The following is a 46,249-nucleotide window of genomic DNA, read 5'->3' on the forward strand; positions in this document are numbered from 1 at the left end:
CCCAACAGCTCCAGTAAAGGCGCCACGTTCATGACCAAACAATTCACTTTCAAACAAGGACTCAGTCAACCCGGAACATTCTACAGTGATAAACGGACCACGTGCACGACGACTGCCATCATGTACGGCCCTGGCTGCCAGCTCTTTACCCGTACCCGATTCTCCCAGAAGCAGCACGGCAATATCGGAAGGTGCCGCACGGCGCAGCAGTTCCAGCATCCGGTTAAACGCCGGTGAGCGCCCAACCATACCATCGCCTTCACCCGGTGTTGCCCTGGCTTCCTTGACCAGATGCATAATTTCCAGATAACAGACCAACTCTCCCGCGGCATTGCGCACCGGGTTCATCTCCACATCCACATGCTCTTCGCCATCCGGCGTATTATGTAGATGCAGTACCCGTTGCCGTTGTCCAGTCTCATGGCAGCGCTTTAGTGGACAGGATTCACCCGCCTGATCACAGGGCACTGCATACCCGTGAGAAACATTATAACAGGTACGTTCCAGTACCCGTCCGCCCTCACCATAGATCGCTTGATAAGCTTGATTACAGGCCAATATTCGATAATCCAGTGCAAGAATCGTTGCCGGCTCATCAATTACATCCAGTAATGAGCTCAATTCAGCAATCGAAAGCCCGGTATCTTTTGCAACCATCTCTGCCATATCACCCTGCCATCAATGTCATATTTGTCAGTTCATTATCGACCTTGTGTGACAATATGTCACGTATTAACCGCACAAATTTTGAGGTATTCTCGTCTACAAGTGCCTAAAATGGCATGTATTTCACAAAAGCATAAGCTCATAACCTTAACGCATCAAACTGGCACATTTCCTGCTGTGTCAATTTGAACTTATCAAATTCAGCAGTATCAGAGGACCTTCGTATGATTACTGAAGCGCTCGTAGATATTTCCCGTCTGCAATTCGCGCTCACCGCGATGTACCACTTCCTGTTTGTACCACTCACCATAGGCCTGGCTTTTATGCTGGCTATTATGGAATCAGTCTATGTAATGACGGGTAAACAGGTCTACAAAGACATGACCAAATTCTGGGGTAAGCTCTTTGGTATCAACTTCGCACTGGGCGTCACCACAGGCCTCACCATGGAATTCCAGTTTGGCACCAACTGGTCCTACTATTCCCATTATGTCGGGGATGTGTTCGGTGCACCACTGGCCATTGAAGGGCTGATGGCATTTTTCCTGGAATCCACTTTTGTCGGCTTGTTCTTTTTTGGTTGGGACAGACTCAGCAAGGTCAAGCATTTGATGGTGACCTGGCTGGTAGCCATAGGATCAAATTTCTCTGCACTGTGGATTTTGGTTGCCAACGGCTGGATGCAGCATCCGGTAGGTGCCGAGTTCAACTATGAAACCATGCGTATGGAAATGACCAGTTTTTACGACTTGGTAATGAGCCCAGTGGCGCAGGTCAAGTTTGTTCACACCGTTTCCGCAGGCTATGTAACCGCCGCGGTATTTGTACTGGCCATTAGTTCTTACTACCTATTAAGAGGACGCGATACGGCCTTCGCACGCCGTTCCTTTGCTGTTGCCAGCGCCTTTGGTCTGGCCGCCTCCTTGTCGGTGATTTTACTCGGAGACGAATCCGGCTATGAACTGGGGGATGTGCAAAAAACCAAACTGGCGGCGATAGAAGCCGAGTGGGAAACCCATCCAGCGCCAGCCGCATTTACACTCATTGGTATTCCAAACCATGAAGAGATGAACACAGAGTATGCGATAAAAATCCCCTATGCTCTGGGTCTGATTGCAACCCGTTCCACCACTGAAGAAGTGAAGGGTATCAGGGATCTGATTGAAGAGCATGAAGTCCGTATCCGTAACGGTATGGTGGCTTATGGTCTGCTGCAGCAATTGCGCAATGGCGAACCCACAGATGAAGTCCGTGCGGCCTTCGATGAAGCCAAGGTAGACCTGGGCTATGGTCTGCTGCTACAGCGCTACACAGCCAATATCGTGGATGCCACGGATGCACAAATCCGCATGGCCGCCGAAGATACTATTCCTGCGGTAGGTCCTATGTTCTGGGCATTCCGCATTATGGTAGGCGCTGGCTTCTGGATGCTGTTACTGTTTGCCTTGAGCTTTTATTACACTGCCCGGCGCACCGCCTGGAAAAAAACCTGGTTGCTTAAAGCGGCTTTATTCACCCTTCCTATCCCCTGGATTGCTTCTGAGTCCGGCTGGTTTGTTGCCGAGTTTGGTCGCCAACCCTGGGCCGTAGGTGAGATTTTACCCACCTTCACTGCGGTGTCCGTACTGACGGTGAATGAAATCATCTTGAGTCTGAGCCTGTTCATTCTGTTTTACACTCTCCTGGCAGCAATTGAGATTTTCCTGATGCAGCACTTTATCCGCAAAGGGCCCAGCAGCCTGAAAACCGGCAAATATCATTATGAACAGCCTGAGCAGATCAACACCACCACTCAGACGGTTAAAGCCTGAATCGGGTAAGGAGATATTCTGATGATCTTTGATTATGAAACCTTAAAGCTGGTCTGGTGGGTACTCATTGGAGTGTTACTGATCGGCTTCGCCGTCACTGATGGCTTTGATATGGGTGGCTGTGCCATCCTGCCACTGGTCGCTAAAACTGATGAAGAGCGCCGCGTGGTCATTAATACCATGGCGCCCCACTGGGATGGTAATCAGGTTTGGTTTATCACCGCTGGCGGTGCTCTATTTGCCGCCTGGCCACTGGTCTATGCGGCGGCTTTCTCAGGGCTTTACTGGGCGATGTTATTGGTGCTGTTTGCACTGTTTCTGCGCCCGGTCGGCTTTGATTACCGCTCCAAAATGGAAGAGCCGCGCTGGCGTAATGCCTGGGACTGGGCGCTGGTTGTAGGCGGAGCCGTACCGGCGCTGGTCTTTGGTGTAGCCTTTGGCAACCTGCTTCAAGGTGTACCTTTTCAGTACGACGAATTTATTCGTCCCTCTTACCATGGCAGTTTCTTTGCGCTGCTAAACCCTTATGCCCTGCTCTGTGGTGTCGTCAGCTTGTCGATGCTCAGTTTACACGGTGCTGTCTGGGTACAGATGCGCACCAAAGAACAGGTTGAACAGCGCGCCAGATTTTATGCTCGCATCTTCGCCCTTGTCTGTGCAGCCAGCTTTGCACTGGCAGGCCTGTGGTTAGCCATGGGGATTGAAGGCTATCAAATTCTGTCCATGCCAGCTAAAGATGCCGCATCTAATCCATTGCTTAAAGAGGTGATTAGAGTAGAAGGTGCCTGGTTGAGTAACTACGCTGACTACCCCATCACTTTGTTGGCACCCCTGCTGGGCTTTGCCGGTGTACTCGGTGCTTTCTTACTAGCCACTATACGTCTTCCCGCACTGGCTTTTGTCTGTAGCGCACTGGGCATTACCGGCATCATTCTGACAGCCGGGGTATCCATGTTCCCGTTTGTCATGCCATCCAGCCTGATGCCATCGGCTAGCTTAACCCTCTGGGATGCCGCCTCTAGCGCAGGCACCCTGATGGTCATGGCCTGGGCGGCGATTATTTTTGTACCGATCATTTTAGCCTACACCTTCTGGTGCTACCGGGCCATGTGGCAAAAAATCGGTGTCAGCTTTATTAAAGACAACAGCCATTCACTCTACTGAGGAGACAGAATTATGTGGTACTTCGCCTGGATACTGGGTGTATTACTGGCTTGCGCGTTCGGCATCATCAACGTGATGTGGCTGGAAGCTGAAGAAGAGTTTGATCAGGAGTAATGCTCACTCCCTCAAAGGCACCGCAAGGTGCCTTTTTTTATCCTCGAGTACAGGAATGTGCGGCAGCGCCACATCTACAGAAAGCGCAGTTCTGAAACAACCCCACCTCTCGCATGTCGACACATTGCCGACATGTTGACTTAATCACAATCGTGTATATATTATGTCGACATGATTGCTAATAAAAAACAGTCCTGCATGTGCACCACTCATCTTAAGCAATCTGAGTTAACGAGCACCATCAGCAATGCACAGACATTATAGTTTCTACACACTTGGAAACTAATTTCCTTAAAAACAAAATGTTAAATAAAAACATAATAGTTTGGGGTGAAATATGAGTAAGAAAATTATTGCATTTAGCCTGGCTTTATTAGCCGTTTTGGCCAACTCGGCAGTGGCAGAACAGATCAAGTGGCGTATGCCTGCAGCCGTCCCAGAGGGATCATTTTTCTATGAGAACTTCATGGTCAGATTCTCAAAGAATGTCGAGCTACTTACTGGAGGGCAGCTTGAGATCCAACCTTTTGGCGCTGGTGTCGTCGTTCCGGCCTTCGAGATTTATAGTGCTGTTGAAGATGGCATCGTTGAGGCAGGCCATAGCACGCCGACCTTCCTAATTAATAGAGATCCAGTCAATGCTATTTTTGCAGGCTTTCCTGGCGGCATGGCACCTGAAACAAAAGTACATTGGATCTACGAGGGTGGTGGCCTAGAAATGCTGCAAGACTATCGCCTAAAAAATATGGGGCTCAAAAGCCTTGTAGTTGGCATGGGCACTACTGAAGTATTTGCGCACAGTCATTCGGCAATACAAGAAGCCGAAAACCTGAAAGGCTTAAGATACAGAACAGCAGGCCCTTGGGCTGAAATTCTCGGCAGTTACTTCGATGGTGCTCCCACAGTAGTCCCACCAGGAGAGATATTTACCCTATTACAACGTCGTGGTGTTGATGCCGTAGAGTGGGCTACACCTGGCTCAAATCTCAGCGAAGGGTTTCATGAAATCGCCGAGTACTTAGCCGTTCCCGGTGTACATCAACCCACCTTCCTTTGGGAAGTCGTTGTTACTGAAGAGACTTGGAACAAACTCCCGAATGAGTTGAAACCACTGGTTGAAGCCGCGGCCAAACTCACCACGATGGAGAGCCTGGTTCACTTCGGTCATAGCGACATTGTCTCTATGGACCAGTACGCCAACACCAACAAAGTGGTTGAGTTATCTCCTGAGCTGATAGAGCAAGTAAGGGCTGCAGGCAGAGAATGGATTAATGCAAAAATAGGTGACAGCTCCACCGAAAGCGAGACGGCAGCTATTCTAGAAAGCTATTTGAGCTATCAGGATCGCTGGGCTAGAAACTCTTTCTACCTTCTTCACGACTGAATCCTATAGCGGCCGCTGACTGAAAAGTCAGCGGCCTTTTTGAGGGTAGTTCAATGCATAAATTCATAAGGTTTGCCAACGCACTATCTATTTTTCTTGGCTGGCTAGCTCGGCCAGTGCTTGTTGTCCTGGTTATCAGCATGCTTTATGAGGTTTTTGTTAGATTCTTTCTTAATGCACCTACCAAATGGGCATTTGATATATCCTATATGCTCAATGGATCTATTTTCATTTTAGGTGCTGGATATGCTCTGTATAATAATGATCATGTAAAGATTGATTTTTTATCTACAAAAATTCCTCAAAAAATAAAATGCTATATTGATATTTTTTTGTACGGATTTCTTTTTTCACCTGTCATCGCCGGTTTAGCCTGGGTCGCCATTCAAAGAGCCATCAGGGCCTTGGAGCGTGGTGAAGTTGAAGCGGTAAGTCCTTGGGCACCGCTAATGTGGCCTTTTTATACTGTGATAGCCGTTGGCTTAACTATTTTTTTCATACAGTGCCTGGCCGTTGTTGCCCAGTGTTATTTAGACATTAATAAAACCAAAGAAAGTCATCTGGAGTAAATGATGGAAATCCTACCCTTTTTGATGTTTGTATTTTTATTTGGATTTATTCTGCTAGGTTTACCCGTCGCATTTAGTCTTACACTCGTAGCTGCAGGGGCTGGATATATTTTATTTCAAGATATGTTCCTAATGCAGCTATACCGACAGGTAGTTAAGGTTTCATCAGATTTTATTCTAGCCTCAATACCACTTTTTATACTGATGGGCGCCATACTTGAAAGAGCGGGGATCGCCATGCGGTTGTTTCACGCATTTCAAACCTTAACAGCCAGATTACCCGGCGGTGTGGGGGTTGCATCGCTAGCCATGTGCGGGGTATTTGCTGCCGCCACAGGTGTGGTTGGAGCCGTTGAAATTGTTGTGGGTATTATGGCCATTCCTGCCATGCAACGCCTGAAGTATAAAAACTCGTTAATTGCTGGAACAGTCTGTGCAGGTGGATCTCTCGGCACGATCATTCCGCCATCCGTTATTGCCATTGTCTATGCTGCTCTCGCACAAATGTCTGTTGGCCAACTATTTGCTGCCGCGATGTTTCCTGGGCTGATTATGCTTGGACTTTTCATACTCTACATCATGATTTATTCATACCTCTACGAGCGATCAAATACGAATCTAGCGGTTAAAGAAACCCTGCAGGTCAGTGAAAAGAAAAGTCTATTTGAACTAATTCGAATTATTACTGTAGGTCTTGTTCCTGCCACCTTATTGATCATTGCAGTTCTAGGATCACTACTGGCCGGAATAGCCTCACCAACAGAGGCCGCCGCTGTTGGTGTTGGGGGCGCCTTTCTATTAATGCTTGCCTACAGGGAGTTCAGCGTTAAAAAAATGCTGGATGCGCTTGATACCACCATCCGCATAACCGCCATGATCATGCTTATCGTAGTGGCTGGTACCATGTTTACCGGTATTTTTATCGTAGCCGGTGGCTCATCCATGGTAAGAGAGTTGGTCAGCTTCATGGGAGATGAAACCTGGCAGGTTATCTTAGTGATGTTGGTCATCGTATTTATTATTGGCTTTGTGATGGACTGGATATCATGTCGCGCCGCACGATATTTGAAGGACCGCCGCACGATATTTGAATTTTGTTGAATATCATATAATAAAACCCGGATTTCACTCATTAAAAGAAAAACTAACGCTTACCAGCCTATTACTGCATTAAAAACCTTCGTAGTCATCTTTAATTATCATCTCGATATTCTCGCCAAATCGTGAAGATCTCTCATAAGTTTCTCGGCATCACTCTCACCAAATAGACCTGATGAAGTACCTCGACCAGGGATAATGAACTCCAATCTCACTACCTTTGTAGGCTGACCAACACTCGTGGAGGGCATTGATGCTTCTGGCTTGCGCCGAGTGTTTTGGTCAGCGGCCTCAACTTGAGGAGTTGCTTTAGCGAAATACTGTTCCATAGCTTTGCTGAGTTCGTCCAGCGAACTGATACCTGGCTTTTGTTCGGGAGTGGTTTCTGCCTGGCGCTGGCTTTCTTGCCGTCTTTCGGCGGCTTTTGCAGCTGACTCGATGTTGCGCATCGCCGTTTCATACCGCTCTTTACGATAGGCTGTGCTGCTGCCGTCGCTGGCCAGATTCATATTCAGCGCCGCCACTGCTTCAGCAGCTCGCTGGGCCAAATCTTTATCTAATGCTTCCAGGTCTGACATGGAGTACTTGCCAGCTCGGAATGTGCCACCGCTTTTGGTGACTCGTTCTTTTTTGTCACCTTCGTCATTTTCACTGCCACCATTGCTCTGATTTTTGGCATCGCCCGCTTTCTGTGCATCCGCTGCCATGCGGCGATATGCGCCTGACGCATCATCAGCGGCATTTTTGATATCACTGGTGGCTCGGGCCGCATCACGCATGGACTGGACTATCACGCGCCCGGTTTCATCGGCTGTCAGCTTTAGTCCGTTCTGTGCGGCTTCTGCTTTTAGTGCATGACTGGCTACACCGTTATTGGCTTCGATAGCTCGCTGGGCATAGGCCTGGAAAGCCTGTTTCAATTCGCGGGTTGTGGCTTGGCCACTGGATTTTATGGTTTCGAATGCCTGGCGGGATTTTTCAGCCGCATCATCCATGGCAGATTGAGAGGTTATGCCCAGCTCGTCATAGGCACTTGCGAGTTTTGCAGCTGCAACCTCTGCTTTTTCCAGCTCATCGTTTGCATTAGAGGCTGATTCGGTGACGGCATCGATACCAGTAGCTGCCTGCTGTGCCTCTCCACCTACGTAGTCGGCGGAGTCACCTAATGCGTCTAACTGATCGGCGGTGAGGCCTGATTTCTCAGCAAGTACTTCTTCTGATTCCACCAGCTTTTCTATCGATTCAGACGCAGACTTTTGAGTTTCAGAGAGCTGATCAAATGCTTCACGCAACTCACGACCAGAGTCGGTTGCTTTATCAATAGCCTCAGCAGCTTTCTGATAGTTCTCTTCTGCTGACTTCCTGAAGCTTCTAGCAAGGTTGTCTGCATCTTCAGATATCTCTCTGGCAGTACTGGAGAAACGACTGAACAAACCAAAGGCATCCCCAAAGCGTTCAATAACCCCAGCAATAACTTGAGCAACAGCACCGGCAAAACCATGAAACGCTCCTTGTAAGGTTTGAACTCCTGTAGCAAGAGACAGAAATGTGATTTTTCCGTATATCGAGGCGGTCTGCATCCGTTCAACCCAGACATCCACCGATTCTTTTGTCTGATCCAGCCAACCTTTTAGCTGTTGCACAACCTGATCAAGGTCAAAGTCATCCAGAAAGTTATTGAAGCTTGTCTGTGCTGATGTGAATACGGTTGCCAGTATCTCACCAGCACGCTGAACAACCCCTTCGCTCACAAAGCTGCGCAGCCGTGATGAAAGCCTGTTTACTTGCTCAGCTATAGGATCTAATAATGGTTTTACTAGCGTTAGTTTTACGGACTCCCAAGCACTGCTTAAGCCCCTTAACGCTCCGTTTAGATTGCTATCCATGATCGCAGCAGCCAATGCCGCCGACCCTTCAGCATCTTTTAGTGCTGCCCTCAATTCTTTTAATGAACCAATACCTTGTGACAAAATAGCCTGTAACGCTGGGCCAGCTTCTCGACCCACAGCACGAATAGCTTTTTGCCCATCATCACCTTTTACTGCTAACTGCTCTAAAGCATCGTTAAAATCATTAGTGTAGATACCAATACCAGCAAGCTCTTGGCGAAACTTACTTGCTGGGTCACTAAACTGCGCAAGGATTGAATTAAGCGCTGTACCCGCTCGACTGGCATCAATACCAGCGTCAGCCAGCTTACCTATGAGCGCAACAGTATCTTCAAGTTCAAGTCCAAGAGCGCTTGCCGTTGGAGCTGCATATGAAAGAGCATTGCCCAAGCCTTCAACGGTGGTGTTTGCGCTAGCGGCACCTTTTGCTAGAACATCGGCCACTCTTCCAGCTTGATCAAACTCAAGTCCCATACCCCTCACAGCCTGAGTAATAAATCCAGCTGCTTGACCTAACTCAAGTCCGTTACCCTGGGCTAAAGCCAAAACAGAGGGTAAAGTTTCAACTGATTGACGCGCATTCAAGCCTGCACGCGCAAGCTGCTCCAAGGCTTGGCCAGCTTGAGTGGCTGTATAACGAGTATTAGATCCAGCCTCATCAGCAGCTTTGCGCAATAGATCCATCTCTTCAGTAGTTGCACCTGTTACTGCACCTACAGTAGACATCTGTTCCTGAAATTCTGCGGCTGAACGAATCGCTCCAGAAAACATCTTGATGCCAAAATAACCCGCGATCGCAGCCGCTACTTTACCGGCATTACGACGCAGCCCCCCCAACACTCCGGAGGCTTCATCTTTGGCTGTTATTAAAAGTCTAACGGCTAAGTTACGCTGGCTCATACTGGTATCCGTTGTTGGCGCTGAGGGATTCAGCTAAAATTGAATGTGTGGTGTGTAATCCATGCTGAGGAAGGCCTCCAAGGGCTATCCAATGACTTGGCAGGTGGCGTACTGGTGGAGCGACTACGCTACACATCACCATCATGACCTCAGTACTTCCTCAGCTAGCAGCTGAATCTTCGCTAGTTGAAAACTGGCAGCATCTTGTCCTAAATATCTGATCATATTCATGTCGTCTGGCGTCAAGGCGGTTAGCTGTGCCCAGTTGCTGCCGCGTTTCATGCAGTAAAGATCCCGTTTAGACAAATAGGCATTAGTAGAGTGATTTGCGGCATAACATGCGCTTTTTTCCTTAGCAGATAGTGACACCAAGGGATAAGGAGTTGGTGCTTTAGCAGGCTGTGACAATTGAGGCGTTAAATTGGCACTAAGGGCGGTAATTTCTGTAACACCATCTAAACCTGGACGATTGACTAACGCCGCACTGTGAAGGGCCGATGGACTACCGCTATTTTTGTCATAAGGAAATACCGCAGAAAGGTATCGATACTCGCCTGAGGCCAAAAACTCCAGGGCGCGCTTTGTCCAGTGCGGCTTAACCCACAGTCCAGATCCCTCACGCCACTCGATATCTTTAAACCATCCAGCAGCTGGAGCCGGGTGCCCATTCTGCTGACTCAGTAGCGTTTGGTGCTCATAATCAATCACGAGTTCAGTTTGTGTCTGGTGGACCTTTGCAATGATCTGTTTTGCTGCTGCTTCATCCAAATACCAATACCCTGAGAGCGTATCAAATGGGCGTCCATCAACGGCTTTAAAATGACCATCAGGCAATAAACGTTGCCACCCGTTTTGGACCTTACCGCCCTGCATATTGATGGCTGTAATACCTGAGTCTTTATGCTTTGGCGTGCTTCGAAGGGCAGTCATTATTTCCGCGAGGGTGGATGTTCGTGTCATGGTAGTGGCCTCGTGAAAGGGGTTGATGGGCATACTGGCGTTAGCCCATCAACGGCTCGTTATGGCAATTGTGCGATTAGTTCATTCAGCATCGACTCTCGAAGCTCTTCACTTCGCTCATAGGCCATCGCTCTCCCGTACTTTTCTTCTACTGGCTGTCTAAATAATCGACCACCCCAACCTTCTTTTTCACCGTCTAATGCTGCAAGCAACATTTCCATTTGGAGGAAAACTGCTTCAGGTATTTCAAACTGCGCCTTAAGCTCTTCACGCTTAATTCGCCATACTTCCCTTAAGGCAGCTTCCCTTGAGGTATTGAGTAGGTTACGCTTTGTTTGGAAGTTAGCTAGGCGTGATTCCAAATTGTCCTTCAACTGAATTAAGTCTTTTTCAGACTGTTCTGCTGAGTTTAATGCAGCTCTCGCCGTTAGAACTTCCTCTGGTGTAACTGCTGCACGAAGCTGGGACGTAGCCATCTGCTTACTGCCTTGCGCAACGCTCAATGAATTAAGCGCATTCGGCAGTAATACCGTGCGCATATTGTTGTTTTCATCCTCTGCTGCTTGTAATGCAGCACGCGCATCAACAAAGGCTTGAACTGCTTCTAAAATGGTCATGTGGTGAGCTCCTTAAATACGGTCAATGATTAAAGTTGATTGATGACTTTTTCAGCCAAAATAGCCAATTTGTTGGAGTGGAAGGCATCGGCTTCCACACCCATGGCATTCATCACATTTAGCTCTTGAGCTGAAAGTGATGCCAGGGATTCAAATGTTTTGCCTTGTGATGCTGCATACTTTGCTCGCTTCTCCAAGTACTGCTGTTCAGTCATTCCGAAACGGTAGGCAACTTTTCGTTCTTCTGGGGTGATAGTGTTAGTCATGGTTTTTTCCTTGGGTGAGTGGTTTTAAGGGGTGTTTGAAATTGGTTTGCTTTGCGATGTAGCCGTCATAGTTTGAGCTGGCTTCTTGCTTGTCACGGGCTTCTTTTTGTCGTTTTCTCTCCTCTCTGCAAATTCGATAAACATGGACCAAGCTGATATTGAAATGCCTTGCGGCAGCATCTGGATTACCATTGCGCATGAACTTCATCACATTGAGTGCGAGTATTCGCACGTCAATTGAGCTGCATCTAGGAAGGTAGTAAACATTCTTCAGGCTTGAATTAATCTTTCCATGGAGTAGTGCTTCGATGAATAGATACTTGTCAGATTCTGACAGGTTGAGCGGCTTGATAATCTCACCTAATTCAGTCATGAGCCGGATGGTGTGTTTGGGCCACTTTTGCTGATAGCTTTTTTCCTCAGCCGGATCATGTGCTTCCTGCATAAAATGCAACACCTGATCAATTGAACCGGTGTTGATTCCGTATAGATGCCTTTGTTTTAGCGCTAAGTCCTGATCAACTAAATACAAGTCATACCAGCGCTTTTGCTTAAAAAAGCTTTTTTCATTAGTCACACTAGGAAGACAGTGGCTAAAGCAACCTTGCTTAGATGAAAGTAGGTAGAGGGCAGGACGTGCATACATTTTGAGATCGGGGCGGTCAATAAGTACTGAATCCACTATCTCGAATAAGCGCCTTATACTTTTAGGCCAGTTATCTTGATCCATTAGAATGTCTTTCACATCACCTTCTAACAGGGATAGAATTGATTCTTCTGACATGAGTATCTCCAGCACCAAAGTTATTTAACCGAAGTTAAACACTAGACATGCAGATTCCTGTTTAACGCGTGTTAATAGGATTAATGGAGGGGCACTTCTATGATGTAACTGTGTGAATGCGGTAGAGCCCCTTCGAGAGCCGGTCAAATGCAAAAAGCCTCGTGTATCTTTCAATACCGAGGCTTTTTTTATATCTGCATACCTGAAAATTAAATCTGTGACGCCGACTGCCTTCCTGAACCTAAATAAACCGCGTTAACCCCCCGTTAGATTCAATAAATCACCTTTGAGCACACATTGACTCACTTAAAGCTGAAATGCCCTCTAGCGGCCTTACAGAGCCTTTGGGCCAGCTGGCAGATTTTAGGCTGACTTCAATCCGCTCTAAAAGAGTGCGCTGATGATTTGCCAGTTCCTGACATAACCACAGGCCCAGCTCTAAATGATCGTCCACATCAGCGCTTGGAGTACGTGCCTCTTTGTACTCACTCATCATATTTGTCACTGCTTCAACAGCGTGTGCTGATTTGCTGGCCGCCCAGACCAGATTAGTCATTTCGGTTTCCATATCTGTGTGCACTTTACTCATCGTTGCTCTTCCCATGTCTGAAGCCTCAAAAATGCGGCGGGTCTCAAAGGTGTTTAATGATCTCGCCAGACACGCGATCATCGCCAAAACCTGCTGCCACGTTGAACGCCTTTGTGACCAGGTTGTTGATTGCCAGCGGGTAGAGGTCACTGACCACTTGCCCGTTATCTTTCCGTCTCAAGCGCAGCCGTATCTCATCAAAAGCACCAGGCTCCATCAGCGCATTCACATCAGCCCCCACACGCTTGAACTTGTGCTTCAGGTAACTTTCCAGGTCAGCATCCAATGACCGCAGGTCAACGGTAATGCAACGACGGATCAGCTCACGTGCCTGGCTGTTACGGTGCTCCTGGAGCTTCAGGCCCAGCTCGGTCTGGCCGATCAGGACAATGCCCAGCAGCTTGGTAAAGCCGTCCTCAAGCTCCCAAAAGCGCTTCAGGTAGCGCAGGGTAGGAATGGTCAGGTCATGTGCCTCTTCTATCACCATGACGTGCTTCTGACCAGAGCGTGAGGCATCACGCAGCAAGCGCTCAACCTGTCGCGCCTTAGCTTCCATAGACCGCTTGGGTGTCTCATCACTGACATCAGCAATAATCGCTTCACACAGCCCAGCCGCTGTGACGCGGGATTTATCAATAATGGTCGGCATGATCACAGAGACCTTCCCATCACGGCGCAACTCATCCATCAGCAGCCGCCGCATGGTGGTTTTACCTGCACCGGAATCTGCCACAACAGCAACAATGCCTTGTGCTTGGGCAGCTTGGCGCATAGAGCCCAGCACGTAGCGGTACTCTTGGGTCATGTACACATCCTCAGGGCTGCGTACATCATCACTGAAAGGATCACGAAAAAGGTGGAAGTGTTTTAGCGTTTCTTGTGTTAGCATTTCAATTTCCTTGTGTGTTAGTTCAAGGGGCCGGTAGATGGCGGTCTCCGGCAGGTAAGTGGCACCCCCTGGTGTCACTTACCAACCTCTGCACTGATGGGCTCATCAGTCATTCCAAACAGCTGAACCATCTCCCCAGTAAACTCCATCAAACACTCTTCAGGCATACCGTCTGGAAAGCGCCGCTTAAATTCACGGGTCAGCTGTTTAAACTCTTCACTCCCTGGCAAAAGGCCAATTGTGTCGCGAATCATCGGGACAGCCTTCACGTAGGGGAGCCTGATCTCTAGGGCTCTTGTGGGTTGAAGCACCCCCAATGCTTGGCCCTTGCGCCGCATAAAGGCAGGCACCACAGCGGCATTAACATCAGCAAAGGGATCTACCTGACCATCAAAGGCGGGTTTACGGGCCTTGCGGGCTTCTTTAACAGCCTGATCTGTTTCAACGCCATAAGCTTCACGGTTCATCTGCTTTCTAAGCTCATCCACTGGCGTATCACGTACCGCTGCATAGTTCTGCCCAAAGACTGGCGCATCCACTTCAAATCCGGCAGCATCACGCTCAATCGGCTCTAACTCATAGTGAATTTTTTGGCCGTCCAGGTTCTCATGGATCACTGTGACATTCGGTGCCTGGTAAGGGTTGTAAGTCACCTGGACCTTGTCGCCGATGCACACATCAGGGATGCAGCGTACTGAATAGGTATGTGATCCAATGCCAGCAATTGCGTAGGAGATCGTTAGATCACCAGCCACAATACGACTGACCGGACGGGCCTTCTGCAAGAGGGACAGGCAAAGCTCACGAGGCGGGCAGATCCGCAGCTGCTCAGTACGGATGGTCTGCCACATGCCATAACGTGTATGCCCATGGCGGCGGTGCAACTGCGTGCCGTTATACATTTGCGCCCACTGCTGAGCCTTCTCGTTCAGCTCTTCAATGGTGTCAATGCGGCGCATAGATAGGCGGCTTTCAAACTCACACTCCACCAGGTTGTGTGTGCGCTCAACCTGACCTTTGGCGCGGGGTGAACCAACTTCATGAGCGTGATGCTTGACCTGAAGGCGGTCCAACATCCCTTTAACCAGGTGCGACTGGTTAGCCGTGCCAGCATCCCAGACCAGCATAAACGGAACGCCCTGAACAGGGTCATCATCACGCTGACTGAAGGCATTCAGCAGGAACTGAACCAGCGTCTCTGAGTTCTCACCAGGGGTGTTGAAGTACTCGACATAGAAGGCGCTGCTGTAGTGATCGGTTATCAGGTAACGCAACACGCGATCATTCTTGATGCGGTAGACGTTCTCCAGCTTGTTCTTGTAGAACTCATCACGTGGCATCACCTTCAAGCCTTCCGACTTCGGCAGGTAGTAGAGTACGCACACCGACACATCGAACTGCCAGACATGATTAGGGTGCAGACTACGCACCTGCTTATGAGGCTTGGGTTTGTTCATCTGCTCTGGATGGACGCGGTGCCGACGCATCTCCCGTGAAACGGTGCTTTCAGATACACCCGCACCAATCAGTCCGTTGGCGCTGGCAATCTGAATCGCCTGCTTCAGGCTCATCAGCTGCTTGCCGTTGTCACGGCTGGCCTGCATGATCAGATTGCTGATCTGAATACACTCATCACGATTCACGCTTGACTGCCCACGGTCACAGCGCTCCTTGCGCGACTTACTAAAACCGAGGTCTTTCAAGCGATCCCTGATCCAGTGTTCTGAGTAGTTGAGCGCACTGGCCGCTTGGCTGATCAGCTCACCGCGCTGGCCGTGCCCAGCTGTTTCCAGCTGTGCGCCGACACTCAGCAGGTACTGCATGGTGTGGGCTTCCAGTTGCATCACATCACTTCTCCTTCTAACACCCTGTCAAAAGTGGAAAGGTCTGCAACGGGAAGGCCTAACAGCTGCTCAGGCAGAAGGTCGTACTGACGCCCCAGGAGTAATGCGTGCCGGAAGACCCCGCGCAACTCAGCGTACAGCGTTTCTTCAAGGTGCTCTCCAGCGTCATCCAGTTCCATGACCCTCTCGACAACACCTGCCAGCTCATTGAGCGTGGAAATGCTGGACAGCGACTTATCCAGGAGGTTTGCCTTCAGCAGCTCATCACGCTCAGCACGCTTCTGTGAGGCCTGATCAGGTGTTAGATCACGGCGCAGCTCACGCTCCAGCTCATTGATCTTACGTTCCTTATCCTCCAGTAGGCGCTGATCCACTTGGCGATCCGCTTCAAGGTTGTGCACCTGATCCGCAAGCGATTTCTTTTCCTCGGCAAGCTGCTCTTTTTCTTTGGCATGACGGGCTGCTATGTCGTCGATAAGCTCTAGCAAAGCCGTCTTATCTTCTTTCTCAGCGGCTTCTTTGACTTCAAGGATCAAGCCTTCAGGTGACTTGCGTAAAAGTCGCAGCTGATTGCGATCAACGCCCATTTGTCTGAGGCCATCGAGCGCCTCACCAAAGAGATCAAAATCTTGTATAGCTTCATACATGGTAGTTACAGAACAGCCCAAACCATACTTACAGTAGTCGGCAAAACTGTTCGCCTCGCGCGTAATTCCAAACTCATCTGTAACAAGAATATGCCGATATAGCTTGCTTTCCTTGATTTCTTTGGCTGCTTTTATTTCGCTGGCGCGAAGAAATTTACCCATTCCACGTATAAATTTGAGCCTGCCGTGAAGCTCATGAGAAAGCGCCAAAGCAAGGTGTACCTCAGGGTCAATTACAAAACGACTATTCAGCTTAGTCATTAGCATTTCAGCTTCAACCTCAAGGCTGTTCTTTTCAACCTGATGCTTATGCTGTAGCAACTGCGCATCAACAGAGGTCATCAAGCTTTTTTCGTTTCTACTCTTCATGTCACTCTCCATTCGATTTTATTAGCTGGTCAATAAATTCACGTACTTCTGGCGGCTCAATTTTCGCTATGTCTGACCATTTCAGCTGATCAATCCCCGCATTCTCGAAGTAGCCCAGAGCCTCTAAGTGATTCTCCAGCGCCTCCCCTTTAAGAGGGCCATACGATTGCTTGGCTCCAGCTGCCAGGGTTAAGGCAAAAACTTGCTCGTGGCTCAACTGAATTTTTTCAAGCATCGAAGGGTATGGCTTCAGTCGCAGCAATCGCTCCCCTTGATGAAGAAGGTAAATATTAGGGACCGGCATATCGTCATTCACATCTAACTCAATCTTTTTCATCACGCAGTACCTCACCTGTTAAATTAAAGTATTCCCGCTCCATCTGATGCACTCGGTTCAGCGCATGGCGCTTGTACTGAATGCTGAAATCCAATGCTTTGGCTGATACAGCCCAAAGGCTTTTCCCTGGTGCGCCCCCTTTGACGACCCACTGATAGGACTCTAGCACCAACATCGCACGGCGTACTGCCTGATAATCCAGGTCTAAGTGCTCAGCAACATCCTTGATGCTGCGAGGCTCAAAGCCCAAGGCACGCATGGCATCCAGCACCTCAAGCACAAGCACCTTGTCTTTCTGCTCAGCGGCCATTGTCTAACACCTCCCCAGTGACACGGTGAAACTCATCCTTCAGCGTTTGCTGCTTGGTCAGCTGTTGCTGCTTGTATTGGAAGGCCACACGAATGAGCCATTTTCCAGGCATCCAAAGAATCTGATTGCTCCCTTTGCGGCGGTAGGGCTGCACCCAACCATGCTGTTCAAGGGCTTCCAAAGCTCTGCGAACAGGCTGGTACTTAACGCCCAGAGCATCAGCGATCTCTTCCATGGTGATACCGTCAACACCGATCGTCAGAATGGTGTTCATCACATCAATTACGCGGTGTCTGCCGCTTGCATCTGTTGTCATTTCGCCCACCTCCTGCTTCTGTATTGCTTGCTATGCACATAGCGCTGGAGTGCTGAACGACTTGGCGCACGCTCATCTCCAAACTGCTCTACACACTGCATTCTTAACTGCTCCAGGGTTTTCATTCCCCGCTGTTCAAGGATGAACGCCTCAAGATCAGGGTCCATCTCGATATTGGATACACGGCCACGGTAGGCTAGAACTGATGGCATTTGGTGAGGGTCATCGACCACACCCTCGGCACCTTTCACAATATCAGTGAGCTGGTGTGTCAAAATTTCCACAACATCGACTATGGACAGCCCCTCGATAGCCGCTTGAACTGCCTTGATAGCCTGGGCCTTCTTTGCACGAAATGGCGCTACATTTGGCATGGTGCTGCCTCCTGTCCATCAATGCCCGCGTAGATGCGGTTATAAGTATCGCGGCGCTTGTGTATCAGGCTTCGCAGCTCGCCTACTGTCAGCTCATCGACTGTTTTTCCTGTCTCTTCCACCAGCCGTGCCAGGCCAGCGAACCAGTGCCCGTTGGTCTCGTAGATCGCCCCGATCTCATAGCTCACATCGTTTAACGCCTGCTCAGTGGGTGTGATTTGATAGTTCATGACGTAACCTCCAGTTCCAGGCTAGGTTGCATGTGCTCCTCAAGGTTTTTGCGGTGCCAGGCCACGTCCTCCAGTAGGCCAGTCAGGGCCGCAAGGGCTTCATTGGCACTGTCCTGACGTTCGTAGAAGGCAACAAGCAGGCTCACCGCTCCAGCAAATGAGGCTTGCAGCTCGTTCAAATCGGTAGAGGTCACGCGCTTTCCAGTAGGAATGTCGATCAGCATCTTGTTAGCAGAGTGGCCGATGTAGCGCGTTACCAGGTCAATACCGCAAGCCGCCTCGAATGGACGAATCAGGATTGCTGGCATACGGCCACTTTCAAGCCATTTGTAGAGCACCCATTTGTTAGCCAGCCCCATCAGATCGGCGATCCTATCCACCGAACGATTATGCTTTTCACGAGCAAACTCCATGCTCAGCTCCATCGACTGGCGCAATGAGCAGGGGCTGACCCTTTTCCAATTTCGACGTGCCATTTGAAATACCTCCTGCCTTAGCAGCCCCAATAAAAGAACTCGACTGCCCCTGTGGTGACAGGCTGTTTAGCGCTAGAGTGAGTTACAGAATCAATTGAAGAGAGTGACGCCATGCCAGATTCATTAATGATACGTGATCTTAATAGCCGTGCTTTTGGACCGTCCCAGCTACCTATAAGGCACTGGCGAGCATTAGCTGGATTAATATCGTTTCTGTTGCACCAAGCATTCAATGTTGTTTCAGCTGCAACAAATGCGACGCGAACATCAAGGTATAGTTTCTTTCCTGGCCCTAAGTGTTCCATGAGACCTCCTCAGGCTACGCTCTGGCTGCTTAAAGCAGCGGGTATCTTTGCATCTTTCAATATGCGGTCGCGAAGCTCCTTTCCTTTAGGTCCACCCCACATGCCAATTAGGCAGGCTTTAGCATTGGTTGGATGCACATCGTTTTCCTTACACCATGTGCTTAGGTTAGATCCTTGCAGAATAAATCCAGCTCTAACACGGTTATAAAGATCTGAGCTAGGCTCCGTATCGCAATGATTCATGGTATATTCCTTCTATTAATCTAATGAATTAATCAACACACGGTTTATAAGATAAACTATAGGTTTATAAAGGTCAACTGAAAGAAATGGATATTGATGAAATTTTCGACCGCCTCTGCGGACTCACTAATGCAAAAAATGATGCAGCGCTTGCCAAAGAGCTAGGCGTTACTCCTCAGGCAATAGCTAACTCAAGGAAAAGGGGAACAATTCCCTTTGAAAAAATTTGTGTTTATGCGGAAGATAAAGGCTTTTCACTAGACTACGTTCTGCTTGGAAAGGCTGATAAGAATACAAATGGTGAAATTGATGATGACTTAAAGGAAGAGGTTATTCAGGCACTCAGGACTAGATTAAAAGCTTATTTCCGAAGCCCTCAATCCGCCCCAGCGATTGATGCTTTTTCATCGGTGTATAACCAGGTCTGCCACCTGCCTAACGGGCCAGGCAGGTCTGAGAGCATCAGAAAGTCTATAGGGTGGTTGATTGTCTCTATCAATCAAACCGTAATAGATACTATTGAAAATTCACCTGATGAGAATTTCTCGCAAGATGTGCGCGATACAACAAAGAAAGGACTTCAATCAGGAATTGCCAGCATAAAAGATAAATACGGGCTCAGTGATAGTGAGGTTGATAGATCAGTCAACCAAAACTTCAATGCGGAAGTAGGCCAAGTGGGCGGTGGCGACATCCACAACTACAGCAAAAAGGACAAATGAGGCGCCAATGACAGATCAAGTTTTCAATGGATCGGTAGGCCAAGTGGCAGCTGGTGACATTCATAATCATGGTCGTGGCGGTTTTGGCGATATGGATGTTGATCAGCTCAAGCAACAACGAAAGCATTTTAAAGCCCTTCTGCGTCAAGCCCAGGCACGAGTTATTTTCAATATTCCCAATGCCTGCTTCCTCTTGGGCATGCTGGGTCTTATTTATTTAGCGCTTGAAATGATGGGAACACTGCTGAGCGGTAACTTTGGCAGTACAGACACACAGCCAGCAGCCTGGCTATTTTTTGGCGGCATTATTGCAGTGGTAGGTTTGCCCCTCTATTTTGTGACCAAGACAAGGTAGCGCGAAGGGGCTATAATTAGTGACTGTCTAAATCAACTCCGGTTGATCGACATAGAACTGAATCGGCGGGGTAAACCTTAGAATCAGTTACCTTGAAGGTCTATAGCTTCAGGAAGAGCGCCCAAAGAACCTTCAGGTGGGTTGGACGGCCTGACGACCAACCCTTTTTTTCGCTTGCAAGGGCATCCAAATTTAGCCTTTTCAAAGTGTCAAAGCTTTTACATTTTCACACTCATGAATTCCAGTGAATTCCTATCTACTCCCACAAATATCGTGCAGCAGCCTCTTAAATATCGTGTGTCCTCATAATATCAATTGTATTGATATGTGTGCCCATATTTATGCCTATTGTACGAAGCTTTGGCATTGATCCTGTATGGTTTGCTATTATGATGATGGTTGTCATCCAAACCTCTTATCTAACGCCGCCTATGGCACCCTCAATCTTTTATTTAAAATCGATTGCGCCAAAAGATATGACCTACGGGCAAATGTGTAGAGGTGTGATACCCTTTGTGATCATACAGTTTATTGTATTATTTATCGTAGCGGCCTTCCCACTTGTAGCAACATGGTTACCCAGCCAACTCACAACAAAATTTTAGTGCCAAGCGGCGACTGAAGGCATCGCCAGATGCCTTCAGTCACTCTTTACTGCCGCTCTTTACTGCCACTCTCCATTGACCAGGCGTCTGATCATATCGGGGTTATCCTGTTGTAATTCACTCGGCAACAGTGAATCAGCAAAGTCCTGATAACACACGGGTCGTAAAAACCGCTGAATAGCGGCACTGCCAACCGATGTACTGCGCAAATCAGAGGTAGAGGGATAAGGCCCACCATGTACCATCGCATGGCAGACTTCAACCCCTGTAGGCCATCCATTCAACAACAGACGACCTGCACGTCGCTCAAGTGTCGGCAGCAATGCCTGTACAGATGGATGGTCCTGCTCTTCAGCATGCAGCGTCAGTGTAAGTTGCCCTTCCGCCTGCTCAATAATCGCCTGCATCTCATCCACACCATCACATTCAACAATTAGCGACACGGCCCCAAACACCTCGGCATGCAAGGCCGGTGTCTGCATATACCGGCTTGCCGTAACCCTATACACCACAACCTGGCATCGATTAGGCGCCTCACTGCCAAGCCCCACAGCCAATCTATCCGCAACAGTATCTAACGTGGTGAGGCCATCTCGATAAGCATTGTAGATTGCAGGACTCAACATCGTCTGCGCTTCAGTAGTGGCCACTTTTTTCCTCACCAAGGTTGCAAACTGGTTTAATGCCTCCCCCTTAATCGCCAGAATCAAGCCTGGGTTGGTACAGAACTGCCCTGCCCCAAGTGTTAAGGAGGATACAAATCCATCCGCTAAACGCTCTGCATGCTGCTGTAGTGCATTTGGCAGTAACAGCACTGGATTAATACTACTCATTTCGGCATACACAGGGATGGGTTGCGGCCTTGCTTGTGCTGCAGATAGCAACGCCAGCCCGCCCTGTCGCGAACCGGTAAAACCCACCGCCTGAATTTTTGCATGGGTCACCAACGCCTGTCCCAGCTCATTTGACGAGGCGAACAGCAATGAGAATACCCCCTCAGGCATAGCGCAAATTACCACAGCCTGTTGAATAGCCCGTCCAACCAACTCGGATGTGCCAGGATGCGAAGGATGAGCCTTGACGATGACAGGACAACCGGCTGCCAATGCAGACGCTGTGTCCCCACCTGCCACACTAAACGCCAAGGGAAAATTACTGGCGCCAAACACAGCCACAGGCCCAAGGCCTATCTGGCGCATTCGAAGATCAGATCGAGGTAACGGAGACCGTTCGGGCAGTGCTGTGTCGATACGTAGATCCTGCCCGCCGCCTGAACGGACCACCGAAGCAAACAAGCGTAATTGAGCGCAGGTTCTGGCACGCTCACCTTCCAGACGAGGCGCTGGCAAACCTGTTTCGAGCTTTGCCCGTTCAATCAATGCAGACCCCAGCGCTTCGATCTGTTCAGCGATACATTCCAGAAAAGTGGCACGCGCCTGGCGACTTACTTGCCGGTAAGGATCAAATGCCTCCGCAGCCAAGCAACAGGCTTTGTCCATCTCATCCAGGCTGATATCCGCATAGTCGGGAAGTAAAGCCTCACCGGTAGCTGGATTTACCCCACGGATAATTCGACCTTGCCCTGAAACTGTTTCATTGCCAATCAAAGAGTTACCTAACAACTCCATAGCACATCTCCCCAAATTCAACATGAATTCATTGTAGTAAGATAACTTTAACATGTCGACACGTTGCCGACATGTTGACTTATTTGCGTTCAAGTATATATCATGTCGACAAGTGTCCCAAGAGCGCCGATTTCACTAAGCGATATACAACAACAAAACGAGGACAAAACCATGCTTAAAAAACTCCTGGCTGCCTGTGCAGCACTGACAATTACCGCTAGCAGCTTAGCGACAGCTGATACGCTGGATGAGGTGGTTAATCGAGGCACGCTACGATGTGCCGTGGTTCTGGATTTCCCGCCTATTGGCTTCTGGAACGAGAATAATGAACCCGCCGGATTTGATGTGGAGTACTGCAAAGATCTGGCAGCTTCACTGAATGTCGAAGTAGAACTGATACCGGCCACTTGGTCAGAACGACTTCCTTTGATTGTGACCAACCGTGCTGATGTAGTCATTGGTTCAACATCTGACTCACTTGAACGAGCTCAAACCGTTGGTTTTACCATCCCCTATGCCGTATTTGTCTCACAAGCCATCATTCATAAAGACAGTGGTATAGAAACCTTTGAAGACCTGCGTGGTAAAGCGGTTGCAGCCGGCCTGGGAACAGTGCAAGAGCAGTGGTATGAAGCCTATAAAGAGGAATGGGGTTCTGATTGGAAATATCAGGGTTATCAATCTGAAAACGAGGTTTTCCTGGCTGTACAGCAAGGCAAGGTAGCGGCAGGGATGACCGGTAATATTGTGGCTGGGCCTATTTCTCAACAGTACAGCAATATTGAATTGGGCCCGATTTTGCCCTTTACCGCTGACTATGTGTCCATGGCCGCGCCACGTAAGGATATATCCTGGCTGAACTATCTCAACCTGTTTATTCATCAGCAAGTACGTACGGGCCGTTATCAAGCACTTTGGGAAGAGTTTGTTGGCAGTGAAGCCCCCGATCTGACTATTCCCGGCGTGTACTACTAAGGCGTTCAATCGTCTGGAAAGACCTAGCGCTTGGGCGATACGTCTTTCCAGGCTAGCGCCTTCTTTGAGAAAACAGGACCTCATCATGGATTACAATTTTCATTGGCAACCCGTACTGAGACGACTACCCGACTTGCTGTTCGCGGCGCTTGATACCATTCAGGTTGCTGTTCTAGCAATCATTCTTGGTATTCTACTGGGGCTATTGCTCGCGGTTATTAAAATGAACGTGACGGGCAAGCTTCGTCCACTCAAATGGCTTGCATCCAGTTGGATAGAGCTGGCCAGAAATACCCCGGTACTGCTGCAACTGTTTTTCTTCGGATTTGGATTGGGCGCCTTGGGTATCCACCTGTCACCCTTCATGATTGTACTGACAGCGCTGACATTTAACTGCGCTGGCTACCTGGCCGAAAATTTCAGAGGAGGGTTGCAAGCCATACCCGAAACACAGTTTCGCGCCGCCCGCAGCCTGGGTATGAGTGCACCCAAAGCTTACTACTACGTTCTTTTTCCCCAAGTGCTGCGCAATGTCTGGCACCCGCTGACCAATCAAATTGTCTGGGCAGTATTGATGAGCTCATTGGGTATGTTGGTCGGTTATCAGGAGCTGGCTGGATCGGCACAGTACTTTGCCTCCAGAACCTATCGTATCTTTGAATACTTTGCCGTTGTCGCGCTGATTTACTTCATCATCGTCAAGCTCATTTTAGCCCTGTCACGACTGGTCGCCTGGCGTATCTTTCGTGGGCAAGGAGGCGTCTGATGGAAATGTTTTCGGCATTACGTCCCAATGACTTTTGGTTTCTGGCTGAAGCCGCAGGCAAGACACTATGGATATCGGCTCTGGCCATCGGATTTGGTACGCTGTTTGGCATTATCTTCGGCTGGTTGCTTTCCGTCAGTGGACGACTGGGTTCCATGACACTTGGGGCTTTCCTGGACATATTTCGCTCTGTCCCATTGATAATTCAATTGGTACTTTTCTATAACTTTTTTCCGATAATCGGCATACCGCTGGACCCATTCAGTGCTGGGACCATCGTACTTTCAGTCTATACCCTGGCACTAGTGTCTAACGTGGTTAGATCTGGCATAGAGTCTGTTGGCAGCAATTTGCGCCAAGCCGCGCGAAGCCTCGGCATGTCCTATTGGCAGGATATGCGCTACATCGTCTGGCCTGTTGGGCTGCGTGCGGTTTTTCCTGCTTGGGTAGGGGTGGCGTTAAGTGTACTGAAAGACTCAGCGCTGGTATCCGTGCTCGGCTATGTCGAACTGCTACGTGCATCGCAAATCCTTATTACGCGTACTCAAGAACCGCTCATTATTTTGGGAATAGCCTGTGCCTTCTATTTTGCCTTGTCTTATCCCATTGCCAAAGCGGCCACAATGCTTGAAAAACGGTGGTAACAATGATCGAAATTACCAATTTACATAAGAAATATGGAGAGCTAGAGGTTCTCAAAGGGATTGACCTGACGGTACAACGGGGTGAAGTGCTTTCCGTCATTGGCGCCTCAGGATCGGGAAAATCGACGCTCCTCTATTGTATTAATGGCCTGGAGAGCATCCATCAAGGTCAAATTAGAATTGATGGCGTTGAGGTGCATAACGCCAAAACAGATCTGAATAAGCTGCGGCAAAAACTGGGTATGGTGTTCCAGCAATGGAATAGTTTTCCCCACCTCACCGCCCTGGAAAATGTCGCCCTGGCGCCTCGCATCGTTAAAGGAAAGCGTAAAGCTGAAGCGATCAAGCAAGCCACAGAGCAGCTTAAACACGTTGGGCTGGCAGATAAAATTAATAGTTATCCATCCGCACTATCGGGTGGTCAACAACAGCGTTTAGCCATTGCCAGAGCCTTGGCAATGGAACCCGAAGTCATGCTGTTCGATGAAGCCACCTCGGCCCTTGATCCAGAACTGGTTGGCGAAGTTTTGGACACCATGCGCATGCTGGCCTCGGAGGGCATGACCATGATTTGTGTTACTCATGAGATGGGATTTGCTCGCGATGTTTCCGATCGCGTGGCCTTTTTTCATCAGGGCATCATGGAAGAAATAGGCCCACCCGAACAACTATTCAAAAACCCTAAATCAGTACATACCAGCACTTTTCTGTCGAAAGTGCGTTAATCACTATAAGGAGTGATGCAATGGATACAACAATTTATGACGGCTGCATTCCAGCACTAATGACCCCTTGCGATGTGTCAGGAACCCCTGACTTCGACGCACTGGTGCGTGTAGGTCAAGAGCTTATCTCAGCGGGCATGTCTGGAGTCGTCTATTGTGGTTCAATGGGTGATTGGCCGCTGTTGACTGATGCCCAGCGTCAGGAGGGTGTGGCTCGATTAGTAGAGGGTGGTGTTCCGGTGATCGTAGGCACTGGCGCTATTAATACCCAAAGCGCAGTATCTCACGCGGCACACGCTGCAAAAGTAGGCGCACAAGGATTAATGGTGATTCCACGCGTGCTGTCACGTGGCACATCCATCGCCGCTCAGAAGGCGCACTTTAAAGCCATTCTGAAAGCCGCCCCCCTCACTCCGTCTGTTATTTACAACAGCCCCTATTACGGCTTTGCCACCCGCGCCGAGCTGTTTTTCGAGTTGCGCGAGCAGCACTCTAATCTGATAGGTTTCAAAGAATTTGGCGGTGCAAAAGATCTCACCTACGCGGCTGAAAACATCACCAACCAGGATGACCAGGTATCGCTAATGGTCGGGGTCGACACCACGGTTTATCATGGTTTTGTTAACTGCGGTGCACGTGGGGCAATTACCGGTATAGGTAACGCCTTACCTAAAGAAGTGCTGCACTTGATTGATCTATGCAAAAAAGCCGCTGTCGGTGATGCCACCGCTAGACGCCTGGCAAAAGAACTCGACAGTGCACTGCAGGTGCTGTCATCCTTCGATGAAGGGACCGACCTGGTACTCTTCTACAAACGCCTGATGGTCCTGCAAGGCTATAGCGAGTTTGAACACCACTTTATCGCCTCTGACAAACTCTCGGCGAGTCAGAATAAACATCTGGAAAAGCAACTGACACTGTTCCAGAATTGGTACGCTGATTGGGTTAAGCAAATCTAGGAGAATACAGGATGCGAGTGATCGATACGCACACTGAAGGTGAGCCCACACGCGTCATTTTAGAAGGCGGTCCAGAGCTTGGACAAGGCACCGTTGCGCAGCTCGCGCAACGGTTGGCCGTTCAACATCCTGACTTTTACACCGCCACGCTGCTTGAGCCGCGTGGGCATGACGCCATGGTGGGTGCCCTGTTGGTACCCACAAGTCTCGAAGACTGCTGTACAGGGGTAATTTTTTACAATCCAGTTGGCAATCTCGGCATGTGTGGTCATGCAACACTGGGAACAGCGGTTGCCCTGGCTCATACAGGACAACTCCAGCCGGGAACTCACCGTTTTGAAACTCCGGTTGGTGTAGTTGAAGTTGAACTGCATGGGCCAAACACAGCCTCGGTGAGAAACATTGAGAGTTACCGCTATAAAAAGAGTGTGTCTCTCTCTGTACCTGAAGTCGGCGATATCAGCGGTGATATCGCCTGGGGCGGGAACTGGTTTTTTCTGGTTAAAGAGTCTCCGCTACCACTCGAGTTTGACCGTATTGATGACTTAACACGTGTAGCCCTGCGGATCAAAAATGCGTTAAAGCAGCAAGGCATCACCGGCAAGGATGGCGCAGAAATTGACCATGTCGAGCTGTTTGGTCCAGCACAAGCCGCCAATGCCAACAGCCGCAATTTTGTACTTTGTCCTGGAGGAGCCTATGACCGCTCACCTTGTGGCACGGGCTGTTCGGCCAAACTGGCCTGTCTCGCGGCTGATGCGTTGCTGGCGCCAGAAACAGTTTGGATTCAAGAAAGCATTATCAGCAGCACCTACACCCTAAGCTATATTCCTGGTGATCAGGGCGGCATTATTCCGACTATTACCGGCACGGCCTATGTAACGGCGTTGAATGAACTGATTTTTCATGCAGAAGACCCCTATCGTTGTGGTATAACGGCTGTATAAGCAAGGAGACAACATGACGAAACACGATGCAGATATCATTGTTATAGGTGCCGGTGTGATTGGACTGAGCTGTGCTCTGGCACTGCAACGCGCAGGTCTTCAGGTACGCGTGCTTGAGCGCACGGGGGTCGCTGCAGAAACCAGCCAGGGTAATGCGGGCGCATTTGCGTTTACCGAAGTGGAGCCTCTGGCAACCCCAGGCATTATGCGCAAAGCCCCTCGCTGGCTGCTCGATCCACTAGGCCCCCTCTCCCTGCCGCTAGGGTACGCCGTGCAATTTGCCCCATGGATGCTGCGCTTCTGGCGTGCCAGCTGGCGTGATCGTTATGAACAATCAACCCGAGCGCAAACATCATTAATGCAGCTATCCAAGCAGTGTCTGGAAGAACTGATCACCTCAATACAGGCTGAAGAGATGATTCAGCGTGAGGGGCAGCTGCAGCTCTACGAAGGGGAAGCGGACTTTAATGCCAATCGGGAAAGTCTGAAACTGAAACAGGCACAGGGTATTGAAGTAGACCTGCTTACCGGACCAGACGCCATTGCCGCTATTCAGCCTGGTCTATCGGAACGCTTCACCCATGCGGCCTACACACCCGCCTGGATGAACGTATGCAATCCAGCCACCTGGGTTGAACGGCTGGCCCAGCATTTTCAGGAAGCAGGTGGCGAGATCGTCATTACCCATGTCAGCGCCATACAACCTGGGTCAGATAGCGTCACACTGATCACTGACCAAGGCAGCCAAACGGCTGGCAAAGTCATTCTAGCCTGTGGTGCCTGGTCGAAATCCCTGGCGCAGAGCATCGGTGATCGTTTACCACTGGATACAGAACGCGGTTACAACACCACCCTTCCTGCAGGTGCATTTGAGCTTAAAACTCACCTGACATTTCCCGCGCATGGCTTTGTCGTCTCACGTATTGACGGGGGGGTGCGTGTCGGTGGTGCTGTTGAATTTGGCGGTTTGCGACGACCACCCAATTATAAGCGGGCACAAATGCTGCTAAATAAAGCTAAGCGCTTTTTGCCTGAATTAAACACCGCCGGGGGTGTTCAGTGGATGGGCTTCAGACCGTCTATGCCCGACAGCCTGCCGGTCATCAGCCAAGCCAGCCAGACTGACCGGGTAATTTACTGTTTTGGCCATGGCCACCTGGGCCTGACTCAGTCGGCAGGCTCTGCACAACTGGTCAAGGATTTGGTATTGGGTGAAGCCTCAGCCATTGACCGAACACCCTTTAGTGCCAAGCGGTTTCACTAGTTTGCAGTTCCACTAAAGCATCCAGACAGGACGGGCAGGATATTGTGCTTGCATATCAAAGCACAATATCCTGTCTTTTATCTTCAGAGATGTAGCGCTGAATCTGCAACACTATCTGGTCAGCATGCTCTTTGGCCAGCTTATCGGCTAGTTCAACATCGCGGTTACGGATAGCTTTGATCTGATCTTCATGCTGATCAGAATACTCGCGTGGCAGTTGGTCATTAAACGAGGTGTAGTAAAGTCGCAACAGCCGCCGCCCTTCGTCCAGCAGGCGCACAAATAAATCCCGGTAATACTTATTACCACCAGCTTCAGCGATGGCCACATGAAATTCACGATTTACGATGATCATTTTTAACGCATCGCCACTTTCCGCCGCATCGGCATACTGCGCCTGTAACGCTGCCAAAATATCCCAATCCGCTTCGGTAGCATTTTCAGCCGCCAGGCGGGTATTCACTCGATACATAAGTGTTAAAGCATCGAAGTAGGATGACAAGCTGAGCAAGTCGATATGTGACACAACGGTTGAACGGTTAGTCAGGGTAACAACCAGACCATCGGCAGACAGCTTTAGCAACGCTTCTCGAATCGGTGTACGTGACATCTGAAAGCGCTCGGAAAGCTGCTTTTCTTCCAGCGGTGTACCTGGAGCCAGTGTCAGATCAATGATTTCATTGCGAAGTTTTTCATACACTGTTGAAACCCCAGAGCCACGACGGCGCTCGGCTAGTTTTTCAGTGTCTGGTTGTGAAGACAAGGCGTTTCTCCTGCATTAAATCATTCTAGAATACAGCTCAACACTGAGCCAATAGAATGCTAACGTGAACAACGCAACTTGTCGACACATTGTTTTTTTATTTACCTGCTAGAGAGTATGACTCCCAATGGGTTGATTTCAGTGCCTGAACGCCTGAATATGCAACCGCCAGGTTTTCCAGAACTGCTGGTAAGCTTCATCACTAAGCTGATTATCTTGTGTCTGCTGTTGCGACGCGTAGTTCATCAGTACCATTTCCATAAAGGTGCTGTAATCCAGTGCAATAGCACCCGCTTCATCTGTTTGAGTCTGATCGCCCCAGCGATTAGTAAACCAGGCATTCCAGTCATCTGAGCCAGGCGTGTACATATTCAACGGGGTACTAATCGGTGGCTTGGCCGGATAAAAATAGGTCAGCATTTTATCGCTGTTGGGCAGATAGGCCACAGTGCCATGGCAGCTCATGCAAGACGAGCTTCGCAGCGACTTCACTAATTTGCCATCAACATACACATCGTTTTTGACCGCGATATCAAACGGGCCCGATAACCGCCCGCCATAGCCAAGCGTCACGGTGGCATAATCCGGAGCTTCAGGATTGACATAGGTTTGCTGTAACGGCTGCTCTGGATGCAAGGCTGAATTGACATCCGGGTCCAGCCCCCACATGGCACCCAAGGGTACCATCCGGTCCCAGGCATCATCACCCAAGGCATCCCGATCGTATACCAGTGTGGAGAAAACCCATCCAGTATCGGGTGCAGCCACACTGTCTTTGACAATAATATCGAAGATCGCCACACGCACATCGGTCACTACCGGTGGCTGATCATGAATGGTACCCTGCTGATTGAAGGGCCGACGGTAGATCTGCCAGGCAGCCGCCCCCTCCAATACCGGCCACTCATCGGGTGTGGCTGTAGCCGCCGCCGCTTTGATAATCACTGAACCTTCCGGGAACTGCGCCTCACCAGCCATCAGACTGGGCGAGCAACTGGCCGTCACCGCATCACAGTCTTGCCATACCCGTCCTAACGCATAGGCAGCTGTCTGGTTGTAATAGATGGCGGCATGGTTGCGCACGTCCACGGTCAAGCCAGAGTCGGCATAGACTGAAGCCGCCTGAATCTGGCCGGTATAGGTACCATAAATGGCATCTCGACCTTCCCAGCCAGTCACAGGTATATCCTCTCCGGCCCAGAGCATACTGTACCAGCCTGTTTGCGGATGCTGATTCCACACCTCGGGTTGAGTCACAAAGATACGCATGGGGTCTTCGACAAACTGCTTCAATGCCAGCACATAGTCATGCGCCTTGGCTTTATTCAGCGGCATGCCATCCAACACCTCGCGCCAAGGCATCTCCAGGGGTTCCTGAATTTTGTCGGGGTATTGGTAGTCAAACCGAAACAGTGGACCATCATATTCCGAGGCATCAGGGATGTTGCCATCATTCACGGCAAAAGGGTTGACCTCGGCCGCCAACGGCAGACTTAGCGTAGCAATCAAAACAGCAGGAAGTATCTGTTTACGGCAGACTAGCGACATGGTTTATCTCCTAATACCTTGGCAAGCGTTTATATCCAAAAGGGATTCAGTCATCAGCAGTAAAAACACAGGTACGATTTTTACCCGCACTTTTAGCCAGATACAGGGCCTTGTCTGCCCGAAGAATCAACTGATCCGTATCCAGCTCCAGACCCACATTCAGCCCAATACTCATGGTGACCCGAGAGGCCACCGAAGACACCTCATGCGCCAGATCACGCTGCTTAAGGGCCTGGTGAATCTGTTCAGCAATGTGCAGAGCGCCTTCATGGTCAGTGGCCGATAAAATCACTGCAAACTCTTCACCACCATAGCGTGCGACCAGATCCCCAGGCCGTTTAACCACTGAGGTAAAGCATTCGGCCACCGCAATCAAGCATTCGTCTCCGGCCTGATGCCCATAATGGTCGTTGTAGGCCTTGAATTCATCCAGATCACAGATCAGCAATGCAAAGGGTAATTCATGCCGCTTGCAATAGAGGTATTGCTGCTGCAAAACCTGGTTGAAATGCCGACGGTTACTCAATCCGGTCAGCCCATCGGTGGTAGCCAATATTTGCAGCTGTTGATTGGCGTTCTGCAGTTTTTGCTCAGCCAGTTTACGTTCATCATTTTCTTCGGTCAGTCGCTGGTTCAGGTGACAAATGGTATCGTACTGATTCTGCAACTCCTGCTTCTGCCGTTCGATATCCTGGGTGCGCTCCCCCACCTTCTGTTCCAGCTTTTGATAAACCAGCGCATTTTCAATCGAAATAGCAATTTGCCCGCCAAGATAACGCAACAAGGCAAACCGGTCCTGGGTGAACACCCCGGCTGCACTGTCGTTTTCCAGGTAAACAATTCCTTTTACCTGCCCTTGAATCATCAAAGGCACGCAAAGGACTGACAGCACCTGATAACGGGCAAAGTAGGGGTCATTAGCAAACACAGCATAGTGGCAGGCATCATCTAATAAAATCGGTTCATGTGAGGCGATCACATAATTAATTACCCGCAGTGGTAGATCGGCTGTCTGATCATAGGCTTGATTCTGCATCACCTGGATTTCAGCACGTTCCACTGAAGATTCGGCCTGAATCAAATACTGCTGGTCCTCCTGCAGTATTAGTACACAACGCCGTGCCAGGGTATTTTCCTGCAAAATAGTCATCAGGGTTTCCAGTAATCGAGGTAAGCGGCGTTCCTGGCTGATCACTTCCACGGCCTGGGCGAGACTGTCGAGATCGAATTGACCGGCCTGCCTGACAACACTGAGGCGTCCTGTCTGAGGGTATCGGCTATCCACTCCCCATTTTTCGGCCAACTGCCGCTTTTCCAGTTGATGACACTGGGCGGCCAAGAGTTGAGCTTGACTGGTATACAGCTGTTCAGTCAGTTGATGTCCAATCACCTGTAGGTTCAGATGGCCGTAAAATTCAGCTGTTTTACAGGCTTCCTGATAACACCCAAGCGCCTTGCCAAAACGTCCGGCAAGGCGATACAGCTCACCCTGAAGCAATTGCGCTCTATCCAGAAAATTGTCAGGACACTGTTTGGCCCAGCGATGCAATTGCCGTGCATAACGTTTAATTCGAAAATGATTCCGGTGCATTTTCAGCCCGTCATGGGATCGGAGCGTTTGTGCCAGAATCAACGCATGCACAAAGCAATGCTCAGCCGCATGCAACATGCCCTGGCTGTCTTTCATGTACCCCTGACTGGTGACGGCAACCGCTGCTGCTTCATCATAATAGCCTTGATAATAGAGCACCCACATTTTATTGATGTAGTACAAATGGGCAAAATGACGTGAGCCATACTGACTCAATTTATCCAGATAAGCGCTTTCATCAAAGCCCTCATGACTAAACACCGGCAGGGATGGTGAAGGATGGCGCAGATTGAGTAACACCTGGCGAATCCCTACCAACACTTGATCATGCTCAAGTGCACCGATGCGTTGCAAGGTTGCCTGGAAATAATCACACTGCTGCAACACTTGCTCCAGCGGTTGCCCCCGCATTAACTGACTCTGCAGAATTCCCGTCGCTGCACAACCTGCATGAAACCAGTCCCCTACTTTAAGTCCTTGTTCAAAGGCCCGCTGCCAGTAACGTTCGGTATCACTGGCCGGATGTAGCCAGGAATGCGCAAAGTAACCATACACAAACGGCACTTCAGCACTCTGCATTTGGTTGTTGAAACGCTCAAGCATAGCCAGCGACAAACGACCATATTTACACCCGACTTCGGCAAGACCACGCACACCACCCAGGAAGATCACGCCGAACACCATATAGCCCACCACGGCTTCTCGGGTATTACCGTAGCGTAAGCACAAACGCACTTGCTTGGCAGCCAAAGCCACACAGAGCTCGGGACGTATCTGATAGGCCGCTTTTTGCATGGCTGACAACAATAAAATCTGATCACGAATACGTGCATCGCTGGCCTCGGGTAAGGCCAATAATGCCTCTGTCGTGGAGCCACGCAGTTTGCGTTTGAGGTGCAGGTAATCGGCTGCAAAATTTACTGGATTAAAGCCAGCCGGTACACTGAAATCGAGGTGACACAAGGCTTTCCTGCCTGTGTCAAACGCCTGCTGAAACTCTCCATAATCGGTATGTAATTTAATCAGCAATTCATAGATTCGGGTACGCTGTCGCGCATCAGTACTGGCTTGTAGCGCCTGCTGATAATAGCTTAATGCTGTCAACTGTTGACCACAAAGGTGCTCACATTCAGCACGCTCTTTAAAAACTTCAGCACGAAGTTGTGGATCAGTTTGTTGCGGCAACAAGAGTTTCATCGCCAGAATGACGTACCCCAGTGCCAGATGAAAATCACCATTGCTCTTGGCAACCTCGGTGGCACGCAGATTCAGCCGACCAATCTGGTCCAGCAGTTGTATATCAGTAATCTGTTCCAGGGCCGCATTGAAGTGATACACACACTCCAGCAACCGAGATTCGACTGCATCACTGCCCGCCAGACACTGAGCAATAGAGAGGTGCACCTGTCGAAGGGATGGCTTGTCCATCAGGCCATAGGCGGCCTGCTGTATGCGATCATGAGGAAAAGCATACTCCCCTTCGGGGGCTTGACGCATCAACCAACCACCGGCCTGCGCGTGTACCAGCGCCCGTTCAACGGCCAGATCGGGCAGCAGTCGCTTCAATAGGTCGCTATCGAAGCGGTTACCGATACAGGCGGCTGTTTTCAACACCTGCTGCGTCTCATTCGACAAAAATGCCAGACGCTTTGCCAATAACTGCACAACATTTTCACTAGCTGGTATATCAGCCTGCTGCTGCAAGTCCAGCTTCCAGATCAACTCTGTAGGATCGAACCAAAGTACCCGGTGCAGTTGGCACTGACGCAGATACTCCGCCATATAAAATGGGTTGCCATGGGTCTTTGCAACAATGGTAACGGCCAACACGTCGGCGGCGTCGCTCGACAGTTTAAGGCGCTGCTGCAACAGATCACCGATCACCTGGGCACTGAGTGGCTCCAGTCTGATATCCTGCTGTAGTGTTTGCCGCCCCTGAAGCCGCTCCAGAAAACCGCCGAGCATGCTGGTCATATTATCAACATCATCTCTGAATGCCAGGATAACAACGACTGAATGCTGCTCATGCTGTATGGTTTCCAACCACTCCAATGTGGCCGTATCAGCCCACTGACAATCATCCAGAAATATACATAAGGGATGGTCAATACTTGCCAGGGTTTGCACAAAACGACTCAACAAACGATAAAGGCGTACTTTGGCATCAGCCGCAGGCAGCGTCACCACCGCCGGAGGCTGACCTATGAACAAGGCCAACTCGGGCATAGCCTCTACCAGAATACCGGCATCTTTCTCCAGAACCAGGCGAAAGGTATCACCCCAGCGTTGCACCTGCTCAGACGATTCAGACAGCAGCTGACATAACAGTTGTCGTAATGCCGCGAACAACCCTTCAAACGGACTGTTGGAGGCGTACTGGTCATATTTAACCTGGACAAAATGGTATTGATCGGCCACAGACTGCTGTGCGGCATAAACCAGACTGGATTTGCCGATACCCGATACACCCCGTACCAGGACCGTCGCCATAGGCTGGCCCACGGCTTGACGCAGCGTGGTGACTAACAACTGCAGTGACACTTCCCGACCATATTGCTCACCCTGACTGAACAGCCGACTGACATCACTCAGATGATCAATTTCGAAATCCGCTAGTGGTGCTCCACGCTCCGACATTTCAACGCAGATTCGCAAGTCTACGGCTACGGCCTCCAGGGTCTGATAACGCTGACGCCGATCAGTTGCCAGCATTTTATCCAGTATGCGCACCAAAACCGGTGCGACATCAGGACGCTGCCTTTGCAGGTTCGCCTGAATCTGCTGTCCAGGCGTTGATAACGCCTCGGTTTGCCTATCGGCAGGAGGCTGCCCGGTCAACATCAGATAGAACAAAGCACCTAAGGCGTATATATCACTGCGATCATCCACCAGAACACCTGAACGAGGATGCTGTTCTGGTGCCTGATAAGGGCTATTGAGCAACGTCAGATCACTCTGAAATTGATTCTCTGATTCACGCCGCCAGACCTGCCCAAGTCCAAGAATCCGAAAATCAACCAGATCGGTACTTAGCAGAATATGTTCAGGGGATAATCGGGTATGTATAAATCCGGCATCATGAATAGACTGGATCGCCTCAACCAGCGCCACAGCCAAGCGTATAAATTGATGTTCAGATAAAGGATTGTCTGCCAGAAAAAGATCCAGCGGCAGGCCTTCAAAATACTCCCGCAGTAGCACAGTAGTATCATTCCAGGTAGTTATTCCTTTTACAGAGATCAGCTTTTCATGCTGGAACTGCTGCAGACGATCGCACTCATTGCGCAGCATATCAGCATGAGATACCCCCGGTACCACGAGTTTACTGCGCTTTATCACAACAGGCTCAGAGGATAGCATCGCTAACCAGAGCTCTGACCTGGTCGTTTCCTGCAGCAAGGTTATATCACTAAGATCATTCGCAGATAAGTACCGTTCCATTTACTCTATGCTTAATGTAAAGAGATCAATTAGAGGCTCATTAGGATCAGGAAACCTCGCCGCTTTAGTTGATAATCATCGATGAGCCGTCCCGTGTCCAGTGTTAAAGCCCTAGTACAAAGCGTAGCAGCATAAACGCCAGCATGCCTGCTACTATAGTAGTCATCAGATCCTTACGAATCAGCGCTACAAAAAATGCAAATACGGCAGCTAATAGCCAAGGGTTTTGCCAACTGAACCAGATATCCCCTTCCGGCATCAATACCGCCGGAACAATAATAGCGGTCAGCACTGCCGGCGGTACAAAACCCAGCGCCTGACTGAGCCACAAGGGGAAGTGCACCCGGCCAGCCACAGCAAAAAGCAGGAAACGCACACTGAAAGTCACCAGGAACATACCCAGAATCAAATAGACTTCCTGCATTATTCGATCTCCTGTAGCTGAGCCTGTCGGCGCGACTGCAGCAGATACAAAGACATACCGGTAGTAATGCCACACACCGCCGCCACAATCAAACCGAGCTTGTGAGGCATAAAGGCGGTTGCCACAGCCATAGCACCCGCCACTATCACCGCACCCCACATAGGACGGTTGGTCAGATAAGGTACCACCATACCGATAAAGGTAACCGACATGGCGAAATCCAGCCCCCAGTCGGTCATATCCGGAAATATTTCACCCAGCACGATACCGACGAAGGTACACAGAATCCAATTACCATACATGGCCACAAACGAGCCCAGATAGAACCAGTGCGCCGTGTCGATGGATGTCTGACGTAAAAAACGGTTACTGACAGCCGCAAAAGTCTCATCAGTCAGGCCAAACGCCATCATGATGCGCCAGCGTAGCGGCAGGTGACTCACTTTCGGCACAAGATTCGCGGCATACAATAAATGCCGTAGGTTAACCACAAAGGTGGTCAGAATAATAACCGGGATAGCAGCGCCTGCGGCCAGTAAGCCGAGTGCAATAAACTGGCTGGAACCGGCATAGACGATGACTGACATAGCCATGGCACCCCAGGCTGACAAACCACTGGTTTCAGCCAAGGTACCAAAAATAATACCAAAGGGTATAGCCCCTACTATCAGCGGCAAGGTGGCCTTTACCCCAGCTGAGAACTCATCTGTTTTACTCACCGCCATTAACTCTCGCACCTTTCACTCCATAACTCCGGGACAGGGATAGACAAAACATTAGCATTAACTTATATTAGATTTCACGCTTACTGAAACCCATTTACCGAAGCCGCCTTGTGCGACTTCACTCTGGAGATCAACATGACACTGGATCGCGCCGTTTTTGCTTTTGCCGGCTGCTTTATTCTGATTAGCCTTGCATTGGCCCATTGGGTCAGCCCCTGGTGGCTGCTATTCACGGCCTTTGTCGGTGTAAATATGCTGCAAACAGCCTTCACCGGTTTCTGCCCGCTGGTTATTATATTGAAAAAACTGGGCGTAAAACCCGGCCAGGCCTTTGATTAAGGCTTTAAAAGGGATCTGTTTTGTCATAAGGACACTTCAGACCCCTTTTTAACCCCAGCCCCTTTACACCCGCCACCGAGTCATGGATGATCAGACAATTACTGAATCAGATTTTCGGGCGGGTGGTAAAGATGAGTAACCCCAAACACACGCTGTTCTGGATGACACTGTTTCTGGGTGTAGTCGGTGCAATCTGTGTACTAATTTATGTGCCGCTACAGACAGCCTTCATGGCTAACTGGGTATTCAACGCGCTGATATTTTGCGTATTACTGATCGGTATAGGTATCACCTACCGGCAAGTATTTGTGTTGTTCCCGGAAATTCGCTGGGTTGCCCAATTTCGTACTGGGCGTGTGGGCTTGTCAGTCACCCAGGAACCCCGCTTACTCAAACCGCTTGCCCGACAATTGGGTGAAGACTACAAACGTGACAAATTCTCTCTGTCTGCCCTCTCGCTCAGAACCGTACTGGATGGCATCCGTACACGCCTGGATGAACAGCGCGAAATTACGCGTTACTTTATCAGTTTGCTGATTTTCTTAGGTCTGCTAGGTACTTTCTGGGGGCTGTTAGGCACAATCAATGCGGTTGGCCAGGTGATTATTAATCTGGATATGCAACAGAGCAATTTTGCCGATGTGTTTTCAAGTCTGCAATCCGGCCTATTGACACCGCTTGAAGGCATGGGCACGGCGTTCAGCTCATCCCTGCTGGGTCTGGGCGGATCGCTGTTACTCGGCTTTCTGGACATTCAGGCTGGCCATGCCCAGAACCGTTTCTATGATGGTCTTGAAGAGTGGCTGACCGGCGTTACCCACTTGGTTGAAAAGGCCCATCAAACCGGCCAAGTCCCCCCGGTGCTAACTGATGACTGGGATTACGATATTTCCGGCATAGATACGCTCAGGGAAGTCGAGCGCTTGCGCGAAGAAAATGCCGAACTGGCGGCCAAGCTGGCAGAACAGGACAATCGCTGATGCTGGGGTCCGGTCGCCGACAACGTAGTCAGATAAACGCTTGGCCAGGTTATGTGGATGCACTGTCGGCCTTGCTGATGCTGGTTATTTTCATGCTGATGATCTACATGGTCAGCCAGCTCTACTTGTCGCAGGCCCTGTCTGATCGAGACTCCGAACTGGTCCAATTGAGCAGCCGTCTGAACGAAATTTCCCGCCTGCTGATGCTGGAAGAGGAACGTACCGAACAGCTCACAGCCGAACTGACCAGTCTGCGCAGCTCTTACCAACAGAGCCTATCCCGCGAAGAAGCCATGCAACAGGCCCTCGATAGTTTATTAGGTGATCTAAATGACTCTGAACAGGCGCACCAGCAAATTGCTAGCCGTGCCACTGAACTGGAAACGCAACTGGAGCAGGAACGTACCGCATTTATGCAACTACGCACCCTCGCCGATGAACAGGAAGGTCAGATTACCGGGCTAACCAGCCGTATACAATCCAGCGACACCGCCTTAAGAGAAGAGCAGGAACTGACAGCCTCTCAGCAGGACTTTATTCTTCAGCTAACGCAGCGCATTGATGCTCTGCAAGAGCAACTGAAACAGATCAGTGCCGCATTGCAACTCCAGGAAACCATCAGTGCTGAACGCGAAGTTGAAATTGCGGGCCTGGGACAACGTCTAAACCGACTTCTGGCCGAACGTGTCAATCAACTGGAGCGTTACCAATCCGAGTTTTTTGGCCGACTCAGGGATATTCTGGAAGACAATGAAAATATTCGCATAGTCGGCGATCGTTTCCTGCTGCCTTCAGAACTTTTCTTCGCCTCAGGTTCGGCTGAACTAGGTGCTTCAGGTCGAGCTGAACTGAACAAGTTTGCTGCGCTGTTACTGGAAATAGCTGCAAAAATCCCCGACGACGTCGACTGGATACTCAGGGTCGATGGCCATACTGATCGCCTGCCTATCAATACCCCGGCTTTCCCCTCTAACTGGGAATTATCAACTGCACGTGCTGTGGCCGTTGTACGCTATCTCGCTTCACAGGGCGTACCGCAGAAACATATGGCGGCGGCAGGTTTTGGTGAGTTTTACCCGGTCGATTCAGGTAACTCTGCTGAAGCCTTGCAGCGTAATCGCCGCATCGAGATCAAACTCACAGATCGTTAATTTTCAGTGATGTGTTAAGCGCCGTTAGCCAAACGCTGCAGGCGCCTTCAATTGCATTTTCAAAATAAGCAATAAATCTCGTCTTTTGAGCAAAGCACAGATTTTTGCTCTACAAAAACCTAGAAAAACAAAATATTATCTTTAAATATCAAACACATACAGGAAAATTAAAAACCTTCTGCTAGAATGAATTCTTAGTCATAAATTAACCTTCTTCAGCAGGAGAAAGTAATGTCTCGGGAAACCATCGTATTAGGTGCCGGTATAGTAGGCGTCAGCATTGCCTGGCATCTGGTGCAGCGAGGCCGTAAGGTGTTGCTGATTGACCGTCGTCCACCAGGACTGGAAACCTCTTTCGGCAATGCCGGTATTATTCAACGCGAGGCCGTCAGACCCTATGCGTTTCCTCATGACCTGAAAACCCTGCTACGGGTATTGCCAAACCGCAGTATCGATATCCGCTATAAGCCCAGCGGCATGTTTGCAGCGGCCAGCCCCTTGCTCAGCTATTACCTGAACTCATTCCCAGGACGCTACAGCAAAATCATTCCTGAATACGCTTCAATCATCGCCCTGTCTACCCAAGAGCATGATCCAATGATTAAAGCCTCAGGGGCTGACGGGCTAATACAGAAAAACGGCTGGCTAGAACTCTACCGCACTGAAGCCGAGCTGGATATCCGTCATAAAGAAGCATTGGAAGCGGCTAAACAAGGCGTTCTTTCACGTCGTATTGATCGTGCAACACTGGCTGAAATGCAGCCGGGCCTCTCAGCCGATGTTTGCGGTGCGATACACTGGCAAAACTCCTGGACGGTGGAATCACCTGGCGACCTGGTACAAGCCTATGCCAAAGATTTTGAAGCCAAAGGCGGTGAGTTCCTGGAAGCCGAGTTGAACTCTATCGTGCAGAACTCAGCCGACAACTGGACGGTCACTACCTCGAAAGGTCGTCATGATGCCGCCGAAGTTGTGGTTGCACTGGGCCCTTGGTCGCAAGAGTACCTGGCACCACTGAACTACAATTTCCCGCTATTTGTGAAGCGTGGCTATCACATGCATTACCAACAACCCAACATCAAATCCACCCTGAATTACTGGATTATGGATGCTGAAAAGGGTTATCTGCTTGAACCGATGAAGTCAGGTATTCGCCTGACCACGGGAGCAGAGTTAGCTAATCTGGATGCCCCTCCTGCCTACGGTCAGTTGGATGCGGCTGAAAAAGTCGCACGCAAGCTCTTCCCAATAGGAGCACGTGCCGATAAAGATCCCTGGAAAGGCGCTCGCCCCTGCTTCCCGGATATGAAGCCAGTGATTGGTCCTGCACCAAAGCACCCAGGCCTGTGGTTGGCATTCGGTCATGGTCACCAAGGCTTTACACTTGGACCAGCCACCGGACGACTGCTGGGTGAAATGATGGACAACGAAAAAACTGCCATCGATATGCAGCCCTTCCGCGCTGGGCGTTTCTAGCCAGTAATCTAAGCCAGTAATCTAAGCCGGTAAATTAAGTCCGTTAAAAAATTCAATGGCCCAATTTCACGTTTGTGCGTAAAATTGGGCTAATTTTTTAATCCGACAGCAATCATACAGGACTCTCCGCATGGGTCGCGCCTACCAGAACCGCAAAGAATCCATGGCCAAAACGGCCGATCAAAAAACCAAGGTCTACAGTAAATATGCTCGTGAGATCTACGTCTGCGCTAAATCAGGCGGTACAGATCCAGCCGGAAATCTAGCCCTGCGCGGCATGATGGAACGTGCTAAAAAGGATCAGGTCCCCGCACATGTTATTGATAAAGCATTGGATAAAGCCAAAGGGTCTGGTGGTGAAGACTTCTCAGTAGCCCGCTACGAAGGCTTTGGTCCAGGTAACTGCATGGTGATCGTAGAATGCCTGACCGACAACCCTAACCGCACCTTCGGTGATGTACGCCACTGCTTCACCAAAACCAAGTGTAAAATCGGCACGCAGGGCAGTGTCAGCCACATGTTCGATCACTGTGCCATTCTGGCGTTCAAAGGTGACGATGAAGAAGCGGTTCTCGAAGCCCTGATGATGGCCGATGTCGATGTTACCGATATCGAAAATGAAGACGGTATGATCACTATTTTCGCCCCTAACACCGAGTACTTCAATGTCAAACAGGCACTCGCGGCCACCTTCGGTGATATAGATTACGAAGTGGATGCCATCCAGTTCCTGGCACAAACTACCACTGAAATAAGCGAAGAAGACCAGCCGATGTTCGAGCGCTTTATCGATCTATTGAATGACCTGGACGATGTGCAGAACATCTACCATAACGTCGACTGATCCCGTTACAAAGACAGAATATCGATCCGTTCCAGCATCTGTACAGCCGCCTTCGGGTGGCTGGACAGCTCAGAATCCGCTGCGTCATCCACTAGGCCGTGGGCATAACCCACTTGTAGATTTTTGAAATCGAAGAGTTCCGCATCGGCCAGATGCGAAGGTACGACATTGCACAGGGAACGGAACATGGTTTCAATGCGACCAGGGTGGCTTTTATCCCAACCTTGCAACATCTCCTTGATCACCTGACGCTGCAGGTTTTCCTGTGAACCACACAGGTTGCACGGAATAATCGGGAAGCCGCGCAGCTCGGCATAGGCGGCAATATCTTTCTCACGTGCATAAGCCAGCGGACGAATAACCATATTTTTGCCATCATCAGATACCAGCTTGGGCGGCATGGACTTGAGCTTACCGCCGTAGAACATGTTCAGGAAGAAGGTTTCCAGAATATCATCGCGATGATGCCCCAGGGCAATCTTATTGGCGCCGATCTGCTCAGCAAAACCGTACAAGGTCCCCCGACGCAAACGCGAACAGAGCGCACAGGTGGTTTTACCTTCGGGTACCACCGATTTCACTACCGAATAGGTATCACGCTCGACAATATGGAAAGGCACACCCAGTTCGCTCAGGTAGTGCGGTAAAACATGCTCCGGAAAACCGGGTTGCTTCTGGTCCAGATTGACGGCCACCAGTTCAAAGGTAATCGGTGCACTCTTCTGCAGATTCATCAGAATATCGAGCATCACAAATGAATCTTTTCCGCCCGACAGACACACCATGACCTTGTCACCTTCTTCAATCATATTGAAGGTTTCAATGGCCTGCCCCATTTCCCGGCGCAAACGTTTTTGCAATTTGTTTTGACGGGTTTTGAGTTTTTTGTCCTGGGTTTCTGAGCAGTTGGTCATGGAAGTTCCGCAAACGGGTTAATTCGACAGAGGGGCAATAGTATAGCCTGCTGTCGAATTAACCGCATCTATTTACACAACCTCACCAATCAACACTTGAAACGGCTCACCATCGTATTCAATTCTGAAGCGATGTGGTTCAGCTCTTTGGCGCTTTCTGCGGTAGAGTGCATGGCGCCGCTGGTGATCTCCATCATCTGAGCAATCTGATCAACTTTTTCAGCAATACTGCTACTTGCCAGTGTCTGTTCCTGGGTCGAATTTGCCACACCCGTGACGCTCACTAATGTCGATTCAGCGCCCTGCCTGATCTGCGCTAATAGCGCCGTTGCTGACTCAGTCGCCACAACACCGGCCTCTACCTGGGGCAAAGCGGCCTCCATGGTTTCCACCACCTGCGCAGTTCCCGTCAGCACACCTTCAATCATTTTCTCAATATCACTGGTTGCCGTAGCCGTACGTGCTGCCAGCGTTCTCACTTCATCAGCAACGACAGCAAAACCACGCCCTTGGTCACCGGCACGCGCGGCCTCAATAGCCGCATTCAACGCCAGCAGATTGGTTTGTTCGGCAATTTCGCGAATAACGCTGGCAATGGATGATATCCGGCTGGCATTGGCATTCAGATCTCCCACTTTACTGGAAGCCGCCTTGACCATGTCGGCAATTTTATTGATCTCGTTGCTGGCCGAGCTGACCTGCGTCACCCCTTGCTGTGCCATTTTGGCAGCGAAACGGGAGTTTTCTTCCGTCTCTTTTGCGCTCTCAGAGATATGACTGATGCTCACTGTCATCTCTTCAATAGCGGCAGCCATGGAAGTGATCGCTTCCGACTCATCATTAGCCGCTTGTGCGACATCGGCTGAGGCCTGATTGATGGTATTGGCATTATTGTGGACATTTTTCGATTCATTGCGAATTTCAATCACAGTGGCACGGATAGATGAAACCATCGACTCAAGTCCGGCCAGTAGACTACCTGGTGGGGCATTATCAATGTGTATGGTCAGATCGCCCTTAGCCGCCCTGGACATCAGATCAATCGCGAGTGCAGGTTCACCACCCACTTGGCGTAAAATACTCAAGGCAATCAGGTAACCGGATACACCAATAACCAACAGAATAAGTAATGAGACCAAGCCGTCTTTAAGTAACTCACGTCGCAAGTCGGCTGCCAGATCATCCATATAAATGCCGGTGCCAATAAACCAATCCCAAGGCTGAAATGTCTTTGAATAAAGTAACTTATCCACCGGGACAGTACCACCCGGTCGAACGAACCCGGAATCTAAAAATGCCCCAGAAGGCTGTGTTCTCAGGGAGGCTACTATCTCTTTAAGGATGTAACGGCCTTCTCCATCACGAATTTCATTGAGCATATTATTGCCTATGAAAGCTGGATTAACATGCGCCACACCAACACCTTCCATAGTCCAGGCATAGACATATTCAGCCTTACCATCCGCACCGCCATAACGTCCTGCTACCAGCGTCTCGGCCGCAGCATTCTGTGCTTCCTGGCGCGTCATCACGCCATTTTTTTCCAGCGTATGGAAGTGCTCTACAATGCTATAAGCCGATTCCACAATCGACTGTATCACTTGAATACGCCCTTGAGTGAGATCACGCTTTGTAGAGAATAATGAGGTAACGGTGAGTACGGCAATTCCAATAACTGCCAGCAACACGATCAGGAAAATACGTGCGCGAAGAGATAACGATGTGTTCATAAGCCAACCCTGTATAAATTTCCTTATAGAGCCCTTAGGCCTTCCTTAAATAGTAAACCTGAATTTAAAAAAAACAATAGAAAAATCTATATATCAGGCGTCTACAAGGCTGAATCAAACACCCGTCTAGTTTCAAAAACCTGTTTACCAAACCCTTTGCCCCGACTGTGCAAATGGCGCTTCAACACAAAATCAAACAGAATCGGATTGTAGCGGCGTAGTTCAGTAATGGTCTGCACGGCATCTGGATCAAGCAACCCAGCTCTGGCCAGCAATACAGGGGATGTTAGAGGGAGCACGCCGGGCAGAGGATAATCGGAACCAAATAGCAGCCGATCATGCCAGGCTTCCTGTTCTAGCAACTCGGCAATAACTTCAAACTCGCGATTACGCTGAGCAATAGCAGAAATATCTCCAAACAATAGTCCCTCATAGTGACGCTCATTCATCAGGCGACGAAACAGCGAAAAACTTTCCACCCGAGGCCCATCTTCGCCTTGATCCAGGTCGGTATCCTCACCCATGCTGGCACAGTGCGCCATAATAACTTTAACCCCCTTATCCAAGGCTCGCCTGAGCATCAGGGGATTTCCCCAAATCGGCCGTCCAGCTCCCACCACGGCCATTTCCTCGCCTACATGAGTGATCAACGGCAAATTATGACTTAACAGCGCGTCATAAAACGCATCACAGCGTGGTGAAGACGGATTGATTCCCATCGCGGGTGGCAACCACTTAACGGCCTTAGCTCCTTCTTGTTTCGCTTGAGCCAATGCCTCCAGAGCATCTTCCCGGTAGGGGTGTATAGAACAGACCCATTCCGCACGATCTGACATAGACTGTGCCACATCCCGGGTATAGCTATTGGGTACATAAAGCGCTGTATCACTGCTCCGGGCAGCCCCATCCAACCCGTACGTACGATCTAAGGCAAATAGCATCACCTTGAAACCTTCGGGCATATACTTCATCAGGTTCTGAATTCTGGCAACATAGCTTGGATCGATAAAATCATCTGATTTATGTACACAACCAGCGTTCATATAAAAAAGGCGCTGCACATACTGAGCAGGAAACACCGGGCTCATCATACGCCGAGACACTTCTATGCCACTGTCGGTATCACCAATACCCGCCAGATGCACATGCGCATCCCACACTCTCTCCGGTCGCAACCCCTCCCAGGCAGACATAACCAGCGGGTGGCCTGCCAGTTCAGGTGGCAAGACTGTCGCACAAGGATTCAACAATCGTGGCTCACTGATCAGGGGTGTTTTACAGCCTCCTAACAACAAAGCACTCGTCCCTACCCCAGCACGTAACATAAAACCACGGCGTGTCATTTCTACCAAACCTACCCCTCCATGAATATTCACAAACACCCTTCACATCATTCTGTAGGAGCTCACTCTGTGAGCGGACCCGCTTTCTGTAGGAGCTCACTCTGTGAGCGAACCCGCTTTCTGTAGGAGCTCACTCTGTGAGCGAACCCGCTTTCGCCCGCTGAGCGGGCTTATATGGACCCGCCCGTGTTGCAAGCTATTTTTGACTCGAGCAGATGTGTTGCACGCTTATATCCGAC

Annotated in this window: 47 protein-coding genes (1 of these 47 cut by a window edge); 21 read left to right on the top strand and 26 right to left on the bottom strand. The window is 49.8% G+C overall.

Annotation, left to right across the window (positions count from 1 at the left end; genetic code table 11):
- On the bottom strand, window positions 1–666 hold the 5' portion of the coding sequence (locus tag ACN0R1_RS07585) for a sigma-54 interaction domain-containing protein (protein WP_417581505.1). The gene continues 675 nt to the left of window position 1, outside the view; the window shows 666 of its 1,341 coding nt (coding positions 1–666); the start codon lies at window positions 664–666; its stop codon lies beyond the left edge, outside the window.
- Window positions 667–890: 224 nt separating this feature from the next.
- Here ACN0R1_RS07585 and ACN0R1_RS07590 point away from each other — a divergent pair, with 224 nt between their 5' ends.
- The 6 genes from ACN0R1_RS07590 to ACN0R1_RS07615 all read left to right on the top strand — a co-directional run bounded on the left by ACN0R1_RS07590 (window position 891) and on the right by ACN0R1_RS07615 (window position 6,809).
- Window positions 891–2,477: a cytochrome ubiquinol oxidase subunit I gene (locus tag ACN0R1_RS07590; protein WP_417581507.1), complete on the top strand. Its 1,587-nt coding sequence runs from the start codon at window positions 891–893 to the stop codon at window positions 2,475–2,477.
- Window positions 2,478–2,501: 24 nt separating this feature from the next.
- On the top strand, window positions 2,502–3,641 hold the full coding sequence (cydB, locus tag ACN0R1_RS07595; RefSeq protein ID WP_417581596.1) for a cytochrome d ubiquinol oxidase subunit II: 1,140 nt from the start codon (window positions 2,502–2,504) through the stop codon (window positions 3,639–3,641).
- A 12-nt stretch (window positions 3,642–3,653) separates the two neighbouring features.
- On the top strand, window positions 3,654–3,755 hold the full coding sequence (gene cydX, locus ACN0R1_RS07600; protein WP_036521337.1) for a cytochrome bd-I oxidase subunit CydX: 102 nt from the start codon (window positions 3,654–3,656) through the stop codon (window positions 3,753–3,755).
- Window positions 3,756–4,092: 337 nt separating this feature from the next.
- Window positions 4,093–5,139, top strand: a complete 1,047-nt coding sequence (locus tag ACN0R1_RS07605; RefSeq protein ID WP_417581509.1) for a C4-dicarboxylate ABC transporter substrate-binding protein — start codon at window positions 4,093–4,095, stop codon at window positions 5,137–5,139.
- A gap of 53 nt (window positions 5,140–5,192) precedes the next feature.
- A complete protein-coding gene (locus tag ACN0R1_RS07610) occupies window positions 5,193–5,708 on the top strand; it encodes a TRAP transporter small permease subunit (RefSeq protein ID WP_417581511.1) in 516 nt (171 codons plus the stop codon).
- A 3-nt stretch (window positions 5,709–5,711) separates the two neighbouring features.
- Window positions 5,712–6,809 carry a TRAP transporter large permease gene (locus ACN0R1_RS07615; protein ID WP_417581512.1) on the top strand — a complete coding sequence of 366 codons (1,098 nt, stop codon included), beginning with the start codon at window positions 5,712–5,714 and terminating at the stop codon, window positions 6,807–6,809.
- Between the two features lie 98 nt (window positions 6,810–6,907).
- Here the strand turns inward: ACN0R1_RS07615 and ACN0R1_RS07620 are convergent, their stop codons facing one another.
- The 16 genes from ACN0R1_RS07620 to ACN0R1_RS07695 form a co-directional block, all read right to left on the bottom strand.
- Entirely contained in the window at window positions 6,908–9,595 is a 2,688-nt protein-coding gene (locus ACN0R1_RS07620) for a phage tail tape measure protein (RefSeq protein ID WP_417581514.1), read from the bottom strand.
- Between the two features lie 141 nt (window positions 9,596–9,736).
- Entirely contained in the window at window positions 9,737–10,555 is an 819-nt protein-coding gene (locus ACN0R1_RS07625) for a phage protease (RefSeq protein ID WP_417581516.1), read from the bottom strand.
- A gap of 59 nt (window positions 10,556–10,614) precedes the next feature.
- On the bottom strand, window positions 10,615–11,172 hold the full coding sequence (locus ACN0R1_RS07630; RefSeq protein WP_417581518.1) for a hypothetical protein: 558 nt from the start codon (window positions 11,170–11,172) through the stop codon (window positions 10,615–10,617).
- A 29-nt stretch (window positions 11,173–11,201) separates the two neighbouring features.
- The gene (locus ACN0R1_RS07635; protein ID WP_417581520.1) at window positions 11,202–11,438 is read right to left on the bottom strand and encodes a hypothetical protein; all 237 of its coding nucleotides are present in this window, start codon (window positions 11,436–11,438) and stop codon (window positions 11,202–11,204) included.
- Window positions 11,431–12,222: a hypothetical protein gene (locus ACN0R1_RS07640; RefSeq protein ID WP_417581522.1), complete on the bottom strand. Its 792-nt coding sequence runs from the start codon at window positions 12,220–12,222 to the stop codon at window positions 11,431–11,433. The genes ACN0R1_RS07635 and ACN0R1_RS07640 overlap by 8 nt, the downstream gene beginning before the upstream one ends.
- 280 nt (window positions 12,223–12,502) lie before the next feature.
- Complete coding sequence (locus ACN0R1_RS07645) at window positions 12,503–12,811, bottom strand: hypothetical protein (RefSeq protein WP_417581524.1); 309 nt, start codon at window positions 12,809–12,811, stop codon at window positions 12,503–12,505.
- Window positions 12,812–12,854: 43 nt separating this feature from the next.
- Window positions 12,855–13,700: an ExeA family protein gene (locus ACN0R1_RS07650; protein ID WP_417581526.1), complete on the bottom strand. Its 846-nt coding sequence runs from the start codon at window positions 13,698–13,700 to the stop codon at window positions 12,855–12,857.
- A 74-nt stretch (window positions 13,701–13,774) separates the two neighbouring features.
- Window positions 13,775–15,544: a transposase gene (locus ACN0R1_RS07655; protein WP_417581528.1), complete on the bottom strand. Its 1,770-nt coding sequence runs from the start codon at window positions 15,542–15,544 to the stop codon at window positions 13,775–13,777.
- Window positions 15,544–16,560: a hypothetical protein gene (locus tag ACN0R1_RS07660; RefSeq protein WP_417581530.1), complete on the bottom strand. Its 1,017-nt coding sequence runs from the start codon at window positions 16,558–16,560 to the stop codon at window positions 15,544–15,546. Before ACN0R1_RS07660 ends, ACN0R1_RS07655 begins: the two co-directional genes overlap by 1 nt.
- Window position 16,561: 1 nt before the next feature.
- Window positions 16,562–16,897 carry a hypothetical protein gene (locus ACN0R1_RS07665; RefSeq protein ID WP_417581532.1) on the bottom strand — a complete coding sequence of 112 codons (336 nt, stop codon included), beginning with the start codon at window positions 16,895–16,897 and terminating at the stop codon, window positions 16,562–16,564.
- Window positions 16,884–17,207 carry a hypothetical protein gene (locus ACN0R1_RS07670; protein ID WP_417581534.1) on the bottom strand — a complete coding sequence of 108 codons (324 nt, stop codon included), beginning with the start codon at window positions 17,205–17,207 and terminating at the stop codon, window positions 16,884–16,886. The genes ACN0R1_RS07665 and ACN0R1_RS07670 overlap by 14 nt, the downstream gene beginning before the upstream one ends.
- Complete coding sequence (locus ACN0R1_RS07675; protein WP_417581536.1) at window positions 17,197–17,523, bottom strand: GntR family transcriptional regulator; 327 nt, start codon at window positions 17,521–17,523, stop codon at window positions 17,197–17,199. The genes ACN0R1_RS07670 and ACN0R1_RS07675 overlap by 11 nt, the downstream gene beginning before the upstream one ends.
- Window positions 17,520–17,897 (bottom strand): hypothetical protein, encoded by a 378-nt coding sequence (locus tag ACN0R1_RS07680; protein ID WP_417581538.1) that lies wholly within the window; start codon window positions 17,895–17,897, stop codon window positions 17,520–17,522. The genes ACN0R1_RS07675 and ACN0R1_RS07680 overlap by 4 nt, the downstream gene beginning before the upstream one ends.
- Window positions 17,885–18,127, bottom strand: coding sequence for a hypothetical protein (locus ACN0R1_RS07685; protein WP_417581540.1), 243 nt, complete (start codon window positions 18,125–18,127; stop codon window positions 17,885–17,887). Before ACN0R1_RS07685 ends, ACN0R1_RS07680 begins: the two co-directional genes overlap by 13 nt.
- On the bottom strand, window positions 18,124–18,603 hold the full coding sequence (locus ACN0R1_RS07690; RefSeq protein ID WP_417581542.1) for a hypothetical protein: 480 nt from the start codon (window positions 18,601–18,603) through the stop codon (window positions 18,124–18,126). The genes ACN0R1_RS07685 and ACN0R1_RS07690 overlap by 4 nt, the downstream gene beginning before the upstream one ends.
- 17 nt (window positions 18,604–18,620) lie before the next feature.
- Complete coding sequence (locus ACN0R1_RS07695) at window positions 18,621–18,908, bottom strand: hypothetical protein (protein WP_417581544.1); 288 nt, start codon at window positions 18,906–18,908, stop codon at window positions 18,621–18,623.
- 329 nt (window positions 18,909–19,237) lie between these two features.
- On the opposite strand from ACN0R1_RS07695, the gene ACN0R1_RS07700 reads away from it, so the two are divergent.
- The 3 genes from ACN0R1_RS07700 to ACN0R1_RS07710 all read left to right on the top strand — a co-directional run bounded on the left by ACN0R1_RS07700 (window position 19,238) and on the right by ACN0R1_RS07710 (window position 20,833).
- Window positions 19,238–19,873 (top strand): helix-turn-helix domain-containing protein, encoded by a 636-nt coding sequence (locus tag ACN0R1_RS07700; protein WP_417581546.1) that lies wholly within the window; start codon window positions 19,238–19,240, stop codon window positions 19,871–19,873.
- 7 nt (window positions 19,874–19,880) lie between these two features.
- Window positions 19,881–20,228: a hypothetical protein gene (locus ACN0R1_RS07705; protein ID WP_417581548.1), complete on the top strand. Its 348-nt coding sequence runs from the start codon at window positions 19,881–19,883 to the stop codon at window positions 20,226–20,228.
- A 314-nt stretch (window positions 20,229–20,542) separates the two neighbouring features.
- Complete coding sequence (locus ACN0R1_RS07710) at window positions 20,543–20,833, top strand: TRAP transporter large permease subunit (protein WP_417581598.1); 291 nt, start codon at window positions 20,543–20,545, stop codon at window positions 20,831–20,833.
- Window positions 20,834–20,892: 59 nt separating this feature from the next.
- Here the strand turns inward: ACN0R1_RS07710 and ACN0R1_RS07715 are convergent, their stop codons facing one another.
- Window positions 20,893–22,461: an aldehyde dehydrogenase (NADP(+)) gene (locus ACN0R1_RS07715; protein ID WP_417581550.1), complete on the bottom strand. Its 1,569-nt coding sequence runs from the start codon at window positions 22,459–22,461 to the stop codon at window positions 20,893–20,895.
- Window positions 22,462–22,632: 171 nt separating this feature from the next.
- Between ACN0R1_RS07715 and ACN0R1_RS07720 the strand changes: the two genes are divergently transcribed.
- From ACN0R1_RS07720 to ACN0R1_RS07750, 7 genes are all read left to right on the top strand, one after another.
- Complete coding sequence (locus ACN0R1_RS07720; RefSeq protein WP_417581552.1) at window positions 22,633–23,436, top strand: transporter substrate-binding domain-containing protein; 804 nt, start codon at window positions 22,633–22,635, stop codon at window positions 23,434–23,436.
- 85 nt (window positions 23,437–23,521) lie between these two features.
- Window positions 23,522–24,202: an amino acid ABC transporter permease gene (locus ACN0R1_RS07725; RefSeq protein ID WP_417581554.1), complete on the top strand. Its 681-nt coding sequence runs from the start codon at window positions 23,522–23,524 to the stop codon at window positions 24,200–24,202.
- Complete coding sequence (locus ACN0R1_RS07730) at window positions 24,202–24,846, top strand: amino acid ABC transporter permease (protein WP_417581556.1); 645 nt, start codon at window positions 24,202–24,204, stop codon at window positions 24,844–24,846. Before ACN0R1_RS07725 ends, ACN0R1_RS07730 begins: the two co-directional genes overlap by 1 nt.
- 2 nt (window positions 24,847–24,848) lie before the next feature.
- Window positions 24,849–25,571: an amino acid ABC transporter ATP-binding protein gene (locus ACN0R1_RS07735; protein ID WP_417581558.1), complete on the top strand. Its 723-nt coding sequence runs from the start codon at window positions 24,849–24,851 to the stop codon at window positions 25,569–25,571.
- A gap of 20 nt (window positions 25,572–25,591) precedes the next feature.
- The gene (locus ACN0R1_RS07740; protein ID WP_417581560.1) at window positions 25,592–26,530 is read left to right on the top strand and encodes a dihydrodipicolinate synthase family protein; all 939 of its coding nucleotides are present in this window, start codon (window positions 25,592–25,594) and stop codon (window positions 26,528–26,530) included.
- 11 nt (window positions 26,531–26,541) lie between these two features.
- A complete protein-coding gene (locus ACN0R1_RS07745) occupies window positions 26,542–27,477 on the top strand; it encodes a proline racemase family protein (protein ID WP_417581562.1) in 936 nt (311 codons plus the stop codon).
- 13 nt (window positions 27,478–27,490) lie between these two features.
- Window positions 27,491–28,741, top strand: coding sequence for an NAD(P)/FAD-dependent oxidoreductase (locus tag ACN0R1_RS07750; protein WP_417581564.1), 1,251 nt, complete (start codon window positions 27,491–27,493; stop codon window positions 28,739–28,741).
- A 55-nt stretch (window positions 28,742–28,796) separates the two neighbouring features.
- On the opposite strand, the gene ACN0R1_RS07755 is transcribed toward ACN0R1_RS07750, so the two are convergent.
- From ACN0R1_RS07755 to ACN0R1_RS07775, 5 genes are all read right to left on the bottom strand, one after another.
- Window positions 28,797–29,504 (bottom strand): GntR family transcriptional regulator, encoded by a 708-nt coding sequence (locus ACN0R1_RS07755; protein WP_417581566.1) that lies wholly within the window; start codon window positions 29,502–29,504, stop codon window positions 28,797–28,799.
- A gap of 138 nt (window positions 29,505–29,642) precedes the next feature.
- A complete protein-coding gene (locus ACN0R1_RS07760) occupies window positions 29,643–31,052 on the bottom strand; it encodes a hypothetical protein (RefSeq protein ID WP_417581568.1) in 1,410 nt (469 codons plus the stop codon).
- A 46-nt stretch (window positions 31,053–31,098) separates the two neighbouring features.
- Window positions 31,099–36,084, bottom strand: a complete 4,986-nt coding sequence (locus ACN0R1_RS07765) for a diguanylate cyclase (protein ID WP_417581570.1) — start codon at window positions 36,082–36,084, stop codon at window positions 31,099–31,101.
- Between the two features lie 103 nt (window positions 36,085–36,187).
- Complete coding sequence (locus ACN0R1_RS07770; RefSeq protein WP_417581572.1) at window positions 36,188–36,508, bottom strand: AzlD domain-containing protein; 321 nt, start codon at window positions 36,506–36,508, stop codon at window positions 36,188–36,190.
- Complete coding sequence (locus ACN0R1_RS07775) at window positions 36,508–37,245, bottom strand: AzlC family ABC transporter permease (protein WP_417581574.1); 738 nt, start codon at window positions 37,243–37,245, stop codon at window positions 36,508–36,510. Before ACN0R1_RS07775 ends, ACN0R1_RS07770 begins: the two co-directional genes overlap by 1 nt.
- A 123-nt stretch (window positions 37,246–37,368) precedes the next feature.
- Here ACN0R1_RS07775 and ACN0R1_RS07780 point away from each other — a divergent pair, with 123 nt between their 5' ends.
- The 5 genes from ACN0R1_RS07780 (at window position 37,369) to ACN0R1_RS07800 (ending at window position 42,023) form a co-directional block, all read left to right on the top strand.
- On the top strand, window positions 37,369–37,572 hold the full coding sequence (locus ACN0R1_RS07780; protein WP_417581576.1) for a DUF2892 domain-containing protein: 204 nt from the start codon (window positions 37,369–37,371) through the stop codon (window positions 37,570–37,572).
- Between the two features lie 131 nt (window positions 37,573–37,703).
- Window positions 37,704–38,552: a hypothetical protein gene (locus ACN0R1_RS07785; RefSeq protein ID WP_417581578.1), complete on the top strand. Its 849-nt coding sequence runs from the start codon at window positions 37,704–37,706 to the stop codon at window positions 38,550–38,552.
- Entirely contained in the window at window positions 38,552–39,703 is a 1,152-nt protein-coding gene (locus ACN0R1_RS07790; protein WP_417581580.1) for a peptidoglycan -binding protein, read from the top strand. Before ACN0R1_RS07785 ends, ACN0R1_RS07790 begins: the two co-directional genes overlap by 1 nt.
- Before the next feature lie 231 nt (window positions 39,704–39,934).
- On the top strand, window positions 39,935–41,179 hold the full coding sequence (locus tag ACN0R1_RS07795) for an NAD(P)/FAD-dependent oxidoreductase (RefSeq protein ID WP_417581582.1): 1,245 nt from the start codon (window positions 39,935–39,937) through the stop codon (window positions 41,177–41,179).
- A 130-nt stretch (window positions 41,180–41,309) separates the two neighbouring features.
- Complete coding sequence (locus ACN0R1_RS07800; RefSeq protein ID WP_417581584.1) at window positions 41,310–42,023, top strand: YebC/PmpR family DNA-binding transcriptional regulator; 714 nt, start codon at window positions 41,310–41,312, stop codon at window positions 42,021–42,023.
- A 5-nt stretch (window positions 42,024–42,028) separates the two neighbouring features.
- On the opposite strand, the gene ttcA is transcribed toward ACN0R1_RS07800, so the two are convergent.
- The 3 genes from ttcA to ACN0R1_RS07815 all read right to left on the bottom strand — a co-directional run bounded on the left by ttcA (window position 42,029) and on the right by ACN0R1_RS07815 (window position 46,043).
- Window positions 42,029–42,937: a tRNA 2-thiocytidine(32) synthetase TtcA gene (gene ttcA, locus ACN0R1_RS07805; RefSeq protein WP_417581586.1), complete on the bottom strand. Its 909-nt coding sequence runs from the start codon at window positions 42,935–42,937 to the stop codon at window positions 42,029–42,031.
- Window positions 42,938–43,026: 89 nt separating this feature from the next.
- On the bottom strand, window positions 43,027–44,667 hold the full coding sequence (locus tag ACN0R1_RS07810; RefSeq protein ID WP_417581588.1) for a methyl-accepting chemotaxis protein: 1,641 nt from the start codon (window positions 44,665–44,667) through the stop codon (window positions 43,027–43,029).
- Between the two features lie 101 nt (window positions 44,668–44,768).
- Window positions 44,769–46,043: an amidohydrolase family protein gene (locus tag ACN0R1_RS07815; RefSeq protein WP_417581590.1), complete on the bottom strand. Its 1,275-nt coding sequence runs from the start codon at window positions 46,041–46,043 to the stop codon at window positions 44,769–44,771.
- Window positions 46,044–46,249 lie beyond the last annotated feature (206 nt).

The sequence above is a fragment of the Nitrincola sp. genome, assembly GCF_048264025.1.
In the GTDB taxonomy this organism is placed as follows: Bacteria; Pseudomonadota; Gammaproteobacteria; order Pseudomonadales; family Balneatricaceae; genus Nitrincola.

Excerpts from the sequence above, each read along its gene's own strand:
- ACN0R1_RS07590 (WP_417581507.1), top strand. The coding sequence starts at position 891 with ATGATTACTGAAGCGCTCGTAGATATTTCCCGTCTGCAATTCGCGCTC.
- cydX (WP_036521337.1), top strand. The coding sequence starts at position 3,654 with ATGTGGTACTTCGCCTGGATACTGGGTGTATTACTGGCTTGCGCGTTC.
- ACN0R1_RS07605 (WP_417581509.1), top strand. The coding sequence starts at position 4,093 with ATGAGTAAGAAAATTATTGCATTTAGCCTGGCTTTATTAGCCGTTTTG.
- ACN0R1_RS07610 (WP_417581511.1), top strand. The coding sequence starts at position 5,193 with ATGCATAAATTCATAAGGTTTGCCAACGCACTATCTATTTTTCTTGGC.
- ACN0R1_RS07615 (WP_417581512.1), top strand. The coding sequence starts at position 5,712 with ATGGAAATCCTACCCTTTTTGATGTTTGTATTTTTATTTGGATTTATT.
- ACN0R1_RS07620 (WP_417581514.1), bottom strand. The coding sequence starts at position 9,595 with ATGAGCCAGCGTAACTTAGCCGTTAGACTTTTAATAACAGCCAAAGAT.
- ACN0R1_RS07625 (WP_417581516.1), bottom strand. The coding sequence starts at position 10,555 with ATGACACGAACATCCACCCTCGCGGAAATAATGACTGCCCTTCGAAGC.
- ACN0R1_RS07630 (WP_417581518.1), bottom strand. The coding sequence starts at position 11,172 with ATGACCATTTTAGAAGCAGTTCAAGCCTTTGTTGATGCGCGTGCTGCA.
- ACN0R1_RS07635 (WP_417581520.1), bottom strand. The coding sequence starts at position 11,438 with ATGACTAACACTATCACCCCAGAAGAACGAAAAGTTGCCTACCGTTTC.
- ACN0R1_RS07640 (WP_417581522.1), bottom strand. The coding sequence starts at position 12,222 with ATGTCAGAAGAATCAATTCTATCCCTGTTAGAAGGTGATGTGAAAGAC.
- ACN0R1_RS07645 (WP_417581524.1), bottom strand. The coding sequence starts at position 12,811 with ATGAGTAAAGTGCACACAGATATGGAAACCGAAATGACTAATCTGGTC.
- ACN0R1_RS07650 (WP_417581526.1), bottom strand. The coding sequence starts at position 13,700 with ATGCTAACACAAGAAACGCTAAAACACTTCCACCTTTTTCGTGATCCT.
- ACN0R1_RS07655 (WP_417581528.1), bottom strand. The coding sequence starts at position 15,544 with ATGCAACTGGAAGCCCACACCATGCAGTACCTGCTGAGTGTCGGCGCA.
- ACN0R1_RS07660 (WP_417581530.1), bottom strand. The coding sequence starts at position 16,560 with ATGAAGAGTAGAAACGAAAAAAGCTTGATGACCTCTGTTGATGCGCAG.
- ACN0R1_RS07665 (WP_417581532.1), bottom strand. The coding sequence starts at position 16,897 with ATGAAAAAGATTGAGTTAGATGTGAATGACGATATGCCGGTCCCTAAT.
- ACN0R1_RS07670 (WP_417581534.1), bottom strand. The coding sequence starts at position 17,207 with ATGGCCGCTGAGCAGAAAGACAAGGTGCTTGTGCTTGAGGTGCTGGAT.
- ACN0R1_RS07675 (WP_417581536.1), bottom strand. The coding sequence starts at position 17,523 with ATGACAACAGATGCAAGCGGCAGACACCGCGTAATTGATGTGATGAAC.
- ACN0R1_RS07680 (WP_417581538.1), bottom strand. The coding sequence starts at position 17,897 with ATGCCAAATGTAGCGCCATTTCGTGCAAAGAAGGCCCAGGCTATCAAG.
- ACN0R1_RS07685 (WP_417581540.1), bottom strand. The coding sequence starts at position 18,127 with ATGAACTATCAAATCACACCCACTGAGCAGGCGTTAAACGATGTGAGC.
- ACN0R1_RS07690 (WP_417581542.1), bottom strand. The coding sequence starts at position 18,603 with ATGGCACGTCGAAATTGGAAAAGGGTCAGCCCCTGCTCATTGCGCCAG.
- ACN0R1_RS07695 (WP_417581544.1), bottom strand. The coding sequence starts at position 18,908 with ATGGAACACTTAGGGCCAGGAAAGAAACTATACCTTGATGTTCGCGTC.
- ACN0R1_RS07700 (WP_417581546.1), top strand. The coding sequence starts at position 19,238 with ATGGATATTGATGAAATTTTCGACCGCCTCTGCGGACTCACTAATGCA.
- ACN0R1_RS07705 (WP_417581548.1), top strand. The coding sequence starts at position 19,881 with ATGACAGATCAAGTTTTCAATGGATCGGTAGGCCAAGTGGCAGCTGGT.
- ACN0R1_RS07715 (WP_417581550.1), bottom strand. The coding sequence starts at position 22,461 with ATGGAGTTGTTAGGTAACTCTTTGATTGGCAATGAAACAGTTTCAGGG.
- ACN0R1_RS07720 (WP_417581552.1), top strand. The coding sequence starts at position 22,633 with ATGCTTAAAAAACTCCTGGCTGCCTGTGCAGCACTGACAATTACCGCT.
- ACN0R1_RS07725 (WP_417581554.1), top strand. The coding sequence starts at position 23,522 with ATGGATTACAATTTTCATTGGCAACCCGTACTGAGACGACTACCCGAC.
- ACN0R1_RS07730 (WP_417581556.1), top strand. The coding sequence starts at position 24,202 with ATGGAAATGTTTTCGGCATTACGTCCCAATGACTTTTGGTTTCTGGCT.
- ACN0R1_RS07735 (WP_417581558.1), top strand. The coding sequence starts at position 24,849 with ATGATCGAAATTACCAATTTACATAAGAAATATGGAGAGCTAGAGGTT.
- ACN0R1_RS07740 (WP_417581560.1), top strand. The coding sequence starts at position 25,592 with ATGGATACAACAATTTATGACGGCTGCATTCCAGCACTAATGACCCCT.
- ACN0R1_RS07745 (WP_417581562.1), top strand. The coding sequence starts at position 26,542 with ATGCGAGTGATCGATACGCACACTGAAGGTGAGCCCACACGCGTCATT.
- ACN0R1_RS07750 (WP_417581564.1), top strand. The coding sequence starts at position 27,491 with ATGACGAAACACGATGCAGATATCATTGTTATAGGTGCCGGTGTGATT.
- ACN0R1_RS07760 (WP_417581568.1), bottom strand. The coding sequence starts at position 31,052 with ATGTCGCTAGTCTGCCGTAAACAGATACTTCCTGCTGTTTTGATTGCT.
- ACN0R1_RS07765 (WP_417581570.1), bottom strand. The coding sequence starts at position 36,084 with ATGGAACGGTACTTATCTGCGAATGATCTTAGTGATATAACCTTGCTG.
- ACN0R1_RS07770 (WP_417581572.1), bottom strand. The coding sequence starts at position 36,508 with ATGCAGGAAGTCTATTTGATTCTGGGTATGTTCCTGGTGACTTTCAGT.
- ACN0R1_RS07780 (WP_417581576.1), top strand. The coding sequence starts at position 37,369 with ATGACACTGGATCGCGCCGTTTTTGCTTTTGCCGGCTGCTTTATTCTG.
- ACN0R1_RS07785 (WP_417581578.1), top strand. The coding sequence starts at position 37,704 with ATGAGTAACCCCAAACACACGCTGTTCTGGATGACACTGTTTCTGGGT.
- ACN0R1_RS07790 (WP_417581580.1), top strand. The coding sequence starts at position 38,552 with ATGCTGGGGTCCGGTCGCCGACAACGTAGTCAGATAAACGCTTGGCCA.
- ACN0R1_RS07795 (WP_417581582.1), top strand. The coding sequence starts at position 39,935 with ATGTCTCGGGAAACCATCGTATTAGGTGCCGGTATAGTAGGCGTCAGC.
- ACN0R1_RS07800 (WP_417581584.1), top strand. The coding sequence starts at position 41,310 with ATGGGTCGCGCCTACCAGAACCGCAAAGAATCCATGGCCAAAACGGCC.
- ttcA (WP_417581586.1), bottom strand. The coding sequence starts at position 42,937 with ATGACCAACTGCTCAGAAACCCAGGACAAAAAACTCAAAACCCGTCAA.
- ACN0R1_RS07810 (WP_417581588.1), bottom strand. The coding sequence starts at position 44,667 with ATGAACACATCGTTATCTCTTCGCGCACGTATTTTCCTGATCGTGTTG.